This is a genomic window from Massilia agrisoli (assembly GCF_020831365.1).
In the GTDB taxonomy this organism is placed as follows: Bacteria; Pseudomonadota; Gammaproteobacteria; order Burkholderiales; family Burkholderiaceae_D; genus Telluria_A; species Telluria_A agrisoli.
The window spans coordinates 507,659-564,042 of sequence record NZ_JAJHPV010000004.1; the positions used below are offsets into that span (position 1 = coordinate 507,659).

Genomic DNA, 56,384 nt, shown 5'->3' on the forward strand with positions numbered 1-56,384 from the left:
CCGAGCAAACGCTGCTGCTGCTCGGGCTGGCCTGTGGCTGGCCCGGTGCCTTCCTGGCCCAGCGCGCGCTGCGGCACAAGTCGTCCAAGCACGCGTTCCAGCGGAAGTTCTGGTTCACGGTCGTGCTGAACATGTTGCTGGCCGTGGCCGCCGTGGCCTGGGCCAGCTGACCGGGCCGGCACGGCCGTTGGTCACCGCTGCGCGCAGCGCCAGCGCTCCGGTTTCCTGTCGCGTTACGCCCGCAATTTGCTATCCATACTCCGAGCGGATGATAGCGCCCCTTGCTCATGCTGGCTAAGCTGAGCCGATAGCCAAACGAACTGAAGCGATTGAATCCCGCCGGCCTTGCGTGGTCCGCAGCGGGGGAGAGGCGATGCGCCCGTGTTCGGCGCCTTGGCCTCCGTCGGATTGAAGAATGGTCGTCGACGCTACATCACAAGAGACAATTTCTTTATCCTGGGGAGATAGATATGGCAAAGACTTCAATCAAGCCGACGGTCAACCTTGACCAATGGGCCAACGGCGCGGCGCCGGACGAGATGGTGAGCAGCGGTTCGCAGGCCGATCAGTGGCAAAACGGCAACCTCGGGGCCGCGCAGGCGCATTATGCGGAAGGCGAAAGCGTGCCTTACCGTGCAGTGTTCAACAACTTGCAGGAGGGCGCGATCTACTGGGTCACCTTGCAGTGGGACACGACCAAGAGCGGCGTCCATGCACTGGACTACATCAACAGCTACAACGACAGTTTCCCCGCTGGCCGCAACGAGACAATTCCGGTGCCGACCCAGGGGGTGGTCGATCCGCTCGGCTCGCTCAGCCTGATGACGGCCGCTGCGATTCCGACCGACCCGATGGCGATTAACCAGGAGTCGGGACAAATCAGTCTGTTCGGCGGCGCGACCTTCCTGAATTATGTATTGCCGGGCGCTGACGGCGTGTTCGGCACCGCCGACGATGATAACGCGCCCACCAATCCGTATACCCTGACCGGCGCCTATTCCGGCACCAGTTCCACCTCGCTGACCCTGAAGTTCCAGTACACCGGCGACGGCGACGCCACCCTCGGCGAATATGGCTCGGCGGTGGTGGCATGGGGCGGCCACATTGCCACCCGCGCCGACTGGGGCGACGGCAACTCCGCCGCTGCGATTTCCGGTTCCCCTTACCACACCCGGCTGATCGGCTTTGCCGACGATAACCCGAGCACGGCCGAGAGCGTCGGCAACCAGGACCGCTCGCTGTCGAGCGCCGCGGTCACCTTCCCGGGCGAGATCACCGTCACCAAGCAGACCACGCCCGATGGCAACACCACCGAGGAATTCGACTTCGAGCTGACCCGGCCGGCAAATACGGTCGACGTGATCGGCGGCCTGCTCGATGCCACCGGCGACGGCATCATCGACGGCCGCGATGACGGGCGCTTCACCGACAGCGGCGGCGAAGTATTCCTGGTTACCGATGGCAGCGTGGCCGACACCGCCGGCGGCGACGGCCTGGTCAACAGCTATGCGATCATCGCAGGAGGACTCGACATCAACGGCTCGAACAGCGTGACCATCGACGACAAGCTGACCAACCTGGCCGGCACCGGCGTCGCCACCTTCATGCTCAAGGACGGCCAGTCGCAGACCTTTGGCGGCTTGCTGGACTTCGGCGCCTACACGGTTGCCGAAGTCGGCATTGGCGCCGACTGGGACCTGACTAGCATCAACACCTCGCGCACCGACATCAACGGCACGACCACCAACGCAACCATCAACAACCCGTCCGGCGACCAGGCCACCATCACGCTGGCCGAGGCCGACCGCTGGACGCTGACATACAACGACGCCTTCATTGCCCGGCCCGGAGTGTCGATCGCCAAGACGGTCAGCGATGTCGACGGCGGCGGCAGCGCCGCCTCGGCCGATGAAGCCGGCGACGTGATCACCTATGCGATCGCGGTCGGCAACACCGGCAACGTCGCGCTCAGCAGCGTGAGCGTCACCGACCAGGTGGAAGGCTACAGCGCCACCGGCGCCACCTTTACCGGCGGCGACGCCAACGGCAACAGCCTGCTCGACCTGACCGAAACCTGGACCTACAGCGCCACCTACACCGTGCTGCAGGGCGACCTCGACGGCAAGGGCGGCGGCGACAGCGACCTCGACAACACCGCCACGGTGACCACCGGCCAGACCGGGCCGCAGCAGTCGTCGGCCACGGTGCCGCTGGCCTACACCCCGTCGCTGGGCATCAGCAAGACCCCGGACCGCACCGAGGTTGGCGCCAACGAGGTGATCAACTACGGCATCGTCGTCACCAATACTGGCAACATCACCCTGACCGGCATCACGCTGGCCGATCCGCTGCTGGCGAACGAGGCGTATGCGTCGGGCGATACCGACCTGGACGGCAAGCTGGATGTCGGCGAAGCGTGGAACTACACCGGCAGCTACACGGTGTCGCAGGCAGTGGTCGACAACGACGGCGTTGACGCCAACGGCGCCTACGATGGCGACGGCGATGTCGACAATACGGCGACGGCCGACAGCAACGAGACCCTGTCCGCCAGCGCCAGCGCGGTGGTGCCGCTGCGGCCGGCGGGCCCGCCGTCGATCGACGTTGAAAAATACGTGTCGGTCGATGGCGGCACGACCTGGATCGATGCCGACAATCCTACCGGGCCGGTACTGCTGTCGGGAACCAATCCGCAGTTCAAGTTCGTCGTCACGGGCGATGACGCCCTGACCCTGACCAATGTGGTGCTGAGCGACAGCGACTTCGACCTCAACGGCGCGGCCGCCGGCGGCAGCGTCGCGATCGGCACGCTGGCGCCGAACCAGACTTACGAGCAGGTGTTCACCGGCGCTACCTTCCAGGCCGGCCAGCATACCAACACCGCCTCGGTGGTCGGGACCACGGTGCTCGGTGCGCCGGTGCAGGACGCCGACGACGCCAATTACTTCGGCTTTTCGCCGATCACCATCACCGGCAACCCGCAGTTCAATTTCCCCAACGACCTGGAGAAAATCCAGCCGAAACTGCAGGGCGCCGATTCCTTCATCATCAACCCGCTCGGCTATATTTCGTGGGACATGTTCACCTCCGATAACATGAAAGCGAGCATCGATACGACGGCCAATTTCCTGTCCACCTATCCCGGCTTGACGGTATCGATCCAGGAGATCTGGAACAGCGTGTCGATCGGCAGCAAGGCCTCGGGGGCGGATGCGATCTACCGCATTTATGTCGCCAACGAAAGCGACGCCGCGGTAGCGCTCGACAACAGCCACAATATCGTCGAGTACGACATCGTGGCGTCGTCGACCGACAAGGGCTTGATCGACCTGATCAACGCCGACCCGCTGATCGGCAATTTCAACAGCTTCAGCAATATTGAAAATGCGGTCGGCAAGGCCGGCAACGGGTTCACGACCGGAAGCAGTCCCGTCATTACTGCCGGTTTCGACAAGATCTGGAGCAGCACCAGCGTGACCGGCACCGCGGTCAACGAAACCCCGGCGCCGCTGGCCGGCATCGATGGCCTGGGCGGCAATGACGCCATCTACGGCCGCAATAATGCTGCCGGTACCACCGAGGTGCTCAGCGGCGGCGCCGGCGCCGACATGGTGGACGGCCGCGACGGTCGCGATACGGTCAGCGGCGGCATCGGCAACGACTACCTGTTCGGCTCGCTGGGCGCGGACAGCATCTCCGGGGGCGACGGCGACGACATCCTGTTCGGCGGCTACGGACCCGATTCGCTGACGGGCAACGCCGGCAGCGATACCTTCATCCTGCGGATGGGCGACTTCGAAACGATTACCGATTTCGACGTCACGGCGGGAGCCGGCGATACGCTGAAGCTCTGGCTCGAGTCGCTCGACAACACGGCCGCGTCAGGCAGCTATGTGGTCGACTACGACGAGGCCAACGGCATCCTGCTGGTCGACGGCACGCCGGTGGTACAACTGATTGGCACGTACACCGAGGCGCAGGTGCTGGCGCACCTGGTGCTGACGTAACGCGCCGCTCAGTTCACCAAGAAGGTGGTCGTCGCGCTGGCGCTTTGCGACAACCCGGCCGCCGTGGCCTGCACCTGGTAGGTCCCGGCGGCGTTTTTGCGGGCAATCCGGTAGCTGGCGCTGGCCAGGCCGTTGCTGCCCGAGGTGGCGCGCAGGGTCGCCAGCACGCCATTGGGCTGGGCGACCGTGAAAGTCACAGCGGCGCCCGCCACGGCGCTGGTGCCTGAGCGGACCGTCGCCGTCAGCGTGGCGGTCTGCCCGGCGCTGTAGCTGGGCTTGCTGGTAGCGACGCTGACCGCCAGCCCTTCCACCTGGTAGGTGGCGCTCGCGCTTGCGCTGTTGGCCGGGGAGGCTGTATTGACCACGCCGATACTGACGACCTGGGCGCCGGCCGCCGACAGCGGCGAGGCCACGCTCAGCGTTGTACTGGCGCTGGCGCCAGGGGCCAGCGCGACCGTCGCGGGCGCCAGGCTGGCGTTCCATCCGGCCGGCGCCGTCGCATGCAGGGCGAAGCTGGAGCTTCCGCAGGCTGGCTGGTCCATGTTCTTGACGCTGACGACGTAGGTCAGCGTCGCACCGGGCGCTCCCGAGCGGCTCTGGGTCGCGGGCGTCACGGCGGGATTGGCGCGTCCGCAACCGGACACCGGCTGGCCGAAGCTGATGTTGACGCTGGCGCCGGTGGCGCCCACCGCCGCCGTCGTGATCCGCATCCCGGTGGCGGCGTCGGTGAAGCTTTGGCCGACTTCCAGCGCCGGGTCGTTCCAGTCGTACGAGGGGTAAATCGAGCTGTTCGGCGTCATGTCGAGCAGGTGGCTGAAGCCGCCGTCGGTGACGCTGCGCACCACGACGCCATTTACCACATTGGTGCCCGGCATTGAGGCAATATAGCTGTCCGAACCGCTCGGCGTGCGGTATTCGATGTAGTACCAGGAACGCAGCCCGCTGGCCGGATCGGTACTCCTGAGGATCTTCAGTGCTTTCGGACTGGCGCTGGCCGTCTCGTAGGCGGCCAGCGTGTAGGTCCCGCCCGCTTCGACCGCGGTGACGGGCGCCATCACGCCGCCCCCGAGCCAGCCCAGGCGCTCTTTCTGGACCGCGTTGAAGTGGCCCGGATTGGTGCTTCCCATTACATCGAGGACATCGCCGTAATCGATGGCCGTGCAGGTTGTCCCGGTGGTGGCGGCGCCGCACTCCAGCGAACGGGAGTGCTTGAGCCCGAGGTTGTGCCCGATCTCATGGGCGATGGTGGACATCCTCAGGGTGCCGTTCAGCCAGATGCCCCCCGGCGCGCCGCCCATGGTTCCGGAGGCCCCGAAGGCGCAGGCGGCGGTGTTGGGGAACAGGTAAATGAGGTGCTGGTAGCCCGACAGGTCGATCCCCGCGGCCGCGGCTGCCTGCTTCGAGGCGCTTGCGATCGCCGTGGTATCGCAGCTGGCCTGGCTCAGCGGCAAGGTGTACCAGCCGTGGACGGCGCCCGCCAGCCAGGTTTGCTGCTGCGAGTTTTCCTTGAAGAAATTACTGGCCTGGGTGAACACGATGTCGTTGGCTTGCGCCTGGGTGTACGGCTGGGCCGGGTTGTCCTGGAAGTTCACCAGCAAGACCGCAATCTTGCGGGCGCCGCCGGTGCTGGACAGCTCGGCTGGCGCCAGCGCCTCCATCGCGGAGCCGTCCTGTGGGTCGAGGGTGACAAGGTTGCCGCTCTGCCGCCCCCTGACGCGCACCCTGGTCCCGGTATCGAGCTGGGGCGAGCCAGCGGCGGGCCTCAGTTCCAGGTCGCCATTCTGGGACTTGAGGAAATAGCGGGTGCGCTGCGTGCGGCTCGCGAAATCCTCCTCTACCACGACCAGCAATTCGCCTTCGGCCTCGACAGATGTGCCGGCGAGGCTCGCCGCCGCGCCGCTGCCGGAGTGGCTTACCTGTGCCAGGGTGGTGGCGCGGTCCGGCGTCGCCTCGGCAAGCGCCGGGGCCTCGCCGGCAGGGTCGCGTCCGCCGCAGGCGGCCAGGAGTAAGACAAGGATAAAGGTACTGCGCTTGGCAAGATGGATCAAAGCATTCTCCTGACGGGAGTGAATGGGTTCTGCAACATGTCGTGTGAAGTGAACGTATCGAACAAAAAAATGGGAACAACGATTCCGCGCCCAGGAAATCGGCGGAGTCGCGCTGGCGGATTGGGTTATTGCAACGACAAAAGCGTGGCGGGGTTTAATTCAGTTCAAAAATCGTGACAGAATTTTCGACTAGAAACAATTTATTTTGCGAAATCTATCGCGAGATGGGCGATTTGTGGATATTTCCCATCGTAATTTTTCACCAGCGATAAGACTTCTTGTAAAGGGGTAATGGAAGTGGATGGCAAAGCAATGTGAGGAAAATGGCAAGCGCGCGGCAGCGAATGCGTTGAAATACATTTGCTTAAATATAATCGAGCCCGGAAAGATTTGATGCGGAACCACTATTATTGAATTCGGGAATTTAGGTAATTAGAATAAAGGTGTTGTGAACTTGTAAATACAAGGTGGCGACACTTGATTTAATATTGAAAAGGTAAGAACATGGATAGGTAGTGCACGCAGAGGCGCTAAGACAAAACGGGATCGGGAATGTCCAATATCACAGTTTTATGCGCGGACGGGGTTATCCATCGTTCATTGCGCAAAGCAATGGACGAATGCGATGGTATTTTGCTGATGGAAACAGAAGGAGGAGGCGAGTCCCTCATCCTGCAGCAGGCTCGTGACCTTCGGCCCGATGTATTCCTGATGAGCGGTCCCCTCGATGCGCCGCACTCCTTGTCCTTGTTGGCGCGGCTAAAAGTGCTCAGCCCAGAGACGCGGATAATCGTGTTTTTTGATTTTTGCAGCCACCGCGAAATAATCGATGCGTTGTCGCATGGGATAAAGGGATGTATTAAGAAAACTTCCCCGGCCACGGAATGGCCAAAGGCAATCCGGGTTGTTCATGAAGGTAATTATTGGATACCGCGCCAGTTGCTGGTGGAGTCGCTGGACTGGATGCTCAATAACAGCGGTAATGAAGGTCAATTGCCGGATTCCAAACCAAAGATCCTGACCGCCCGTGAATGGGAAGTAATTCACTGGGTAAAACAGGGAATGACAAACAAGGAGATCGCGCGCCAGTTGGCGATCAGCGATACCACCGTTAAAACCCATCTCCAGCATATTTACGGCAAGCTCGAAATTCGCCGGCGCCTGCGCCTGCCTCTTGCCTGACACAGTCACAACGCTCACCGCCGGGTTTGCGCCAGCGGCGAGAAGTGAGACAATCGCTGCATCTTGATCGCCGTGGACTGAGATGTGGCCCTATCCTAAGGTCGTTGCCCATCGGGGCGGGGGCAGGCTTGCCCCGGAAAACACGCTCGCCGGCCTGCGTTGCGGGCTCGCTTACGGCTTCCGCGCAGTGGAATTCGACGTGATGCTGGCGCGCGACGGCGTGCCGGTCGTGGTCCACGATCCCTACCTCGGCCGCACCATCCCCGGATCCGGCAATGTGTTCGATTACGACGCCGCCGAGCTGGTGACGATGGATGCCGGCAGCTGGTTCGCTCCCCGCTTCAAAGGCGAGCCGGTGCCGCTGTACACCCAGTTTGTCGACGCTTGCCGGGCTCACGGGGCCTGGATGAACGTCGAGATCAAGCCGGCCCCGGGTGTCGAGGAGGAGACGGGCAGGGTGGTGGCTACGCTGACGCAGGCCATGTTCGGCCTGCAGATCGCCATGGATGACCCGCTGCAGGTCCCGCTGTTTTCCTCGTTCAGCACGGTTGCGCTGGAGGCTGCGCGGCTGGCCGCGCCCGGCATTGCGCGCGCGCTGCTGGTGGACGACCCGCCTGAGGATTGGCTGGAGCAGGCCAGGAAGCTCGATGCCGTGGCGATCCACGCCAACCACAAAAAGCTCACGCGCCCATTCGCGCGCCAGGTCAGGGAAGCGGGCCTGGGCCTGTTTTGCTATACGGTCAATGACCCGGTGCGGGCGCGCGAGTTGCTTGGCTGGGGCGTCGACGCCCTCTGCACTGACCGGATCGATATCATCGGGGCAGATTTCGCAGGCTGACCTACGCTATAATCGTTTTTTTATAGCATGCTGCCCGAACTCGCCCACACAACATGAAATCATCCGAAATCCGCGACAAATTCCTCAAGTTCTTCGAATCCAAGGGCCACACGATTGTCCGTTCGAGCCCGCTCGTTCCGGGCAACGATCCGACCATGTTGCTGACCAACAGCGGCATGGTGCAGTTCAAGGATGTCTTCACCGGCGCCGACACCCGCCCGTACTCGCGCGCCACCTCGGTGCAGCGCTGCGTGCGCGCCGGCGGCAAGCACAACGACCTGGAAAACGTCGGCTACACCGCGCGCCACCACACCTTCTTCGAAATGCTGGGTAACTTCAGCTTCGGCGACTACTTCAAGCGCGACGCCATCCAGTACGCGTGGGAGCTGCTGACCAAGGTCTACATGCTGCCGGCCGAGAAGCTGACCGTCACCGTCTACATGGAAGACGACGAAGCTGCCGAGATCTGGGAAAAGGAAATCGGCGTCCCGCGCGAGCGCATCATCCGCATCGGCGACAACAAGGGCGCGCGCTACGCATCGGATAACTTCTGGCAGATGGCCGACACCGGCCCATGCGGCCCGTGCACCGAGATCTTCTACGACCACGGCGCCGACATCGCCGGCGGTCCTCCAGGCTCGCCTGACGAAGACGGCGACCGCTTCATCGAAATCTGGAACCTGGTGTTCATGCAGTTCAACCGCGACGAAGCGGGCGTGATGCACAAGCTGCCGAAGCCGTGCGTCGATACCGGCATGGGCATGGAGCGCCTGGCCGCCGTGCTCCAGCACGTGCACAGCAACTACGAGATCGACCTGTTCCAGGCGCTGATCAAGGCAGCCGCGCGCGAGACCGGTGTCACCGACCTTGAAAGCAAAGCGCTGCGCGTGATCGCGGACCACATCCGCGCCGCTTCCTTCCTGATCGTCGACGGCGTGATTCCGAGCAGCGAAGGCCACGGCTACGTCCTGCGCCGCATCATCCGCCGCGCGCTACGCTACGGCCACAAGCTGGGCCAGACCAAGCCATTCTTCTACAAGCTGGTGGCCGACCTGTCCAACGAGATGGGCACCGCCTACCCGGAACTGGCCGAGGCAAAAGAGCGCGTCGCCCAGGTGCTGAAAGCGGAAGAAGAGCGCTTTGGCGAGACGCTGGAAAACGGCATGAAGATCCTCGAAGCGCAGCTGGCAAAGGACGCGCAGAAGCTCGACGGCGCCACCGCCTTCACCTTGTACGACACCTACGGCTTCCCGCTCGACCTGACCGCCGACATCTGCCGCGAGCGCGGCATTTTGCTGGACGAGGAAGGCTTCGCCGCGGCGATGGAGCAGCAGAAGAAAACCGCACGCGCAGCCGGCAAGTTCAAGATGGCCGCCGGCGTCGAGTACAGCGGCGAGAAGAGCAAGTTCGTCGGCTACGACAAGCTGGCGCATGACTCGAAAGTGATCGCGCTGTACGCCGACGGCGTGCAGGTGCAGGAACTGACCGCCGGCCAGCAGGGAATCGTGGTGCTCGACACCACCCCGTTCTACGCCGAGTCGGGCGGCCAGGTGGGCGACCAGGGCGCGATCCTGGGCGCGGCCGGCCAGTTCGACGTCGAAGACACGCTCAAGATCCAGGCCGACGTGCCGGGCCACCACGGCGTGCTGAAGTCCGGCGTGCTGAAGGTGGGCGAAGCGGTCGCGGCGAACGTCGACGAAGCCAAGCGCGCACGCACCATCCGCAACCACTCGGCCACCCACCTGATGCACAAGGCGCTGCGCGAAGTTCTGGGCAGCCACGTGGCGCAAAAGGGATCGCTGGTCGATGCTGAAAAGACCCGCTTCGACTTCAGCCACAATGCGCCACTGACCGCCGAGCAGATCGCGAAGGTCGAGCAGCTGGTCAACCGCGAGATCCTCGACAACCACCCGACCCAGGCGCACCTGATGTCGTTCGACGACGCGGTCAAGCACGGCGCGATGGCGCTGTTCGGCGAAAAGTACGGCGACGAAGTGCGCGTGCTCGACATCGGCTCGTCGAAAGAACTGTGCGGCGGCGTGCACGTCACCCGTACCGGCGACATCGGCTTCTTCAAGATCATTGGCGAGAGCGGCGTCGCAGCCGGCATCCGCCGCGTTGAAGCGGTGACCGGCGAAGGCGCGCTGGCGCTGGTGCAGGCGATGAACCGCCGCCTGCAGGAAGCCGCGGGCGCGCTCAAGACCAGCCCGGACGAACTGACCTCGCGCATCGCGCAGGTGCAGGACCAGGTCAAGTCGCTGGAAAAAGAACTGGCTGCGCTGAAGTCGAAGATGGCGGCGGGGCAGGGCGACGAGCTGGCCAACCAGGCGGTCGACGTCAACGGCATCAAGGTGCTGGCCGCTACGCTGGACGGCGCCGACGTGGCCGGCCTGCGCGAGACCATGGACAAGCTGAAGGACAAGCTCAAGACCGCCGCCATCGTGCTGGCCAGCGTTGCCGACGGCAAGGTCAGCCTGATCGCGGGCGTGACTGCCGACGCGACCTCGAAGGTCAAGGCGGGCGAGCTGGTGAACTTTGTGGCCCAGCAGGTGGGCGGCAAGGGCGGCGGACGTCCGGACATGGCGCAAGCTGGCGGCACCGATCCAAGCGGCCTGCCGCAGGCGCTTGCCGGCGTGGCGGAATGGGTGGGCCAGCGCGCTTAAGCGCCTGTCCTGCCTGAACCAGGCCCGGCAATTGCCGGGCCTTCTTCATTGAATTTTCAACACGTCAATAGTGGTTGTGATAACACAACATGCGAGATAAATATTGGTGCGGTGCGTCATGATCTGCAAATAGGAGTAGTATGCGATTGCGTAACCCAACAACCCTGCAGAGCAATTGATGAGCGACACCCTACTCGACAGCGAGATCATGGAATACCAGAAAGAACTCGACGCACGAGGCTTGAACTGCCCTTTGCCGATCCTGAAGGCGAAGAAGGCTTTGGCTGAAATGGCGACGGGTGAAGTCCTGCGGATCATTGCCACCGACTCCGGTTCGGTGCGTGACTTCCAGGCCTTCGCCAAGCAAACCGGCAATGCCCTCGTATCGCACACCCAGAACGGCCACGAATTCGTTTTCCTGATGCGCCGTAAGTAACACCACACGGGTGGTGCGGGCGTTCGCTCGCACCATTCTCATCGCTTTTCCGACCCAGCCAAAACTGATCGCGGCCCAGCGCCTGGCGAGGTATCGGCACGCCTGTCGCGAACCCCGCGTCGTTCCCGCGCAGGCGGGAACCCATACTGAACATGCATTGGGCAGCAAACAAAAGCACCACTAGTCGTTTTCAGAATGGCTTCCCGCTTCCGCGGGAATGACGCTCACACTTGACGCCGAAATAACGATATTTTTGCACTGCAGTGATGCAAACTTTCGTTCTCCGCGCATGACAAGTATGGCAAAATTGCCAATCTGGGCAATCAATACATCCTGCTCGCCACCTTATCCACATCGGGTTACCTCATGCGCAAACACCTCCGGTCCAACCTCCCGCGGCGGCTGTGCATGACCGCGCTGTCGCTGTCGGTGATCGCCGCCTGCTCGATCCTGCCGCTGACCGTGGACACCAGGGCCACCGCGCCGGTACTGGATGGTTTCGGCGAGACCACGCTGGTGCCATCACATGGCAGCCAGGCCGCGCGCCGCCTGTTCGCGCAAGGGATGGCGCAGGCGTATGCGTTCAACCGCCCCGAGGCGATCCGCGCGTTCAAGGCCGCGCTGGCGCAAGACCCGGACTGCGGCATGTGCGCCTGGGGCGCCGCCGTCCAGATGGGCCCAAACATCAACAACCGCACGCGCGGCGACGTCACCGAAGCGGCCAAATATGCCGACTACGCCCTCCGGCACACCAAAGGCCTTTCCGAACGCGACCTGGCGCTGGTCAATTCGCTGGCGGTGCGCTACGGGCGCAAGGCCGGCACGGCGCAGGCGGCGCCGTACGGCGAAATTTGCCGGCCGCCGGACGGTGAATCCGAGCCCGCCGACCCGCTCGACGTCGCTTACGCTGGCTACATGCAGCAGCTCGCGGCCCGCTTCCCTGCCGACCCCGATGTGCTCACGCACTACGCGGAAGCGGAGATGGTGGCCACCAGGAGCGACTGGTGGGACCCGAAAACCGGCAAGGCTGTGGGACGCATCGGCGCACTGGCCGACCTGGTCGAAGCCGGCCTGGCCAGATACCCCGAACACGTCGGGCTGAACCACTACATGATCCACGTGGTTGACGCGGTGCCAGTGGCAGCGCGCGCGGTGGCCGCTGCCGACCGGCTGGGCAAGCTGGCGCCGAAGTCGCCGCACCTGCTGCACATGCCGTCCCACACCTACGCCCACGTCGGGCGCTACGCCGACGCCACCCGGGTGAATCAACTGGCGGTGGCGGCCGACGAGGCGATGTTCGGGGAACTGAAAAAGCAGGACTTCACGGTCAGCATGGACTGGCGCGGCCACAATTCGCACTTCCAGTGGTATGCGGCGCTGATGGAGGGGCGGGGCGACCTGGCGCTGGACACGGCGCGCGGCGCGGCCGACCGCGCCAAGGGGGACCATGTGTGGGGCGAGTACACGCGCAGCCTTCCGATGCTGACCTTGCTGCACCTGCAGCGCTGGGATGCGCTGCTCAAGGAGCCGATGCCGGTTGGCGGGCGCGGGGTCGCGGCGGCACTGGGGGATATGTCGCGCGGCATTGCCATGGCCCGCAGCGGCCAGCTTTCCAGCGCGCGCACGACGCTGGAAACGCTCAAGGCACAATCCAGGACGCTGGTCGAAAAACACAAGGGGACCGACTTCTTCGACAAGATGATCCGCAGCTTCGCCGTCAGTGCCGAAGCCCAGCTGGGCGCCGAAATCGCATTCGCGGAGCAGCGCACCGACGCGGCGCTGGCGCTGCAGGCGAAGGCGGTGGAAGCCGCAGCGCGCCTGGACCGCGTGGAACCGCCGATGCTGGCCAGCGGTCCGCGCTACCGGCTCGGCGGCATGCAGTTGAAGGCCAGGCGCTTCGCGGCGGCAGAGCAGACCTTCCGCGAAGGGTTGGCGCTGCATCCGGGCAGCGGATGGACCTTGAACGGGCTGGAAAAGGCGCTGTCGGCGCAGGGCAAAACGGCCGAGGCGCACATCGTGCAGCGCGACCTGGCCAAGAGCTGGGTGGTCGCGGACAGCCAGGTCCGCGCGGCCCAGTAAGCCTCGCGATAAGGGAACTTTAGGCGAAAGCCTCTACCCAGAAATCGCACGATCGTGCTTTAATTCTGTCCTGTAGAGGTTTTTCTCTTATAATCTAGGCCACTTTAGTCACTTACCGAATTTCTAATTTCCCAAAAGGCACCCTCATGAAAGTCCTGGTACCCGTCAAACGCGTGGTCGACTACAACGTCAAAGTGCGCGTGAAATCCGACGGCAGCGGCGTCGATATCGCCAATGTCAAAATGTCGATGAATCCATTCGACGAGATCGCGCTGGAAGAGGCGATGCGCCTGAAGGAAGCGGGCAAGGTCACCGAAGTGGTGGCGGTATCGTGCGGCGTCACCCAGTGCCAGGAAACCCTGCGCACCGGCATGGCGATCGGCGCCGACCGCGGCATCCTGGTCGAAACCACCGCTGAACTCGAGCCGCTGGCTGTCGCCAAGCTGCTCAAGGCGCTGGCCGACAAGGAACAGCCACAGCTGATCATCCTGGGCAAGCAGGCGATCGACGACGACTCCAACCAGACCGGCCAGATGCTGGCAGCCCTGCTGGGCTGGCCGCAGGCGACGTTCGCGTCCAAGGTTGTGCTGGAAGACGGCAAAGTCACCGTCACCCGCGAAGTGGACGGCGGCCTGGAAACCCTGGCGTTGACGCTCCCGGCGATCATCACCACCGACCTGCGCCTGAACGAGCCGCGCTACGTGACGCTGCCGAACATCATGAAGGCCAAGAAGAAGCCGCTCGACACCGTCAAGCCGGAAGACCTGGGCGTTGATGTTGCTGCGCGCCTGAAGACCCTGAAGGTCGTCGAGCCAGCCAAGCGTTCGGCCGGCATCAAGGTGCCTGACGTGGCGACCCTGGTTGCCAAGCTGCGCACCGAAGCCAAAGTTATCTGATCGCGGCCCGGCCGTCCACACAAAAATTTAGGAACAATCATGGTCGCATTAGTTATTGCTGAACACGACAACGCCTCCCTCAAGGGAAGCACCCACCACACCGTCACCGCTGCAGCACAGTGCGGCGGCGACGTGCATATCCTGGTGGCCGGCGCCAACTGCGGCGCAGCCGCCGCTGAAGCCGCGCAGATCGCCGGCGTATCGAAGGTGCTGGTGGCTGACGCCGCGCACTTCGCCGATGGCCTGGCCGAAAACGTCGCCGAGCAGGTGCTCGCGCTGGCGGCGTCGTACTCGCACATCCTGGCCCCGGCTACCGCCTACGGCAAAAACATCCTGCCGCGCGTCGCTGCAAAGCTGGACGTCGCGCAGATCTCCGAAATCACCAAGGTCGATTCGCCAGACACCTTCGAGCGTCCGATCTATGCCGGTAACGCGATCGCCACCGTGCAGTCGGGCGACAAGGTCAAGGTCATCACCGTGCGTACCACGGGCTTCGACTCGGCCGCCGCTACCGGCGGTTCGGCTGCGACCGAAACCGTGCCGGCAGTTGGCGATTCGGGCAAGTCGAGCTTTGTCGGCCGCGAACTGGCCAAGTCGGACCGTCCGGAACTGACCGCGGCGAAGATCATCGTTTCCGGTGGCCGCGGCATGGGCTCGGGCGACAACTTCAAGCTGCTCGAGCCGCTGGCCGACAAGCTGGGCGCGGCAATGGGCGCATCGCGCGCCGCTGTCGACGCGGGCTACGTGCCGAACGACTGGCAGGTTGGCCAGACCGGCAAGATCGTCGCGCCGTCGCTGTACATCGCCGTTGGTATCTCGGGCGCGATCCAGCACCTGGCCGGCATGAAGGACTCGAAGACCATCGTCGCGATCAACAAGGATCCGGAAGCGCCGATCTTCTCGGTGGCTGACTACGGCATCGTTGGCGACCTGTTCGAAGTGGTTCCGGCACTGGTCAAAGAACTCGGCTAAATACGGCGAAACGTGATCCATCCGTAGGGTGGAAGAGCGCAGCGTCATCCACCGATTAGATATCAATCGGTGGATGACGCTTCGCTCTTCCACCCTACGTGACCATTAAAACTAGGAGATAAGAGTGAGCTACAACGCCCCACTGAAAGACATGCTGTTCGTGATGAACGAACTGGCTGGCATGCCGACGATCAGCCAGCTGCCAGGCTGCGAAGACGCTACCGCCGACACCGTCGAGGCGGTACTGGAAGAGAATGCGAAATTCTGTGGCGGCGAGATCGCCCCGCTGAACCACCCGAGCGACAAGGAGCCGAGCTTCTGGCACGACGGCCAGGTGACGACCTCCAAGGGCTTCAAGGAAGCTTTCAAGAGCTTCGGCGAAGCTGGCTGGCAGGGCTTGCAGCATCCGGTCGAATTCGGCGGCCAGGGCCTGCCGAAGCTGGTGGCGACGCCATGCATCGAGATGCTGCACGCATCGTCGCTGTCGTTCGCACTGTGCCCCTTGCTGACCGATGGCGCCATCGAAGCGCTGCTGACCGCCGGGTCAAGCGAACAGAAAGCCACTTACCTCGAGCCGCTCATCGCCGGCAAGTGGACCGGCACCATGAACCTCACCGAGCCGCAGGCCGGCTCCGACCTGGCCGCCGTGCGCACCCGCGCCGAGCCGCAGGGCGACGGCACCTACAAGATTTTCGGCACCAAGATCTTCATCACCTACGGTGAGCACGACATGGCCGAGAACATCATCCACCTGGTACTGGCGCGCACGCCTGATGCGCCGCCGGGCGTGAAGGGCATCTCGCTGTTCATCGTGCCGAAGTTCCTGGTCAACGCGGACGGCTCGATCGGCGCGCGCAATGATGCGCACTGCGTCTCGATCGAACACAAGCTGGGCATCAAGGCCAGCCCGACCGCGGTACTGCAGTTCGGCGACCACGGCGGCGCCATCGGCACCCTGGTGGGCGAAGAGAACCGCGGCCTCGAATACATGTTCATCATGATGAACGCGGCCCGCTTCGGCGTCGGCATGCAGGGCATCGCCGTGGCTGACCGCGCCTACCAGCAGGCCGCCGCCTTCGCCAAGGACCGCGTGCAGTCGCGCGACCTGGCAGGCTCCGCCGGCCCTGTCGCGATCATCAACCACCCCGACGTGCGCCGCATGCTGATGTCGATGCGCTCGCAAGTGGAGGCGGCGCGCGCGCTGGCCTACGTGGGCGCTGGCCTCAGCGATGCCGCGCACTTCCACGCCGATGCCGAGACGCGCAAGGCCAACCTGGCAGTGTATGAATACCTGGTCCCTGTCATCAAGGGCTGGTCGACCGAGATGTCCGAAGCGGTTACCCGCGACGGCGTGCAGGTCCACGGCGGCATGGGCTTCATCGAAGAGACGGGCGCGGCGCAGCACTACCGCGATTCGAAGATCCTGTCGATCTACGAAGGCACCACCGCGATCCAGGCCAATGACCTGGTCGGCCGCAAGACGGTACGCGACGGCGGCGCCGTGGCCAAGGGCCTGATCGCACAGGTGCGTGCAACCGAAGCCGAACTGCGCGCAACCGACAACGCCGACTTCGCGGCGATCGCGCGCCAGCTGGCGGACGGCAGCCGCGCGCTTGAGGAAGTGGTCGACTTCATGGTCGCCAATGTCAAGAGCGACATCAAGGGCGTGTTCGCGGGCAGCGTGCTGTACCTGAAGCTGGCCGGCATCGTGCTCGGTGGATGGCAGATGGGACGCGCGGCACTGGCGGCCCAGCGTAAATTGGAAGAGGGCGCAGGCGACGCGCAGTTCTACAAGGCCAAGATCGGCACCGCGCGCTTCTTTGCCGACCATATCCTGTCGCAGGCGCCAGGCCTGCGCACGGCCATCGTCGACGGCAGCGCCGGCGTGCTGGCGCTGGAAGTCGACCAGTTCTAAGCAAGCTCCTGGTAGGGCGGATAAGCGTGAAACGCGCATCCGCCGACTGCACGCGCCACCTTGGCGCGCGCGGTTCGGCGGATGCGCGCAAGCGCTTATCCGCCCTGCGCATTCAAGCTTGACGCATCAATAACACCGTGGTTTTTACTGTTTTCAATTGATTTTCGTTTAGGGAATCACGACTATAATCGGGAGCATCCTCAGCCATGGCGGCTGGGTTGCCTGAACTGTAAAGGTTGCCCCGAATGTCGAATGCGAAGTCCTTGCGGGCGGTCCCCGCCTTCCTGCTTGCTGTGTTGCTGGCTGCCTGCGGAGGCAGTGGCGGCAGTTCCGGTAACGTCCCGGTCCAGACCCCGGCCCCGCCGCCCCCCGCACCGGTACCGGTCCCGACGCCAACTTGCGTCGTCCAACTTGTCGCAGATGCCACGGTAGATATCGGCAAAACTGCCGGCGCCAGCGTGCTGGCCTGCGGCAGCGAGGTGATGGGGGAGGTCAGCTGGACCCAGCTCAGCGGCCCGGCGGTGACCTTGCTGTCGTCCCGGAGCCCGACCGTTTCCTTCGACGCCAGTGAAGCCGGCGTCGTCAAGCTGCGCGCCGACGTGCGCCTGGCCAGTGGCGCGCTCGAGTCGCCCACGGCCGAGATCACCGTCGCGCCGCGCGCCGCTGGCAGTTTTGTCACAGTGCGTACCGACCACTCGGTGCGCCCGGGAACCGACACGTCGGTACGTGCCTGGCCTACCCTGGGCGCTGGCGAAACGGTTACGCGCATCGTCTGGACCCAGGTATCGGGCCCAGCCGTGGAAATGAACACGACCGACGAACGCGTACTGATGTTCCGCGCCCCGACGGTGGCATCCGACACGGCGCTCAAGTTCCGCGCCACGATGACCACCAGCACAGGCCGCCAGGACGCCGATGACGTGGTGATCGCCATCGAACGCCAGGCCCTGGCGGCCGATTCCCTGTTGGAAATGACAGCGCGCGTGCATCCCTACCGCACGGCAACCCGCTACGCGGACGTGCTGCGCCAGTGCACCTACGATGTCGCCCTGTATTACACCGACAACGTTCGCAATAACTTCTGCAAGGCGTCCACCCTGCCTTTGCTGCAGGAAGAGGCAGGCCCGGGCGTGATTCCAAGCGTGGCGCAGGTCATGGGCCGGGTGCTGGTATCGCACGACTTCCTCGGCGCAAACTTCGAGCAGTTCTTGCTGACCCAGGACCCGCACGGCGACTTCCGCCGCATGCTGGCCGGCACCACCGCGATCGTGCTCGGTTCGCACGTGCGCCCGAGCTTCTACATGTCGGCCACCGGCGCCATCTACCTTGACGCCAACAACCTGTGGCTGACCGCGGCGCAACGCGACGTGGTCACCGAAGTGCCGGATTACCGCCTCGCCTTCGACGACGAGCTGAACTACAGTGCCTTCGGCCGCCAGGTCAAGGACAACGACTACGCGCGCCGGGCCTTCCCGTCGACCGAGCGGGTGAACCGGTCGGTCGACGAACTGGTGCCCGTGCTTGGCCGCCTGCTGTACCACGAGCTGGCGCACGCGGCCGACTTCTTCACCCCGTCACAGCGCGCCCTCAATCCTTCGCTGTCGATCTGGGGCAACGTCGTCGGACGCATCACCGCTGACGCGCTGGTGTCGGATTCGCTGGCGGCAAGCTACCCGCTGACCTCGGCCGAAATGGCGGGGCTGGGGCAGGTGACGTTCCAGGGACTCAAGGCAACCGAGCAGCAGAAGGCGTATACCGCCGCCGACGTCGGGCGCTTCTTCGGGTCCGACCTGGCCAACGACGACTACGCGTATTCGAGCACCCGCGAAGACCTGGCGATGCTGTTTGAAGAGTTCATGATGAGCTACCGCCACGGTATCCGCTACGACATCGCGTTCACCAATGTGTACCGCGATGGTACGCCGAGCGGGCAGGTGCTGGTGGCCTGGGGGCAGCGTGGACGGATCGCCGAAGCGGCCATCAAGCCGCGCATCAAGCTGGTGCTGGCGCAGGTGGCGCCGTGGATCGACCCGGCGGTTGTCGACAGCCTGCCGGCGCCGCAGATGATGCGGGCAGGGCAGAGCTGGGATGCCAACCTGGTGCTGGGCAGCGGAACGGGCATGTCGGGCATCTCGGCGCGCCGGATCGTGTCCGGGGAGGACGCGGCCCAGCGCCTGCGCGAGGATTCGCGCAAGCCGCGCGACTAGCTGTTGGGCGCTGGCCTGGGCCGGTGCACCGCGCAGAGCTTATTGCCGTGGGGATCGCGAACGTAGGCTACATACACCGGCCCGGTACCATTGTCGCGCATGCCGGGTGCGTCCTCGACGGATTGTCCGCCATGCGCAATTGCAGCGTCGTAAAAGGCGTGCACCTGTTCGGGCGAGGCGCATTTGAAGCCGATGGTCCCGCCGTTCGCGCCGGTCGCTTCCTCATTATTGATCGGTTCGCTAACACAGAAGGTACTGCCGTTGTGCCGATAGAACAGGCGCTGGTGACCCGTTGGCGCCTGGTTGCGGATCGGTTCACCTGCCCCAAGCGTTCCGAGAACCGCGTCGTAAAACAGTCGCGCCTTCGAGATGTCGTCAGCACCGACCATGACATGGTTAAGCATATTTTCTCCTTTGGTATCAGGGCGGCGGACAGGGCTGCCCGCCGCGGTTGTTGAAGAAAAATGATGTCGTCGTTGCTGCCCGGGATGCTGTACCCGATGCCACGACTTGCGCGGTACAGCAGCCAGGCCCCAACGGCGGCCCCTGCCAGAATGAGCGTGACCATGATGCGCTCCGGAAATGACTGAATAAAAGTTCATTATCAGCGTCCGCGCCGGCTGGCGCCATTGGCCAAAACGCCAAATTTATGGTCTACTTGGACAATGTTCAGATCACCCACCCCTATCCGCATCGGCGTACTGATCTACCCGGAATGCGCCTTCACGACCCTGGCCATCGTCGACGTCTTTCACGTGGCGAATGCCATGTCCAGGCTCCGGCCGGCCGGCGAGCAGGTGCAGTTCGAAACCAGATGGGTGAGTCCCGGAGGGGGTGTGGTGGCGTGCTCGGGCGGCATGTCGTTTTCGACCGAGCCCATGACCGGCGCGGACTACGACGTGGTCATCGTACCCGGCATGGTGAACGGCGACATGCGCCCCCTGCTGCTGGGCAAGCTTGAAGCACAGTGCAGCGCCCTGCGCCGCTTTGCCGAGGGCGGCGGCCTGGTCGCATCGCATTGCTCGGGCTCGTTCCTGATGGCCCACGCCGGATTGCTGGACGGGCGCCGCGCCACGACGAGCTGGTGGCTTGATAGCCTGTTCCGCAAGCACTACCCGGCGGTCCAGCTGGATACCGAAGAACTGATCGCCTGGGATGCGCCTCTATTGTCCTCGGGACCGGTGACGGCCTATGCTGACCTTGGCTTGTGGCTGATCGGCCATTTCGGCGGTGAGCCGCTGCGCCAGATGTCGGCGAAGGTGATGGTCGCGGACAGCAACCGCTCCAGCCAGGCGCCATTTATTTCCGAAGCCATCGCCGCAGGCAGCGGCCACGCGGTGGTCGAGCGCGCGCGCCGCTGGCTCAATGAGCGCATGGACCAGCAGTGGAACATGAGCGAGCTGGCCGGCTATTGCAACACCAGCCCGCGCACCTTGCTGCGGCGCTTTCAGAAAGCAGTCGGTCTCAGCCCGGTGCAGTACACCCAGAAGATGCGGGTCGAGCGCGGCAAGGCCCTGCTCGAATCGACCATGCTGTCGCTGGAGGATATTACCGAGCGCTGCGGGTACGCGGATGTGTCGACATTTAGTACCGTCTTCAAGCGCTGGAGCCAGGTGACGCCGCGCGAATACCGCAGCCGCTTCGGCCTGCGCGCCTGATGCGGCCGGACCGCTAGGCGCCAGCAAAGCGCGGCGCGCTGCGCGGCAGGATTGTCGGCCTGGCGAGCATGCCGTGTTCGTCAGGGCGCAAGGTCAGCACCGACACGCCGGACGCAGTGACGGCCACGGTGTGCTCGAACTGGGCCGACAGCGAACCGTCCCTGGTGACGACTGTCCAGCCGTCATCCTCGGTCCGCACGCTGCGTCCGCCGCGATTGAGCATCGGCTCGATCGTGAAAACCATGCCCTCACGAAGCACGAGGCCGGTTCCCGGCGTGCCGAAGTGCAGCACCTGGGGTTCTTCATGCATCTCGCGGCCAATGCCGTGCCCACAGTACTCGCGTACGACGGAGAAGCCATTGCGCTTGGCATGGCGTTCGATCGCCGCGCCGACGTCGCCCAGCCGTGCGCCCGGGCGCACTTCGCGGATGCCCTTCCACATGGCTTCGTAGGTGGTCTGCACCAGCCTTCTGGCAGCGGGGCCGACCTCGCCGATGAGATAGGTTTTGCTGGAATCCGCGATATAGCCGTTCTTTTCCAGCGTGATGTCAAAGTTGACGATGTCGCCGTCCTTCAGCACCGTCGCTTGCGATGGCACGCCATGGCAGACCACGTCATTGACCGAGGAATTCAACGCGAATTCGTAGCCATACTGGCCCTTGCTCGCTGGCCGTGATTGAAGGTCGCCGACGATGAACTGTTCGACCATTGCGTCGACCTGGAGTGTCGACATCCCGGCCAGCGGGGTAAGGTCGAGCAGCCCGAAAACAGACGCCAGCAGCCGGCCGGATTCGGCCATCAACGCGAGCTCGTGGGGTTGCTTCGTCATGCTTCGCTCATCGCCATCAAGGGCGGGGGCGTGACGCCCGCGGAACCAAGCTCGCGCTGCATGATCTCATTGAAGCTGAGCGTAGGATTGGTTTCGCACAGCATGCCGATCCGGATCCAGAAGGCGGCCTGCGCATTGATCGAGCGGCACGATACCTTGGTGGCCCTGCGCAGCTGATCGTGCAGATCATCGTCGATGTTAACAATGCCCATTGATTACTCCATATACGTTTCGTAGTCGATCAGTATATGGATCGTATATCGATGTGGCAAGTGTTATCCGTAGGCGCCGCCGGTGTACAACAGGTCGAACACGCGCGCGATGGTGCCGATCAGGGTGACCGAGCCGACGATCATGGTCGTCACCAGCAGCACGGCAAGGATCCAGCGCGACGCCGAGGCCTGGCCGGAGCCGGCGTTAAATTGCGCGTCGAACTTTTCGTCCGCAGTCACGCCCAACACCAGCGCTTCAATGAAAGCGACGATGTACGAGATGGTGATCGGCAGCAGCTTGAAAAAGCCGTCCGCTTCCGGCGCCAGCCCGACCACCATGCCTGCGATCGGTACGCTGCACAGGTGCATCAGGCCGAGCTTGTCGAGCGGACCGCGCAGGTAGAAGCGGTGCACGCCGAGGCCGCCGAGGACGAGGGCGAGGAAGGTGGCGAAGGTCTTGTTCTTGTGCGGCGTGGACATGGACTTGGCAATCTTGAAAACTGGAAAGGTAGAAGTATCGGTCATATTGCCCACGCCTGCCAGTACAGGTGGCGGTGACGCCCAAAATCAGGGATAATGCTCAATTGGCCCGAACTGCGCGCCTGTTGTCATTAACGCTTGCTGCTGTGCGGCATTGCGCGCTATAATTGTCGGCTTTTTCCGCCCAGCACAACTTTTTGGAATTATTATGGTCGTTATTCGTTTAGCTCGTGGAGGCGCCAAGAAGCGCCCGTTCTTCAACATCGTTGCTACGGACTCGCGTAATCGCCGCGATGGCCGCTTCATCGAGCGTATCGGTTTCTACAACCCGATGGCATCGGGTCAGGAAGTTGGCCTGCGCATTACCGCAGACCGCCTGGCTTACTGGCAAGGCGTTGGCGCACAACTGTCGCCAACCGTGGCTCGCCTGGTCGCTAGCCAGCCTGCAGCTTAAGTAGTCCCTGTTTTGAGCAGTTCGGCAGCACCCGGGGTGCAAGTCCCCGACGACCTGACCCAGGTCGGATACGTTTCCGGCGCCTTTGGCGTCACCGGTTCGATTCGGGTCACCCCGTTCTCCGCCGATGCGGATGCGCTGCTGAACATCAAAACCTGGTGGCTGGATAAGCCCAGCCTGCGTTCCGTCGATGTACGGACCGCGAAAATGCACGGCGGCGACGTCGTGGCCCAGTTGGTCGGAACCATCGGGCGGGATGCTGCGGAGGCGCTCAAGGGCGCAGCTGTCTCAGTCTCGCGCGCCGAGTTCCCCGAACTGCCGGCCGATGAATTCTACTGGACTGACCTGATCGGTCTTGATGTCGTTAACCTGCAGGGTGAAAACCTCGGCACGGTGACCGACCTGATGCACAACGGCGCGCAGTCGATACTGCGCGTGGCGCCGGTTCAAACCGGCGATGAAAAGGCGCCCGAGCGCCTGATCCCGTTTGTGGACCACTTCGTCAAGACAGTCGACCAGCAAGCCAAAAAAATTACTGTTGACTGGGGCCTGGATTATTAAGGCCCGGTCGAAGCGAGAGCCCGATGCAGTTTGACGTCGTGAGCTTGTTTCCCGAGATGTTTGCCGCGTTGACGCAGTCGGGTGTGACCCGGCGCGGACACGAGCAGCAGCGCTGGGGCCTGACGATCTGGAATCCGCGCGATTTCACTTCCGACCGCCACCGCACCGTGGATGACCGCCCGTATGGCGGCGGCCCCGGCATGGTGATGCTGGCCAAGCCCCTGGAAGCGGCGATTACGGCGGCAAAACAACGCCAGCGCGATCTTGGATTGCCAGCCCCGCGGGTGCTGTTCCTGTCGCCGCAAGGCAAGCAGCTGACCCATGAAAAGGTCATGCAGCTGAAGGACGAACCGGGACTGGTACTGCTGTGCGGCCGCTACGAAGGGGTCGACCAGCGCCTGCTGGACCGTTGCGTGGACGAAGAAATCAGCCTCGGCGATTTCGTGCTGTCGGGCGGCGAACTGCCGGCGATGGTGCTGATGGACGCGGTAGTGCGGCAATTGCCCGGTGTGCTGGGCGACGATGCCTCGGCCATCGAAGACAGCTTCGTCAACGGACTGCTCGATTCGCCCCATTACACGCGGCCGGAATCGTACGAAGGTGTCGAGGTGCCGCCGGTGCTGATGGGCGGCAACCACGCAGAGATTGTAAAATGGCGCCGCCAGCGCATGCTGGAAGCGACCATGAACAAACGGCCCGATTTGTTAGGCAAGGCGCGCGACGCCGGCCTGCTGACCAAGGCCGACGAGAAGTTTTTGGCGGGTTTAGAAAAACCCGTGTAGTAGCAGCACCAAAACTGGGCATGTCGCCCATGTTTTAAACCCCATCCTCTACTGGGCGCAGGCGCCAGCACGATGGTTATTGGAGTTATAAAAATGAACTTGATTCAACAACTTGAGCAAGAAGAAATTGCCCGTATCGGCAAGACTATTCCTGACTTCGCACCAGGCGATACCGTCATCGTCAACGTCAACGTCGTCGAAGGCACCCGCAAGCGCGCCCAGGCATACGAAGGCGTCGTGATCTCCCGTCGTAACCGTGGCCTGAACTCGAACTTCATCGTTCGTAAGATCTCGTCCGGCGAAGGCGTCGAGCGTACGTTCCAGCTGTATTCCCCGCTGATCGCTTCGATCGAAGTCAAGCGTCGTGGTGATGTTCGCCGCGCCAAGCTGTACTACCTGCGTGAGCGTTCGGGTAAATCGGCACGTATCAAAGAGAAACTGCCAAACCGTCGCGCTAGCTCGGCTGCTGCTAAGTAATATCAGCCGCTGCACTAGAGAAAAGGCATCCCTCACAGGATGCCTTTTTTTCATCTATAGTCCCGAAATGCCTTTGTCTAAATTTTCCTTCGATCCCAAGTCGCTGCCGGTCGACGCAGTCGCCGGCGAGGCCGCGCTCGGCCAGGAACGCATGCTGGAAGACTGGTTGCGCCAGCGCTTCGCCGCGCCGCCCGATTGGCAGCCGGAAACAGCCGACGAATCGCTGGCGGCCCAGCGCATGACCGCCGCGTCGGTGCTGGTGCCGCTGGTGCAGCGTCCCGACGGCCTGCACCTGCTGTTGACCCGGCGTACCGACCACCTGAGCGCCCATGCCGGCCAGATCAGCTTTCCGGGCGGCCGCGCCGAGCCGGAGGATGTATCGGCCATCGATACCGCGCTGCGCGAAACCGAGGAAGAGATTGGCCTGGCGCGCAGCCACATCGACGTCATCGGCCTGCTGCCCGACTACATCACCAGCAGCGGCTACCAGGTGACCCCCGTGGTCGGGCTGGTGCACCCGCCATTCGAGCTGGTGCCCGATCCCAACGAGGTGGCCGACGTGTTCGAGGTGCCGCTCGCCTTCCTGATGGACGGCATGAACCACCAGCGCCTCTCGGTCGAGTTGCCCGAAGGGGCAGGGCGGCGCCACTTCTATGCGATCCCCTACGGACCCCACTTCATCTGGGGCGCGACGGCCGGCATGCTGCGCAACCTGTTCCACCTCCTGCGCGCTTAATTCGGCAATAAGTTTGATTCCGGCACTGCTCTGCGCTATCGTAGCGGGCATTGTTGTATTGCTTCATATCAAAAAGGACGTTTGATGACATTTCTCTCCATTCTTTGCGCGCTCCTGATCGAGCAATTGAAGCCTTTGCGCGCAGATAATATGATTTATGCGGAGATCAAAAGCTTCGCGATGCGCATCGAACGCTGGTTCAATGCAGGCGATGCCTCCCATGGCCGCCTCGGCTGGATCCTGATGATGGCCGCGCTGATGGTGCCGACGGCCGCCATCTACTGGACCCTGATGCACTACGAGCTGATCTTTGCGGCGTTCGCCTGGAACGTGCTGATCGTCTACCTGACCCTCGGTTTCCGCCACTATAGCCATTACTTCACCTCGATCCAGCTGGCCCTCAATTCGGGCGACGAAGCCACCGCGCGCACCTTGCTGGCGGAATGGGCGCGGATCGACACCGTTGGCATGGAGGCGCCGGAAATCATCCGTATCGCGGTCGAAAAGTCCTTGATCACCACCCACCGCAACGTGTTTGGCGTGTTTTTCTGGTTCCTGATGCCGCTCGGCCCGGCCGGCGCGGTGATGTACCGGGTGTCGGAATACCTGGCGCGCGCCTGGAACGAGCCCGAACACATGCGCAACGAAGCGTTCGGCCAGTTTGCGGCCAGGGCGTTCTACTGGATCGACTGGGCGCCGGTGCGCCTGACCGCGGTCGCCTTCGCCGTGGTGGGCAACTTTGAAGACGCGATTTATGCGTGGCGCAACTTTGCCCACCGCTGGACCGACGAAGCGCTGGGCATCATCCTGTCCGCAGGCGGCGGCGCCATGGGTGTGCGCCTGGGCAGCCCGAACGAGAATGCAGCCAAGCTGCTGCCGCTCGACGCCGCGCTGGTCGACAGCAGCGACAGCGAAGACGACATCCTGCCCGGCGAAGAGCCGAACCTGCGCGCGCTTCAAAGCACGGTGGGACTGGTCTGGCGGGCCCTGTTATTATGGATGATGTTGCTTCTGCTTGCGTCCAGCGCAGCCTGGCTGGGTTAACCGGATCCGAGGGGGCGTTATGGCCCCGCAACAAGTGAAATCGCGGCGTCAACTCTTCTATAAGATATAATACTGCCGTTCGGTTCCAAACCCGGCCAACGCGCGCCGGGGATCATCCACGCAGCATTCATGTTCCAGCCGCCCTATGGCCGAGTTACCGCAAACCAGGAAAGAACTCGCTGACGAGTTCTTTATTCTTGGCCTGACCAGCGATGGCAGGCAGTTCCGACCCAGCGACTGGGCTGAGCGGCTGTGCGGCGTCATGTCCTGCTTCCAGCCGGAAGGCGGCAAGGGCGGCCGCCATGCCCACCTCAAGTATTCCCCGTACGTCAGGCCAACCGTGCTCAACGGTGTGAAGGCCGTCGTCGTCAACAACGCGCTCAAGAACCTCGATGCGCTGGCTTATCACTTCGTTGTCAATTTTGCCAAGGACAACGACCTGCAAATCGTCGACGCCTGCATCCTGCCGGAACCTGACGAAGGCGCATGATTGCGCAAGCCCGCCGGTTTGACCGAAATCAAACACCCTGAATGAGCCCGCGTTAGCGTAGTCCGGTGCACGGCCATGTGGCCGCGCCTGGCCATATTGCATGCGGTTCGCCGCGGGGGAGCACAGAATGCGCGTCGGGGAAATTTGTACCGTTGAAACCATCTACTGCAAGCGCGACGAAACCGTGCAGGGCGCCGCGGCGCTGATGCGCAAGCACCATGTCGGCGACGTCGTCGTCATCGAGCAGCCCAACGGCGAACGCACGCCGGTGGGCATCGTTACCGACCGCGACATTGTGGTGTCGGTCATTGCGCTCGGGCTCGACCCGGCCAGCCTGCTGGTGGGCGACATCATGAGCGACGACCTGTTGACCACCAGCGAAGACGACGACGTGTACGAAACCATCGAGCGCATGCGCTTCCGGGGCATCCGCCGTGTCCCCGTCGTCAACAGCGCGGGCGGCCTGACCGGCATCGTCAGTGTCGACGACCTGCTGGAGTTCCTGGCCGAGGAGATGGGCGAGCTCTCGCGCATCAGCTCGCACCAGCAAGCCCACGAAAAGCGCGCCAAACAGTAGGGGATCAGGACCGGGGGCGGAGCAAGCCGGGGCAGCCTATGCTATGATGTTGCCGTAGGGCATCGTATGTCGCCCATGTTTATTGCAACGGAGAGTCACATGGCAGGCAGCAGCAGGGTTGAAGGGATTTCGTTCGCGGGCAAGGTGGTGCTGGTGACAGGCGCCGCTGGCGGCATCGGCCGGGCCGCTGCGCTTGCATTCGGACGCGCAGGCGCGTGCGTGGTCGTGGCCGACACCTCGGTCGATGGCGGCCATGCGACGGCGGCGATGATCGTCGAAGCGGGCGGCAAGGCGCTGTTCGTACCCTGCAATGTCACCCGCGACGCCGAAGTGGAAGCGCTGATCGACAAGACGGTGTCGTACTACGGCAAACTCGACTGCGCCTTCAACAATGCCGGCATCGAGGAAGAGTACCTGCCGCTGGCCGAAGCGGACGAAGCGCTGTACGACCGCATCATGGGTGTCAACGTCAAGGGCACCTGGCTGTGCATGAAGTACGAAATCCGCCAGATGCTCAAGCAGGAGGGCGGCGGCGTGATCGTCAACACGGCATCCGTTGCCGGGCTGGTCGGCGCGCCGACGCAGGCGATTTATGCCGCCAGCAAGCACGCCGTGGTCGGCATGACCAAGACCGCGGCGGTGGAATACGGCCGTGACGGCATCCGCATCAACAGCGTATGCCCGGGGCTGATCGACACGCCGATGCTGGCGCGCGCCCTCAAGCGCGAACCGGGGCGCGAAGAAAAACTCAAGAACGCCAACCCGATCGGCCGCCTGGGCCAGGCCGGCGACATCGCCGAAGCGGCCATGTGGCTGTGCTCCGAGCACGCCGCCTTCATTACCGGCCACCAGCTGGCCGTCGACGGCGGCCTGAGCGCGATCTGACCATCACCGTCGTTCCCGCGAAGGCGGGAATCCATACGGCCTCTGAACAGACGTGCCATGGGTTCCCGCCTGCGCGGGAATGACGGACAAGCGCCCTGCCGCCGCATGACGGGAAAGCCGCTATTTCGGCCGCGGCGCCTTCAGCTTCAGGTCCGGCTGCGACAGCCTGCCGGCGCGCAGTTCACCCACTGCATGCGCCACCGCGCGCGCAACATTGCGCACTTCTTCCTGCACGTTGCTGTCCTGGTCGAGCGCTTCATGGCTCTCGGCATACGATTCGAAATAGCCGACATACCGGTCAAGCCGCGCCATGCTTCCCGCATCGACCAGTCCCATCCAGTCCAGCCAGTCGGACAGGCCGCGCCGCGTGCCTTCGATGCCGGCGACATCGCCATGCACCACCACGCCATATACCCGCCCGGCAAGGTGCTTCGGATAATCCCATCCCCCCAGCTCGATCTCCTTGGCCAGCTCGGCCTTTTTGCCCTGGGTTGAAGTCGGGTCGGGGTTGCCGCCATCGGCGCAGACCAGGCGGTCGATCATCAGCTTGAGCACCGACGGCATGCTGTACCAGTACACCGGCGTGAGGATGATAATCGCGTGGGCAGACACCCACTTCTCGTAGATCTCAGCCATCCAGTCATTGGTCTGGCGCTCGGCATGGTTGGGATAGCAGCTGCATGGCCAGTGGCACAGCGGCATCGCGGTTGACACGCAGCCCTTGCACGGGTGGATGTGGCGGTCGTAGTCGGAGGTCAGCAGGCTGAGGTCGAGCAGGTCGGTGTCGAGGCCGGCGGCGTCCAGCACTTCCTGCGCCAGCCTGGTCATCCGGAAGGTCTTCGAGATCTCGCCGGGGCAGGTGCCGTCGTTGCGGGCCGAACCGTTGATCAGCAGCACGCGCGAGCGGGTCGACGGATCTTTCTGGCGTTTGTCGGCCTCGATCAGCCGGTCGCGGGTGGCGCGCCATTCCACCGACAGGTCGTAGCCGGGATCGTCGAAGCCAGGGCCGGCTTTGGCGGTCACCGGCGCCTTGCGGCCTTTCTGATAGTTATCCCACGCGATGTCCTCGATGGCCGCGAGTTCGCTGCCGACTGCCTGGAAGGCTGGATCCTTGAAGGACCGGTGGAACACCAGGCGGAACTCGTCGCGCCCCAGCTTGGCTGGCGCCTGCCCCTTGCGTATTGTGACCATCATCGCTCCCGTGGTTGATGGCCAATTATGCAGGGCGAGTGCGGCAAGCCTGTGTTCGATGGCGAACACGAGCGTACAACAGGCGAAAAAAAAGCCCGGTGCAAAACCGGGCTTTCCTGGAAGCGCCGAGGCGCAAGGATTTACTTGACGGTGGCAGGGGCCGGCGCCGGGGCCGCTGCAGGGGCCGCTGCAGGCGCCGCTGCAGGCGTGCCAACCGGACCGTTCACGTAGGTGATCCAGTACTTCGACAGGTCGGTCAGGCCATCGTTGCCTTTCAGGCCTTCGAACGCCTTGATCGCGTCGGCCTTGCGGCCAGCTTTCGCGTAGGCGATCGCCAGGCGCAGCTTGGACTCGTCCGCGCGCTTCAGGCCGCCTTTAGCGATACCTTGCTCCATCAGCTTGATGCCCTTGTCGAACTGGTCCATGGTCACGTAGGCGTAGCCCAGGTTGACCAGGCCGGTGCCGTCCTTCGACTTCATCGCGCTCGCTTCACCCGATGCAATGTTCTTCGCGTCGTCGGCAGCTTGCTTGTTGGCCTTGTCGCGCAGCGCCTTGTGGGAGGCGGCGTTATTGCCTTTGCCCATCACGCCAGCAGCGTAACCTTCGTCCATGGCCTTCTTGGCTTCGGTCGGGAAACCTGCCAGCAGTGCCAGCTCGGCCATTTCAACGTACTCGAGCGGATCGAGGGTCTTGATCGCCATGTCCTGCAGGCGCAGCACGTCGAGGCGGAAGCGGTCATTCCAGGTTGGCTTGCGCTGCATGCGGCTCAGCAGGTCGGTCCAGAAATCATCGCTAGGATGGTAGGTCACCAGCTTTTCCATCGCCATGATGTAGGTCGCGTCGTCCTTCAGCTTGGCGGCCGAGCTGCCCAGCAGGCGCAGGTCTTCCAGTTCAGGCACCTTGCCAGCCTTTTCCGCCTCGGCGATCACCGGCAGCAGTTCGGTCTTGGCGTTGGCAAAGTCGCCGCTCAGGTAGTAAGCGCGCACCAGGGCTGGACGCACCGCTTCCGGCGTCGTGCTTTCCTTCTGGTAACGCTTCATCCACTCGATTGCCTTTGGATAATTCTTTGCGTTGTAATGGTAATTGCCCAGCGCCTGGGTGAAACTCGACTGTTCGTTGGCCGGCAGGCGGCCCGAATTGATGACGGTCTCGAGTGCGGCCATCGCCATCGCGTCGTTGCCCGACGACGAGCCCAGCGCCAGCTTCATGCGGTTCAGGACGTAGTCTTCGTACGGGGTGCGGTTGGGGAAGGCTTCGGCCTGGGTGATACGGTCTTGCAGTTCAGCAAATTTCTTCGCAGCCATCATCTCTTTGAACACGGCCGGATCGATCAGCTTGAACATCTCAGGGCGGACCGTGTCCTTGGGTGCTTCTGCGGCCGGGGCAGCCGGTTTAGCCTGGGCATGCGCGCTGGTAAGCAGGGCAGGCGCAGCGTTCAGGCCGATTGCGGCGAGGAGCAAGCTGATACGAGCAAGACGGAATTGGGACATGAAAGATCCTTCAATAATGACAAAGAGGTGGAACCAGCACTACAACGCGCGAGCTGGGCAATCCGTGGACATGGCGAATTCAACGGTGCCGATCGCAGAAAGCGCACATTGTGGCATAAAGTAGACAAACCGACGCCGGAATCGTGTGAGCAAACGTTTCCGGCCGATGCCCCCCCAACTTGAACAACTGTCGTTCCCGCGCGGGCGGGAATCCATAAGGCCGGTGGGAAACGGTCAGGCGTCGTCGAAGCCGGGGACGGGCACGTGGCCGGTCGCTTCCAGCTCGCCACCGAGCCAGGCGTCGACCGCGTCGAGCGCTGGCCCGGCGAAGCCGTAGGTGATCAGCGCGGGAGCGTCGAAGTCGAGCGCCTGGTACGGGTTCCACAGCGCCAGGTGCAGGTCGGGCCTGAAGCGCGCGCGCGCGTTCGGGCCGTATCGCACGCGCGAGGTGGACGCGAGGATGACGAAGCGTCCGTCGTCGGGCAGCGCGCTCCAGTCGAACGATTCCGCGTCCGCATAGGTCACCGTGTCGACATCGAAGCGGCGCGCCAGCACGGCCGCCAGTACGCCGGCAGTCACGCCGGCTTCCGATACGCCGTCGCTGACCGCGTCCTGCCGCATCACCAGCCGCACCTTGCCGCCGGCAGGCGGGCGTTGCGGATTGCCGCGCGCGGTCAGGGCGCGCTTCCAGCCTTCCGCCATCACGGCGCGGTCGTCTTCATCGGCGCCGTAGTCGCACTGTGCGCACGCGTAGGTCGCCGTCAGCGAGGCCAGGCGCTCAAGCTTGCGCTCGACGTCGGCCATCGGCAGTTCGCCCGATTCGATGGCGCGCGCAATCGCGTCGATGGTTTCTTCTTGCGTCACCGGCGTGCCGAGCGCCATGACCATGTCGGCGCCCGCGACCAGCGCCAGCACTGCCGCGTGGCCGACGCCGTAGCGTCCCGCGATGGCGTGCATGTCCATGCCGTCGGTGATGATGACGCCCTTGTATTGCCACTGCTCGCGCAGCAGCTCGCCCAGGATCCGGCGCGACATCGTGGCCGGGTGCTCAGGGTCGAGCGCCGGGTACACGATGTGCGCGGTCATCATCGCCGGCGCCACCGCCGAGGCCATGCGGAAGGGCGCGAATTCGAATTGCTCCAGTTCGGCCAGCGGCTTGTCGACCGTCGGCAGGGCGCGGTGCGAGTCGACGTGGGTGTCGCCGTGGCCGGGGAAGTGCTTGACGCAGCAGGCCACGCCTTCCGATTCGCTGCCGGCCATCCAGGCCATTGCCAGTTCGGTGGCGCGCTGCGGGTCGGCGCCGAACGAGCGCTCGGCGATCACCGGGTTGTGCGGGTTGTTGTTCAGGTCGAGCACTGGCGCGAAGTTCCAGTTGAAGCCCAGCGCCTTGACGGCGCGCGCCACGGCGGCGCCGGTGCGGTAGGCAAGATCGGTGTCGTCGGCGGCGCCGAGCGCCATCGCCGATGGCGGCGCAGGCACCCAGGTCGAGCGCACGACGGCGCCGCCTTCCTGGTCCAGCGCGATCAGCGCGCCCGGGCCCATTGCGTCAGCCAGGCTGGAGGTCAGGCGCTTGAGCTGCGCGGCGTCGGTCATGTTTTGACGGAACAGGCATGCGCCGCGCACGCTGTTGGCGCGCATGAAGGCGGCGGTCGCTTCGTCCAGCACGGTGCCGGGGAAGCGGATCATGATCAGCTGGCCGGCGAGTTTGCGGTAGTGGTTCAATTGGCAGCTCCGTAGCCTTGCTTAGTTGGTCTTGGTGACTTTGCTCAAGTGGCGCGGACGGTCCGGGTCCATGCCGCGCGCTTCCGCCAGCTTGGCGGCCATCACGTAGAACGCCTGCACCGCGACGATCGGGTCGAGGTCCGGCGTCGCCGCGGTCGGCAGGGTCAGGTCGCGTTCGGCGATGTCGCTTGGTGCCGCCAGCAGCACGCGCGCGCCGCGGCCGCGCATCTCGGTGGCCAGCTGCACCAGGCCGGCCTGGGTCGGGCCGCGCGTGGCGAAGATCATCAGCGGGTAGCCTTCTTCGATCAGCGCCATCGGGCCGTGCTTGATCTCGGCGCCCGAGAATGCTTCGGCCTGCAGGGCCGAGGTTTCCTTGAACTTGAGCGCCGATTCCAGCGCGATCGGGAAGCTGATGCCACGCCCGACGACCATGATGTTGCGGGCCGGGGCCAGCACGTCGATGGCCGGCGACCAGTCGGCTTGGGCAGCGGCCGCAAGTGCGTCCGGCAGCGCGGCCAGGCCTGCTTTCAGGTCCGGGTCGTTCTGCCATTCCGCGACCAGGCGCGCGCCCGCGACCAGGCTGGTGATGAAGCTCTTGGTGGCGGCAACGCTTTGTTCCTTACCTGCGTGCAGCGGCATCGCCCATTCCGCCGTTTGCGCCAGCGGGGAGGTGATGTCGTTGACCAGCGCGACCGTGGTGGCGCCGCCGTTGCGGAAGTAGCCGGTCGGCTCGACCACGTCAGGGCTTTGGCCGGACTGCGAGATGGCGATAGTCAGCGTGTTGCGGGTGACCAGCGGCGACTTGTAAAGGGTCAGCAGCGACATCGGCAGCGACGCCACCACGCGCCCCATGCGCGCCATGATCAGGTAGGCGCAGTAGTTCGCCGCATGGTCCGAGCTGCCGCGCGCGATGGTCAGCGCGGTATTGAACTGCGTGGTCCGGAGCGTCTGCCCGAGGGCGGCGTAGCGGTCGGCGTCTTGCGACAGTTGCAGGGCGACGCATTCTGCCGCGGATACGGCCTCTTTAAGCATCATTGAGGTCACAGGCTTCTCCTTCGATATACACAGATTTGATGTTCAGGTTGCGGTCGAGGACCACGAGGTCGGCATGGCAGCCAGGCGCAATGCGCCCGATCTGCGTTTCGCCGAGGTAGTCGGCGGCGTAGGTCGATACGCGGCGCGAGGCGTCGGCCAGGTCGAGGCCGAGCGAGACCAGGTTGCGCAGCGCCTGGTCCATCGTCAGCGTGCTGCCGGCCAGCGTGCCGTCGGGCAGGCGCACCCCGCCCATGCACTTGTGGACCACCTGGCGGCCCAGCATGTACTCGCCGTCCGGCATGCCGGTGGCGGCGGTGGAGTCGGTCACGCAGTACAGGTTCGGGATCGCGCGCAGCGCTACCTTGATGGCGCCCGGGTGCACGTGCAGCAGGTCGGGAATCAGCTCGGCGTACTGGGCGTGCGCCAGCGCGGCGCCCACCATGCCAGGCTCGCGGTGGTGCAGGCCGTTCATCGCGTTGAACAGGTGGGTGAAGCCGGCCGCGCCGTGCTTGAGCGCCGCCACGCCGTCGTCGTAGGAGCCCATCGTGTGGCCGATCTGGACGCGGATGCCGGCGTCGGCCAGTTCCTTGACCAGCTGCAGGTGGCCTTCGAGTTCCGGCGCGACTGTAATCAGGCGCATCGGCGCATGCTCGCCCAGCTGGTTGACTTCATCGAGCGTGGCCGAGCGTGCGTAGTTGGGTTGCGCCCCGAGCTTGCCCGAGTTGATGTACGGGCCTTCGAGGTGCACGCCGAGGATGCGCGCGCTGCCCGGCACCGGGTTTGCGCATGCGGCGCCCACTGCCTTGAGGGCTGCCACGATGTCTTCGGGCGGCGCCGTCATTGTGGTGGCCAGCAGGCTGGTGGTGCCGTGCTTCGCATGCATCTTCGCGATCACTTGCGGCGCGTCGCCGCCTTGCATGATGTCCTTGCCGCCCGCGCCATGCACGTGCAGGTCGACGAAACCGGGAATGATGTAGTCGTCGCCGTTGATGGCCGGGTCGGCCGCGCCGCCGGCGATCGCGTCGATGCGCTTGCCGAAGCGAACCTCGCCGCTGATCCAGCCGCCTGGCGTGAGGATGTTGCCTTTGATTGCAGTGCTCATTGCACGCCTTTCTCGATGTGCTGTTCGATCATGCGCAACGCGCCGCTGGCGGCGTCGCCGTGCGGGGCGATGGCGCGCGCGCGGAGTTCGGCAGGCAGCCAGGCGCGCAGCACTTGCCCGAGCCCGCCGCACAAGGCGAATGGTAGTTCTCCGGACGGATCGAGGGCGCGCGCGAGGCCCGCCACTTCGAGTCCGGCGTCGGCCAGGATCTGGCGCGCGGTGGCGTCGCCATCGGCATGGGCGACGACGATGGGCGCCAGCGATGCGTAGGTAGTCTGCGTGGCCTTGCCAAGCCAGACCTGGATGGCGTCGCGGTTGCCGCCGCAGGCGTCGATCACCTGCTGCGCAAACGGCGAATGCGGCTTGCGGCCGTCGAGTACCTGTTCGATGTGGTTGATGGCGCGCAGGCCCATCCAGCCGCCGCTTGCTTCGTCGCCGGCAGGGAAGCCCCAGCCGCCGGCCTCGCGCTGTTCGCCGTCCGCCAGCAGCACCTGCGCCACGCTGCCCGTGCCAATGGCGACAATCACCCCAGGCTGGCCCTGGTGCGCGCCCATCAGCGTGGTGAAGCCATCGGTCTCGAGCCGCAGCGCGCCATAACCGGGGTTGGCGGCGACGAACTGCGCGGCCCATTCCTTGTTATGCACGCCGGCCAGGCCAAGGCCAATGGCGATGGACGACAGGGGAGGGGGCGCGACGCCGGCGCAGGCGAAGGCCGCGGCGACGGCGTCGCCGATCGCCTTCCATGCCTTGTCGATGCCATGTGCGAGGCCTGACGGGCCGCCCTGGGCCTGGGCGATTTCCTGCCCGCCGGCGCGCGCGATGCGCACCCGCGTTCCGGTGCCGCCGCCGTCAACGCCGATGAGATAGTCGATCATATGGAATGGGGTCCTGTGCTGCCATGAAGGTCAGGGCACTATAGGGATGCCAAACTCGTGTGTCAACAGGTATTTAACTGGTATTGTAGTGGTTGGAACTGGTATTGGAATGGTGCGTTGTGGCGCGCGCCAAGCCCTTGATTTAAAAGGACTTGGCGCGCAAGTGGAATGGTCGTGCAGGGAAGGTGGTATGGAGCGGCAGGTAGCGAAGTTATGCTGTTCGCGCGCGCCCTTGCGGTCGATGGTCACCATGCGCGGCTTGTCGAGCATCGCCGTGCGGGTGTCGGGTTTCGCGCGCACGTTGACGACCGCATTGCCAGGGCCGCTGACGACCACGTCGGCGTGGCCTGCCACCAGCGCGCGGGCGTTCAGGCTGCCCGATCCCGACAGCTGCGCATTGAGGCCGTCGACCGTGCCGCTGATATCCGCGTCGGCCGGGCCTTTCATTTTCAGGACCAGCCGCTTGCCGGACAGGGTGGCCTGCAGTCCGCCGGAGCCATGCAGTTCGGCGTCGAGGGTGCCGGCCACGTTGGACAGTTCGGCCGCGCCCGGTCCCCGGTTGCGCAAGGTGGCGTTGGTGACCGCCAGGCGCGATGCATCGAGGTCGCCCGATCCGGACAGGTCGGCGTGCAGCGTGGCGGTGCTGCCGGCCAGGTCGACGTTGCCTGGTCCCGCCAGCATCAGGCGTACGTCGCGCGCCGCCAGGCCGCTGACCGACAGGTCGCCGGAACCGTGGACCTGGCCGTCGAATTTTTTCAGGTTGCCCGCGATGCAGCCGTTGCCCGGGCCGTGCATCTGTGCGCTGGCCGCTTCCACCGCCAGCGAGCAGGCTTCGAGGTCGCCCGAGCCGTGTATCTCGGCGCGCAGCTCGCGGCTGCTGCCTTCGAGCCGCGCGCCGCCGGGGCCGTGCAGGTCGATGGCCACCGACGCCAGGCGCAGGCGCTGGCCTTCGAGGTCGCCCGATCCGCTGATATGCGCCGACAGCGTGCCGCTGATGTCGGCAATGGTGACGTCGCCCGGGCCGGACATGGCCAGGCTGGCGCGGGTGGCGCGCATCAGGTGCAGGTCAAGCTCGCCGCTGCCGGAGCTGTTGACCTGCAGTTCGCGTACCGCGCCGCTGGCGCGCACGTCGCCGGGGCCATTGAGGGAAATGGCGAAGCGCTCGCCGCTGACCTGCTCAACGTCGACGTCGCCGCTGCCGGACGTCGCCAGCTTTGCCAGCATCGGGGTGCTGATGTTGATGGTGACCCGCTCGTGCACCTTGTTGAGGCTGAAGCTGAAGCCGCGCCGCTTCACCGGGCGCACCACCAGCGTATCGCCGCTGACGAAGGCTTCCACTCCCGCCAGGTCCTTGCGGGTGCCGGTCATCGACAAGGCATTGCGGCCTTGCGCCTTGATGGCCACGCGATAAGGGCCGGACAATTCGATCGACCGGAAGGCGCCGATCTCGCGGTGGGTTGTGACCAGCTCGGAATCCTGCGGCGCCGCCAGCAGCGAAGGGGAGGCAAGGACGCCGGCAGCGATGGCGGCGGCGAGGCTGGTTTGCTTGAGCATCGTTTTCATGTCTTCTTTTATGGGTGATCGAATCGAAGCATGACAATAAGGCACGCATCCGCATGGCGCGACCGGAAACCGACGAAAGCGCAAAAACGTGGCCCCAAATGCAAAAGCGGCGGATAAGCCGCCGCTCTAGCCGCCTTGCACTTGCTTAGTTTTTGTACTGTTCCAGCTGCACTGCCAGCATGGTCTTGTGGTTCTTGACGAATGCTTCGGCTTCGGCCTTGACCGTGGCGCGGTCGGTTGCCGATGCCTTGGTGATGGTGACCGTCGGCAGGTTCAGTTTGTCGGCGTTGGCGCTGTTGGCCGCGGCGGTAGCGGCTGCGGCGGTCACGGCGGCGTTAGCCAGCGGCGCGTCGGCGGCGAATGCGGAACCTGCTGCGACGAACACAACAGCTGTGGCGATGAATTTGCTTGCTTTCATGGTATTTCTCCCTGTTGATTAATTGCGTCGCGTCTTCGCGGCGTTGACGGCCTGATTGCTCGTCCAATGAAGCCAGTCTACACGTTGCGCTGTAAGCAAAAAAGGCGAATAATCGCAATGCACCGTTGCGGTGGGCGCAATAATCAAAGGATCATATGGACAGGTTGCAATCGATGCGGGTATTCGCCAAGGTGGTCGAGATGGGCAGTTTCGCCAAGGCGGCCGAGGCGCTCGACCTGTCGGCCACGGTTGTCACGCGCAACCTGGCCGACCTCGAGACCCACCTGGGGACCCGGCTGCTCAACCGCACCACGCGCAAGCTGTCGCTGACCGAGTCCGGGCAGGTCTACCTTGCGCGGGTGCGCCAGATCCTGTCCGATATCGACGACGCGGATGCCGAAGTGTCATCGCAGTCGCGCAAGGCCAGCGGCGTGCTGCGCATCTACTGCCAGCCGGGTTTCGGCCAGTCGCAGCTGGGGCGCCTGCTGCCCCTGTATGCGCGCGACATGCCGGACGTGGTGCTCGACGTGACCTTATCCGACCATGGTGTCGACCTGGTGCAGGAAGGCTTCGACATCGGCATCTTCCTGGGCGTGCAGAAGTTCGACAGCAGCCTGGTGGCGCGCCAGCTGGCCACGTCGAACCTGATCCTGTGCGCCTCGCCCGACTACGTGGCGCGCCGCGGCGAACCGCTTGCGCCGTCCGACCTGTCCGGCCACGACTGCCTGAACTTCGCCTTTGAACAGCTGCGCCACCACTGGCCGATCCAGTGGGGCGACCAGCATGTGAACGTGCCAATCCACAGCCGCATGATCTCGAATAACGGCGCGGTGCTGCGCGAGGCGGCGCTGGCCGGCATGGGCGTGGCGATCCGGTCGTCCTTCACCATCGAGGACGACCTGACCAGCGGGCGCCTGGTGCAGCTGTTGAAAGGGCACCACCTGGGCCAGACCTCGGTGATGATGGTCTACCCGAGCCGCCGCCTGATGTCCTGGAAGATGCGTACCTTTATCGACTTTATGGCGGCCCGCTTCCCGAATCCGAAGGGCGATCCGTGGCTGGCCGAGGCCGAGGCGGTGGCGGCCCCCGGCGCCGCTTGTTGGCCTGAGCGGTAGCCGCCGGGGCGGCCCCGGTGTCATAATGTGGCATTGGCGCGGTTTGGGGTGCATGCCGTGCGTGCAAGTGGAGAGCAACAATGATTCGTTATTTGGGTACGCAGAAGAACCCGGACGGTGCGACTGTCTACGTATTCCTCGTAAACGGCTTGCAAAAAGAAGTACGTGAGAACGCGCTGAAACAGCACCCGGGGTGCTATGAAGCCTTGCCGGCTTCGGCCAAGGCCAAGATCGCGGCAAACCGCCAATGGCTGTCCAAACTATAGCCGCGCTGGCCCTGGCGCTGGCGGGCTGCGTGCCGGCCGTGGCGCTGGCCGCGCCATCGACCTTCGGGCCGGTGATCGGCAGCGCGCTACTGTGCCGCAGCCATCTCGATAACGCCTACTTCCACTCCTACCTGACCACGGCCTTTGGCCCCTCGTACAAGCATGAAGGCGGCGCCTATTGGTTCAAAGCCGACGGCAGCCTGTGGGGCGCCCAGGTGACGGACATCATCGTCAGCGACGACACCAGCGACCTCGTGTTCGTCGGCGCGGTGGCCGAAACCTCCCCCGACAAGCTGGAACAATCGATCCGCAGCGCCTCGGGCGTGCGCCACCTTCCGGCCGACAGCTCGGCCTTTCCGGTGAGGCACTCGGTGCCGGGTAGTAAAATCGTCTACTTCAAGGACAAGTCGAAAATCTACTGCGCGCGCTACAAGCCTTTGCATCCGTCGCGCCAGGTCCCGGCCAGGTAAATATGTACACACACTTTTTCAACCTGACCCAGCCCCCGTTCTCCATCGCGCCCGATCCGCGCTACCTGTTCATGAGCGACCGCCACCGCGAAGCGCTGGCGCACCTGCTGTTCGGCGTCGGCAGCGGCGGCGGCTTCGTGCTGCTGACCGGCGAGATTGGGGCTGGCAAGACCACCGTGTGCCGCTGCTTCCTCGAGCAGGTGCCCGAGCATTGCGAGCTTGGCTATATTTTCAACCCGCGGCTGTCGGTGGAGGAGCTGCTGCAATCGGTGTGCGAGGAATTCCACATCGCGCTGCCCGCCAGCGCCAGCGTCAAAGGGTATGTGGATGCGATCAACCGCTACCTGCTGGACTGCCACGCGCAAGGCAAGAACAACGTGCTGGTCATCGACGAGGCCCAGAACCTGTCGGCCGGCGTGCTCGAACAACTGCGCCTGCTGACGAACCTGGAAACCAGCGAGCGCAAGCTGCTGCAGGTGATCCTGATCGGCCAGCCGGAGCTGCGCACCATGCTGGCCGACCCCAGCCTGGAGCAGCTGGCCCAGCGCATCATCGCGCGCTACCACCTGGGCTCCTTGTCGGAAGACGAGACCGGCAGCTATGTCAGCCACCGCATGGCCGTTGCCGGGGCGTCAGGCGCGCCGGCTTTCCCGCCTGCGCTCACCCCGCTGATCCATCGCTTGTCCAAGGGCGTACCGCGCCGGATCAACCTGTTGTGCGACCGCGCGCTGCTTGGCGCGTATGTCGAGAACACCCACCAGGTGACGCGCGCGATCCTGCGCAAGGCGGCTTCCGAAGTGTTCAACGACGACGAGATGCCGGCGCCGAAGCGCTGGGCCATGCTGGCTGGCGGCGTGCTGGCAGGCGCCGCGATCAGCGCTGCCGCATTGCAGCTGATGCCGGTGAAGCAGCAAGCAAAGCCCGCCGCCGCAAGCGCCGCGACGAAAGCCGCTGCCCCGGTGCCGGTTGCCGTGCCAGTCGGGCACGAGTCCGCGGAACCGGCAATGCGCGAGCTTGCCGCCTTGTGGGGGCAAACGCTGGCCGCCGGTGAACCTTGCGAGGCCGCCCAGCGCCAGGAACTGCGCTGCCACCAGGGCAAGGGCGGCCTGTACGAACTGCGCCAGCTTGACCGCCCGGCGGTACTGACCTTGCGCGACGGCGCGGCGACGCGCCATGCCGTGCTGGTGGCGCTGGACGACGACAAGGCCACGCTGTCGGTCGGCGGCGCGAAGCATGCGGTCAGCATCGCCTCGCTGGCCGCGCGTTTTGACGGCAGCTTCACCACGTTCTGGCGCGCGCCGCGCGCGTTCCGCGACTATGTGCCTGCGGGCGGGCAGGGCGCCGATGTCGACTGGATCGCGGCGAAGCTTGCGCAGCTTGAACGTGCCGCCGCGCCGGCCCAGGCACAGCTTTTCGATGTCCGCATGCAGGAGCGCCTGCGCGCCTTCCAGGCCGCGCAGGGCCTGAAGCCCGATGGCATGGCAGGCCCGCGCACCTACATGCGCCTGAACCAGTTGGGCGGCGTGGCAGAACCGCGCCTGCTTGCCGACCGCAAGGAAAACTAAGCCCATGTCATACATCCTTGAGGCACTCAAAAAAGCGCAGGCGGAACGCGAGCTCGGTTCTGCGCCGACCATCCATGCAGCGCCAGTTCACGCCGCGCCTGTGCGTGCGGCCGCCAGCCGCAAGCCACTGCTGGTCGGCCTCGGTGCAGGTGCGCTGATCGCCGGCGTGGCGGCGTTTGCGGTGCTGCGCCAAAGCGCGCCGCCGCCGCCGCAGCCGCAGCCGATGGTTGTCGCCACCGCGCCGGCGCCGCAGCAGCCCGTCGTCGCAGCCCCGCCTGCGCCACCGGTTGCCGAGGCGCCGCCCGCGCCAAAACCGCCGGTGGCCGCTGCGAAGCCATCCGAACCAAAGCCGCAACCCAGGCCCGAGCGCGCCGAGGCCCCGGCGCGGCCTGACCCCGCGCCAGTTGCGGCGGTTGCGCCGGCGCCGGTCGAGGACAGCGCGCCGCCGCTTGGCCAGCTGCCCGAAGCCATCCAGCGCGAAGTGCCGCAGATCGCCGTCGGCGGCTACATCTATTCCGCCAATCCGGCCGACCGCCTCCTCCTGATCGACAAGGTGCTGCGGCGCGAAGGCGAGGAGGTGGCGCCCGGCCTGGTCCTGGAGCGGCTGCTGCCCAAGGCCGCGGTGATGAACTACCGCGGCTACCGTTACCGCCTCCCGTACTAGAAAGCGCCGAACATGCAGAACGAAACACAGCCCGGACAGGTGCTGGGCGTGGTCGGCTGGTCCGGCAGCGGCAAGACCACCTTGCTCGAATACCTGGTGGCGCGGCTGGCCGCGCGCGGCCTGCGCATCAACGTCGTCAAGCACAGCCACCATGACATCCCGCTGGAGCCCCCGCACAAGGACAGCGCGCGCCTGCGCATGGCCGGTGCTGCCGAAGTGATGATCGCGTCGCCATTCCGGGTGGCCGTCATGCGCGAACTGCGCGGGGCGGCCGAGCCATCGCTCGCCGAACACCTGCAGCGGCTCGCCGCGGCCGACCTGACACTGGTCGAGGGGTATAAATGGGAGCCGATTCCAAAGCTGGAAGTGCACCGGCCCGCCCTCGGCCAGCCGGCGCTGTACCCGGACGACCCGGGCATCGTCGCCGTCGCCAGCGACGCCACCCGTCCGGCGCAGCTGCGCGATGGGGTCGAGTGGCTCGACCTGAACGACCAGCCAGCCATTTTGGCCTGGCTTGAGCGGCGCCTGCCTAAAGTTCCCTAAAAACCTGCCGTAACAAGGGGATAGCCCCTCATTCGGAGAACGACATGGACGTTGCCGCAATTGCAAAATTATCGAGCTCGATCGCAGAAACCGGCAATCGCCAGGAAGTGCAAGCCGCCGTCCTCAAGCGCGCGCTGCAGATCGAAGGCTCCACAGCTACCCAGCTGATCGATGCCGTAAAGACAGTGCCATCGGTGCAGAACCTGCCTTCAAACCTCGGCAACACCATCAATACCACGGCCTGAACTCCATTCATGGTACGGCTGTGTTTGTACCGCAAAAAACGCGGTAGAATCCGCCATCCAACTAAGGAGAGCTCCATGAACAAACGTCAAGCCATGATCGCCGCTGCCCTTGCAGGCATGTGCGCAGCAGCCAGCAGCACCGCATTTGCACATAACCACGGTTCCGACAAGGCCGAAAAGGTCGAGCAGGAAAAGTGCTTCGGCATCGCCAAAACCGGCCAGAACGACTGCGCCAGCTCGAACGGCTCGCACAGCTGCGCCGGCCAGGCCAAGACCGACAACGATGCCACCGAATGGAAGTACGTCGCCAAGGGCACGTGCGAGAAGGCCGGCGGCAAGCTGCCCGAGAAAAAGTAATTCCCCTCTGTGACAGCAGAACTGCGCGCAGGACTGGCGCCGGCCAACCATGCCGGCGTCGGGCTGCGCGCCCCGCATTACCGCGATTTTCTTGAGCAACGGCCGAAGGTAGGCTGGCTCGAAGTCCACACCGAAAATTTCCTCAACCGTTCCGGCTGGGACTGGCACGTCCTGGGCCAGCTCCGGCGCGACTATCCGGTCAGCCTGCATGGTGTCGGGCTTGGCCTTGGCTCGGCGCGGGGTTTCTCCGAACATCACCTTGAAAGGGTGCGCGCGCTGGTCGCCGATGTCGATCCGATGCTGGTGTCCGAGCATCTGTGCTGGGGCGCCGTCCACGACCGCAACCTGAACGACCTGCTGCCGCTGGCGCTGGATGACGCCGCGCTGGACCTGCTGTGCGAGCGGGTAGGGCGGGTGCAAGACCTGCTGGGCCGGCAAATATTGCTGGAAAACGTATCGACCTACGTCCGCTTCCGTTCCGACCAGATGAGCGAAGCGCAATTCATGGCGGCGCTGTCGCGGCGCACTGGCTGCCTGCTGCTGCTCGATGTGAACAACCTCTGGGTCAACCAGTGCAACCACGGGGAGGACGCGCTGGCGGCGATCGCCGCAATTGCGCCGGGCAGCGTCGGCGAAATCCACCTGGCCGGGCACATGGTGACGCCGGCCGCCGTCATCGACCATCACGGCGCCGAGGTCGCGCCCGAGGTATGGGCGTTGTACAAGGCGGCGCTGGGCCGGTTCGGCAGGGTGCCGACGCTGGTCGAGTGGGATACGGACCTGCCTGCGCTAGAGGTGCTGCTGGGCGAGGCGCGCAAGGCCGATGCGATTGCTTCCGGCTTCGCTGTCCAGCCTGCCATTGCCCCGCCGCACGCCAATGCACGCAGCGCCGCCGCGCCCGATGTCGATAGTTCCACGCAGGAATTGTTTGCCCGTGCATTGTTCGATGCCGGGCGCGAGGCGGAGGTGCTGGGACATTTCACCAACGGCGATGCCGACCGGTTCGGGCTGTACCGCGGCAACCTCACCGTGACCTGGGACAAGGTGCTGTCCGCCGCCTATCCGGTCATCCGCCAGCTGCTCGGCGACGAGTTCTTTACGGCGCTGAGCCGCGCCTTTGGCATGGCCCATCCCTCCGTGGACGCCGACCTGAACAACTTTGGCGCAGGCTTTGCCGCCTTCCTCGAGCGCTTCGAGCACGTGGCGCAGTATCCCTACCTGCCTGACATGGCGCGTTTCGAATGGGCGCTGCACCGCAGCCATTTTGCGCCCGATGCGCAGCCCGTTACCGCCGCGCAACTTGGCTCGCTCGACCCCACCCGTTTCGAGGCGGCGCGCGCCGCCCTGCACCCGGCCTGCACGCTGTTCGCCTCCGACTGGGCCATCCTCCCGCTGTGGCAGGCGCACCAGGCTGGCAGCGGCGTCGGCTTCCCGCAAGACATGGCCCAACCGTCGTGTGGCGTGATCGCGCGGCCGCGATGGAAAACCGAGGTGGCGGCGCTGCCGGCATCGGCCTTTGCCGCCTTAAAAGTACTGGGCGAGGGCGGCAACGTTGGCGCCGCACTGGACGCGGCGTTCGCCATCGACGACGATTTCGACGTACCCGCCCACCTGGCGCAGTGGATGGCGCTGGGGGTGTTCAGTTCGCTGGAAGAGGAGTAGGGGATGCGGCGCCGGCCCCCGGCGCCGCACTGGACTTGCGGAAACTACTCAGTGGAATGCACGCAGGATGCGCGCTTCGCCGGACTGGTCGGCGTGCTGGTTTGCTGCGGCATTGGTCGCTTCGATCATGCGCGATAGCTGGGCGTCTTCGAACCGCGCCAATTCCTCGGTTGCGGCGTTGAGCGCATGCGCCAGCTTGGCGCGTGCGTTCTGGTAAATCACACTGGTGTATTGGTCGGTGTTCTTGAGCAGTTCCTCCGCATTTTCGATGACGAGTCGCAGGTCTCCAATGAGCCTTTCCTGCGTCTGAGACCTTTCTTGAGGGCTATTCATGGCGGCCTCCTCCAACGGTTGATCATGGTTACAATATAAACAAGCAAGAACGGCTGAGTTTGTCTGCGCGCAAATGAATGCGGGCACTTATTCCGGGGCCAAAGCCCCGCCAGATCCTTGCGTTATTTCCCTCGCTTACCCGTCAACCGCAACGCCGCAGCACTGCTTACTGCACGCGAATACGCACGTCGCCGACACTGACGGTCTGGCCCGAGCGGATCTTCGCGGTCTTGCGCAATTCGCGCTTCCCATCGACGGCAACGACGCCGCTCGCGACCATGTTCTTTCCGGCGCCGCCGCTGTCGCACAAGCCAGCCAGTTTCAGCAGCTGGTTGAGCTCGACGAACTCGCCTTCCAGATCAAAAGTGACGTTTTGCATTCTATCCTCGATTAAAATTGTTGGTTTTTTGATACGTAAATCAGGCAGGCGGTGCGGGGTGGGTCATGTCCATCGGGACGATCCATTCGCTGAATTCCTGCTCCGTCACATAGCCCAGCGCCAACGCGGCTTCCTTCAAGGTGGAGCCTTCGTGCTGCGCCTTCTTGGCAATCTGGGCCGCGCGATCATAGCCGATGTGCGGCGCCAGTGCAGTCACCAGCATCAGCGAGCGCTCCATCAGTTCGCCGATGCGCGCGTGGTTCGGCTCGATCCCGCGCGCGCAATGCTCGTCGAACGAGCGCATGCCGTCGCCCAGCAGGCGCGCGCTCTGCAAGAAATTGTGCGCGATCATCGGCTTGAACACATTCAGTTCGAAGTTGCCCGAGGCGCCGCCAATGGTGATCGCCACGTCGTTGCCGAACACCTGGCAGCACAGCATGGTCAGCGCCTCGCACTGGGTCGGATTGACCTTTCCCGGCATGATGGAACTGCCTGGCTCGTTTTCCGGAATCGTGATTTCGCCCAGGCCGGAACGCGGTCCGGACGCCATCCAGCGCACATCGTTGGCGATCTTCATGAGCGCGGTGGCAAGGGTTTTGAAGGCGCCATGGGCTGCGACGAGTGCGTCGTGGCCGGCCAGCGCGGCAAACTTGTTCGGCGCGCTCTTGAAGGCTAACCCGGTGCGCGAGCCCAGCTCGGCTGCGATGCGGGGCGCGAAGTCAGGGTGGGCGTTGAGTCCTGTCCCTACCGCCGTGCCGCCGGCGGCCAGTTGTAGCAGGCCGGGCAAGGTTGCCTTGATCATCTGCTCGGCGTATTCCAGCTGCGCGACATAGCCGGAGAATTCCTGCCCCAGGGTCAGCGGGGTCGCGTCCTGGAGGTGGGTACGGCCGATCTTGACGATGTCGGAAAACTCGCGCGCCTTGACAGCCAGGGTGCCCCGCAGCTGCGCCAGCGCGGGCAGCAGGTTCCTGGCCACCGCCTGGGCGGCGGCCACGTGCATGGCGGTGGGGAAGATATCGTTGGACGACTGTCCCATGTTGACCTGGTCGTTGGGGTGCAGCAGGCGCGCTTCGCCCCGTTCGCCGCCCATCAGCTCGGATGCGCGGTTGGCCAGCACCTCGTTCATGTTCATATTGCTCTGGGTGCCAGAGCCGGTCTGCCAGACGACCAGCGGGAATTCGTCCGGATGCCGGCCGTCGAGCACTTCCAGCGCGGCCTGCATGATGGCGTCGGCCTTGTCGGCCGGCAGCAGGCCGAGCGAGCGGTTGACGGCGGCGGCGGCGCGTTTCACTTCCGCCAGCGCGTTGACCAGTTCGGCCGGCATCCGTTCGCTCGAAATGTGGAAATGTTCGAGCGAGCGTTGCGTCTGGGCTCCCCACAAGCGGTCCGCTGGCACGGCGATCGGGCCGAAACTGTCCTTCTCCATCCTGGTTTCCATGGCGTTTTTCCTGTTATTGATGAATTTTGCTAAAGAGTTTACTCCAACGCTCGTTAATGACGTCAGGGGCGCAAATTCGCGCTGCCTTCCCTTAGTCACTGGTCCAGATTCCATGCCTCGTCGTTGCCTCGCCGTCCTCCTCCGCACCGCCAGTATGTTTGCCCTCAGCGGCGCGCTGGCCAGCGCCTTTGCGGTCGAACTGGGCGAAGTGATGGTGCGCTCGCACATCGGGCAGCCGCTGGTGGCGGACATCGAGCTGACCGGTTTCGCCACGGACGGCGCGGCGGTCGACGTACGCCTGGCGCATCCGAACGTGTTCCAGGCCGCCAATCTCAGCATGCATCCGGTGCTGTCGAGCGTGCGCATGTCGGTCATGCGGCGCGATGGCCGCCAGTTCCTGCACATGACGTCGATTGCGCCCGTCAACACCCAATACGTGCACCTGTTCCTCGACCTGGGCGAGGGCGGGCGACGCAATGTGCGCGCGGCCAGCCTGCCGCTGACCCCGGATCCGCGCCCGGCGCCGCCACCGGCTCCGGCGCCCGTGCCGGCCCCTGAGGCGAAGCCGTTGGCAGCGATCGCACCCGCGCCGACACCGGTTGCGCCACCGCCCAGGCCAGCGGCGCCGATGCCGAAAGCCGTGGCGCCCGCGGTGAAGCCGGCCCTTGGCGTCATCCCCGCAGCGGCTTGCCCCAAGCCCCGTTATACCGACGACGAGATCCGCTCCTGCGCGACGCGCGACTACAAGAACGCCATGCTGTCTGCGCAGATTGTCGAACTGGAAGAAAAGGTCAAGGCCTTGCAAGCCGCGCTCGACGCCCCGGCCGGCCCCGCGCCGGCGTCCGTCCCCACGGCCGCTGCCATCAAGCCGGCCAAGGCTGGGCCGCCGCCGATCCGTACCGTCCCGCGCAAGAAGACCGCCCCCGCGCCGGTCGATGAAGCGCCATCCCCGTGGCTCTGGATTGGCGCGGCACTGGCGGCGTTGGCCGCCACGGCAGCGGCCCTGGTCCTTGTCCTGAAACATCGCAGCAGGGGAAAAGTCGCGGCGCCAGAGCGCCCGAAGAGCAATATGATGGGACGCCTGCGTGATGCGATGCACCGCGACAAGGGGGGCAAAGCACCCGCCGAGGCGGCCGAGGAAGTAGCGAATTGATTAATCTTAAGAAAAAGCAAAAAATACTTCGCGCGCATCCTGCGCAATCGCAAGAACTGGGCTATACTCGGTTCCATGGTCTTCAAGGCCAACAAAACAGGGCACGGACCTGGCGCAGCCACCACCGATAGCGTGGCGCGACAAGCAGGTGATCGTTGAAGAAACGCCTGTCCTGGAAGCTGACTGCAAGGCTACGACGTCTTGCAGCCGCCGGATGCAACCGGCAACGAGGCGACGCCAGGAGATACCTGGTGTTCGCTCTCCAGAATTCCTTCCTGTAGCAAACTCCCTCGTTCCAGCGCCAGCCCCTTCAGGGGCTACCATGCGTCATCGTTCCGCAACGACAAAAACAAAAAAGCGCCCGCGGGCGCTTTTGATGTGTGGGCAGGATAGGGCTTAGTGCGCCATCACGTCCGACAGCTGCCACGGCTCGGTAATCTCGCGGATCGCGCGGTCGTTGGCCAGGATCTGCTTGATCAGGTCGATCTTGCGCAGGCGGGCAGCGCCTGCCAGTGCCGGCACGCCGGTTTCCACGCCCGCAGCCTGTGCCGCGCACTCGGTTTCCATCGCCGCCAGGCCATTCCAGTCGCCGGTTTTTGCGGCGCCTGCCATCTTGGCAGTCAGGCCAGCAATATTTTCGTACATCGAGAGGACTTCGTTGGAGGTCATGGGACACCTGGCCGATAGTTGGCGGATTACCGCGTGTCCCTCTATATCGGTGCCCATTTAGGAAACTTTAGGGTGACTATGCGATTTTCTGAAAATAATTTTGCGGATTGTTATTTGATCAACTCTTCGAGCCCTGCGCTGAGCTCGGCCAGCGGCGGCATGTCCTCCAGCAGCCGCCCCGGTTCGAGCGCGAACAGGGCGGCAACCCCGGTTGGCGTTTCGCCGGCGATGTCGTCGGGCGCCTCCCGCGCTTCGTTCAGCTGGGCGCGCCATGCCGCCAGGTGGATGACGGCGGCGAGGCGGTCGGGCGGGGTTGCCTGGAGCGGGGCCGGGACCTCGCGAATGGTTCGCGTAAATACTGCTGGAAACTTCCAGCGTTGCGCCAGGCCCGCGCCCACATCGTAGAAGCTGAAGCCGAAAGCGCGCATTTCGTGCTGCATGCGTCCCGGGTCGTACGGTCCGACATCGTCATCGAGCTCCTGCGCTTGGGCTGGCATGCCGGCATGGATGATGACCAGGCCGATTGCATGCATCAGCCCGATCGTGAAGGCCAGGTCCGCGTCTTCGCCAGTTCTGCTCGCGATCCATCTTGCGGCAACGGCAGTATTCAGGCTGTAGCGCCAGAAACGCTGCAGGTCGAGGCCGGGCGGTACGTCTTTGAACCCATTCACCAGGCCGCTGCTGATGACGAGCGTGCGCACGGTGACAAACCCCAGCATCCGCACCGCGTCATCGACGGTCGCCACGCTGCGCGACATCTTGTAGTACGCCGAGTTCGCCAGCCGCAGCAGTTTGGCGCTCAGTACCGGGTCGGCCGACAAGGTCCGCGTGATGTGCGCGACCGGTACGTCGGGGTCTTCAAAACTGTGGATCAGGTCTGCGAGAACCTTGGGCGCGGTCGGCAGGGCCTTGGGGTTATGGAGCAGTTCGTCCAGTGTCATTCCAGCTTCTCCTCGTTGTCGCGAGCCACGCCCTGACTATATAGCGAATCCTGGCGCAGCGGTACAGGCTCGCGCACGGCCGGGGCATTCCGCGATTTGTGCAGCCTGGCGCGGCATTGTGCAGCCTGTCGCAATTGCACGCCGCGCCGCGGCGGGCCCGCATACAGTGCAGTCTGGGGCGCTGCGGCATATGGCGCGACCGCACAATAAAAGAGAGACGAGATGAGACATCCACACTTAAAACAGCTGGCGCTGGCCGCCGCGCTTGCGTTCGCTACATTGTCGGCCCAGGCCGAAGCGCCGTATTCCTTCGCCGCCACACCCGGCAAGCTTCCCAAGAACATCGTGCCGGTGCTGTACACCGCCCACCTTGTGCCCAATCTTGCGGACAACACGTTTTCCGGGACGCAAACCATCGACATCGACGTATTGACGCCAGCCTCGCGCATCGTGCTCAACGCCGCCAACATGCAGTTCGACGCGGCCAGCCTGTCCGGCAGCGCCATCGGCGAGATCGCGCTGCGCGCGCAAGTGGACGACAAAGAAGAAACCGTCGCCTTCGACGTCGGCCGCCAGCTTGCCCCGGGCCGCTACCAGCTCACGCTGGCGTTTCGTGGCCAGATCAACCGCGAAGCGCGCGGCATGTTCCACATGGATTACAAGGCAGGCAGCGACGCCAAAAGGATGCTGGCCACCACCATGGAGCCGACCGACGCGCGCCGCATGCTGCCGACCTGGGACGAACCGGCCTTCCGCGCAAGGTACAAGCTGTCGGTCGATGTGCCGGCCAGCTTCCAGGCCTATTCCAACACCCCGGTCGAAAAGCAGGAGACCCTCGCCGGCGGCATGCAGCGCATCCGCTTCGGCCCGACGCCCAAGATGCCGAGCTACCTGGTGGTGCTGGTCGCGGGCGAGCTGGAACGCATCAGCGACCGCCACAACGGCGTCGACATCGGGGTCGTCACGACCGCAGGCAAGAAGGACACCGGCAAGTTCGCGCTCGAGTCGACCAAACGCCTGCTGGGCTACTTCAATAACTACTTCGGCCAGCCGTACCCGCTGGCCAAGCTAGACCAGATCGCCATCCCGGGCGGTTTCAACGGCGCCATGGAAAACTGGGGCGGCATCGTCTACAACGAAGCGACCTTGCTGTACGACCCGAAGAAGAGCCCCGACCACGTGCGCCAGGGCTCATTCGAGATCAACGCCCACGAGGTGGCGCACCAGTGGTTCGGCAACCTGGTCACGATGGCGTGGTGGGACAACCTCTGGCTCAACGAAGGTTTCGCCTCGTGGATGGCGACCAAGGCGACCGACCATTTCTACCCTGACTGGCGGCCTTTCCTGCACAGCATGGCCGAGCGCGACTACGTGATGGAGCTGGACGCGCGCAAGACCACGCATCCGATCCAGACGCCGGTGCAAAACGAGTCGCAGGCGGCCGACGCCTTCGACGCGATCACCTACACCAAGGGCCAGGCATTCCTGCGCATGCTGGAAGCCTACCTGGGCGAGCGCGACTTCCGCAAAGGGATCCGCAGCTACATGGATAAGCACCAGTACTCGAACACCACCACCGCCGACTTGTGGGCCGCGCTGGAAAAGGCGTCCGGCAAGCCGGTCGCGAAGCTGGCCTCCGACTGGACCACCCAGCCGGGCTTCCCGGTCCTGAAGGTCGAGCAAAGCTGCGAGGGCGGCAAGCGGCGCGTCACCTTGTCGCAGCAGCAGTTCCGGCTCGACGAGCCGGCAAAGGAGCAGCGCCTGTGGAACGTGCCCGTGCAGGTCGGTACCGTCGGCGGCAAGGCCTACTACACGCTGCTGGCAGGACCGGGCACCACCATCACGCAGGCCGGCTGCGACGCGGCGCTGGTGGTCGATCCGCACAGCGTCGGCTACTTCCGCGTCCAGTACGACACCGCGTCCTTCGATGCGCTGTCGGGCCAGGCCGCGCGCCTGCCCGACACCACGCGCTTCAAGCTGCTGTCCGACACCTGGAGCATGGTGCAGGCAGGCCGGCTTGACCTCGGCAGCTACCTGAAGCTGGTGTCGGGCTATGGCGACGAGCCGCGGCTGGTGGTGTGGGCCACGATTCTCACCAACCTGGGGATGTTGGATCGCATGGCGCAAGGCGAGCCGGAACAAAAGCTGATCCGCCGTTACCTCGTGCAGGTCGTCAAGCCGCGCTTCAGCAAGCTTGGATGGGACGAACGGCCAGCCGACTCGATTGAAGACAAGCAGATGCGCGCGATGATGGCGGCTGCGCTGGCGCGCGCCGGCGACCCTGAGGCCATCGCGCAAGCGCGCGCGCGCTTCGCCCGCTTCCAGGCCGACCCGTCCAGCGTCAGCCCGGAGATGATCGACTTTACGCTCAGCGTCACGGGCCGCTATGCCGATGCGGCCACGTACGAGACCTTGTCGAACAAGACGATGACGGCGCAAACTGGCGAGGAGCGAAACCGCTATGGCCGCGCGCTGACGAACGCGCTCGATCCGGCACTGTCGGCGCGCACGCTGGAGAAGGCCCTGTCGCCCGACCTGCCGGCGCAGCTGGCCACCCGGATCGTTCCCGACGTCGCGCGCAGCGAGCATATCGACCAGGCATGGGAGTTCGCCGTCAGGAATCGTGACGCCCTGATGAAAAACCAGGACGCGATCGGGCGCAACCGCGCCTTCCCGAGCATCGTTGGCGCCTCGGCCGATGCCCGCCACGCCGACCAGCTCGAAGCCTATGTCAAGGCGAACTTCGGCGAAGACGCGCAAGCGGAAGCGCAACGCGTGGCCAATGCAATCCGTACGCGCGCCGCGCAAAAAGCGCTGCTGCTGCCGCAGGTACGCGCCGCCCTCAAATAACCTGATGAAAGGAAGACCATGAAAACAAGCTGGAAACCTGCCCGTACCGCCATCGCCATCGCGCTGTGCGCCACCTTTGCAATCGGTTCCGCCCAGGCGCAGGCGCCGTCAGCGCAACCTGCACCGAGCGCCTCGATGACGGTCCTGCCGGGCGACGACTTCTTCGCCTACGCGAACGCCGACTGGCTGGCCAAAACCGAGATTCCCGCCGACCGCAGCAGCTGGGGCGCGGGCGCCGCGCTGGCGGAAGAAACCAACGAACGCATCCGCAAAATGATCGAGGCGATCGCCGCGGACAAGAAGGCCACCGGCGAGGCGCGGATGGTGGCCGATTACTATTCCTCGTTCATGGACGAAGCGGGCATCGAAGCGAAAGGGGGCGCGCCGCTCAAGCCGGTGCTGGCGAAGATCGACGCGATCAAGGACAAGCCTGCGCTGGTGCGCGCGCTTGGCGCGTCGCTGCGCGCCGACGTCGACCCGCTCAACGCCACCGACTTCTTTACCGAGAACCTGTTCGGGCTGTGGGTGGCGCAGGGCCTGAACGAACCAGGCCGCAACACGCCCTACCTGCTGCAGGGAGGCCTCGGCATGCCCGACCGCGCCTACTACCTGACCGACAGCCCGCGCATGGCGGAGCTGCGCACGAAGTACCAGCAGCACATTGCCGCCATGCTGAAGCTGGCCGGCTATGCCGACGCCGAAGCGCGCGCCGCCAGGGTGTTCGCGCTGGAGAGCGCGCTTGCGCAGTCGCATGCGCCGCGCGAAGACTCGGCCAATGTGCAGAAGGCGAACAACAACTGGACCTTGAAGGACTTCGCGGCGAAGGCGCCCGGCATGGACTGGAACGCCTTCTTCAAGGCCGCCGGCCTGGCCGGCCAGGACAAGTTCATCGTGTGGCACCCGACCGCGATGGCCGGTGCGTCGAAGCTGGTCGCCTCGACCGACCTGGCGACCTGGAAGGACTTCCTCGCATTCCACGCAGCCAACCACCATGCGGCGGTGCTGCCGAAGGCATTCGCCGACCAGTACTTCGCTTTCTACGGCAAGGCCATGTCCGGCACGCCGCAGCAGTCGCTGCGCTGGAAGCGCGCGCTGGCGGCCACCAACAACGCCGTCGATGAAGCAGTCGGACACCTGTATGTCGACCGCTACTTCCCGGCCGAGAACAAGCAGCGCCTGCAGCAAATGGTCAGCAACATCGTGACCGCGTTCAGCAAGCGCGTCGAGAAGCTTGAGTGGATGGCGCCGGCCACGCGCGCGCATGCGCAGGAAAAGCTGCGCACCCTGTACGTCGGCATCGGCTACCCGGAGAAATGGAAATCGTACGCCGGCCTGAAGGTCGTGCAGGGCGATGCGCTGGGCAATGCGATGCGCGCGGAGCAATTCCAGTACAAGCACGCGCTGGCAAAGCTGAAGAAGCCGGTCGACCGCACCGAATGGTCGATGCCGCCGCACGTAGTCAACGCGGTCAACATGCCGATGCAAAACGCGCTCAACTTCCCGGCCGCGATCCTGCAGCCGCCGTTCTTCGATCCGAAGGCATCCGATGCGGTGAACTACGGTGCGATCGGCGCGGTCATCGGCCATGAGATCAGCCACAGTTTCGACGACCAGGGCGCGCAGTTCGACGCCCAGGGCCGCCTGCGCGACTGGTGGACCAGGGAAGACCTCGAGCACTTCAAGGCCGCCTCGAACAAACTGATCGAGCAGTATTCGGCCTACAAGCCTTTCCCGGACCTGGCTGTCAACGGCCAGCTGACGCTCAGCGAAAACCTGGCCGACCTGGCCGGCCTGGCCGCGGCGTATGACGCGTACAAGGCCACCCAGTCGGGCAAGGCGTCGATGGTGGAAGGCGACCGCGAGTTCTTTATCGGTTACGGGAACACCTGGCGCACCAAGATGCGCGAAGGTGCGGCGCGCCAGCGCATCCTGACGGACGGCCACTCGCCGGGCGAGTACCGCACCGCGACCGTGCGTAACCTCGACGCATGGTACAAGGCCTTCGACGTGAAGCCGGGGCAGAAGCTGTACCTGGCGCCAGCGGAGCGCGTGCGCGTCTGGTAAGCCACCAACGAGGGTAGGGCGGGCAAGCGAAGCGCCTCCGCCGGGTTGAGCGTCAACGTGGCGCCAAATCGGCGGAGGCGCTTCGCTGTCCGCCCTACGATTCCTGGCCGTTCAGGTCAATGATGCCTGACTGCGAGCGCATACCGGTGGATGTCCAGGTCCCCGCCGGGCCAGAACGCGTTCCGGTATACCTTCGCGATGAAGGTGGCCGCGCCGCCGGTATTCCTGTACGTGGCTGTTATCCTGGTGTTGTACGGGTCCGTGACGGCGTCCGCCAGCCGGGCGCCGCTGGCGTCGTGGATAGCGATGCCCCAGGAGTCCGACGCAAAGTTATCCGAGCGGAGCAGGCGGCTGCCGACAAAGTCGAGCGTCAGGGAGGCGCCGGCGGCCACCGGAATACTGAAGTAATGTTCGGTGCCGAAGCGCATCCGCCCGAGGGCGCCGCTGGTGGCCGGGTCCATCGCATCGGCTTTGTCCAGCGTGGTGTTGGCGCCCGAGCTGGCCGCCACCGTGCCGGCGCCGGCTGGCGCCACCCGGTACCACAAGGGCAGTCCGTTTGCCGCCCGGACCACCAGGTTGCCGTCGTTTGCCACCTCCAGCGACGACTCGGGATACTGCCAGGTCCCCGCATGCCACAGCACCGCGTCCGGCGCGCGCATGCCGGTCATTTGCACCACAAAGTTACCGTCGACCTGCATCGCAGCATAGGCGCCATGGTGGCCGCCCGTACCACTGTTCCAGAGAGCGCTTCCCGGATGGCGGTACAGCACCAGGTTGCCGTCGACCTGCATCGCGAGGGCGTACCTGCCGTTGCATGAAGAGATCGCGGATTGGCCGTGCAGCTGGCGTCCCGATTCCAGCAGGCCGCAGCTGGCCGCCGCCGTCCATGCCGGGCCAACGTTAATCCCCCTCATCGCGTTCCACACCGCCTGTTCCTCTGCCGAGTCGGCGCCGAACAGGTCGCGGCTCGCGGTAATCAGGGCCTGGCGCGCGGCGGTGTAATCGGTCATGGTGGTGAAGTAGTAGTTCATTGCGCGGTACCAGATGCGGAAGGCGCTGTCGTTGCCGATGCCTGTCATGCCCGACGGTAGGAGCGGGGTAGACCTGGAGCCGCTGGTGGCTGCCCCGCTGGCGAGAAAATAGAAGGCCCGGTTCATCGGCCCGCTGGCAGTGTGCGGGCCGTACTGGTACAGCTTGGGCGTCCACGCATCGATGCCGCCGCGCAGGCTTGGCTTGTACATCACGCGGTAGTTCGGCACGCCGGCCTCGTCGAGGATGTTCCAGTTGCCGCCGCTTGGGGGAATCGTCGCGGAGCGCGCCGCAAGGCCGCCGCCGCGCACGTAGAACTCCACCATCGCGCCGAAGATGTCCGAGTTTGCTTCATTCAGGCCGCCCGGCTCCGCGGCGTAGATCAGGTCGCCGGCAAACTGGTTGACGCCGTGCGCCATCTCGTGGGCGACGATGTCGAGCGAGGTCAGGTTCTTGATGCCGGACTCCGGGTTGCCGTCGCCATAACGCATGCAAAAGCATGACGGGTACCACGCCGCGTTGGCGCCGCCGGAACCCGACTGCGGGTCATGCACGACGGAAAAGGTGGCCCAGTTGTTGAGGCCATCAATGCCGCTGCGGTTGATCACGTGGCGGTAGAAGTCCCAGCTGGCCTGCATGCCGAAGGCAACGTCAACGCCGGCGGTCTGCAAGGTGTCAGGGTCGCGCGAGCCTGTCGTGTAGTTGGCGCCGTCGCCCCAGGTGTTGGTGGCGTCGCGCAAGGCATGTGCGGCTTCGGGCATGTCGGCAAGGTAGTCCAGCACGAGGTTGTTGGAGAACGTTCCTTCGGGCTGGCCCG

The 56,384-nt window shown here is 64.6% G+C and carries 52 protein-coding genes (2 of these 52 running past the window's edge); 33 read left to right on the forward strand and 19 right to left on the reverse strand.

Features of this window, described 5'->3' with window-relative positions:
• Positions 1 to 170 carry the 3' portion of a DUF1294 domain-containing protein gene (locus LMJ30_RS03675; RefSeq protein WP_229430984.1) on the forward strand. The gene continues 115 nt to the left of window position 1, outside the view, so 170 of the gene's 285 nt are visible here — the last part of the coding sequence; the start codon falls outside the window, past its left edge; its stop codon occupies positions 168 to 170.
• Positions 171 to 470: 300 nt separating this feature from the next.
• Positions 471 to 4,007 carry a CLIPPER-2 domain-containing protein gene (locus LMJ30_RS03680; RefSeq protein WP_229430985.1) on the forward strand — a complete coding sequence of 1,179 codons (3,537 nt, stop codon included), beginning with the start codon at positions 471 to 473 and terminating at the stop codon, positions 4,005 to 4,007.
• 8 nt (positions 4,008 to 4,015) lie between these two features.
• Here the strand turns inward: LMJ30_RS03680 and LMJ30_RS03685 are convergent, their stop codons facing one another.
• On the reverse strand, positions 4,016 to 6,055 hold the full coding sequence (locus LMJ30_RS03685) for a reprolysin-like metallopeptidase (protein WP_229430986.1): 2,040 nt from the start codon (positions 6,053 to 6,055) through the stop codon (positions 4,016 to 4,018).
• 552 nt (positions 6,056 to 6,607) lie between these two features.
• On the opposite strand from LMJ30_RS03685, the gene LMJ30_RS03690 reads away from it, so the two are divergent.
• The 9 genes from LMJ30_RS03690 (at position 6,608) to LMJ30_RS03730 (ending at position 19,243) form a co-directional block, all read left to right on the forward strand.
• A complete protein-coding gene (locus tag LMJ30_RS03690) occupies positions 6,608 to 7,237 on the forward strand; it encodes a response regulator transcription factor (RefSeq protein WP_229430987.1) in 630 nt (209 codons plus the stop codon).
• Between the two features lie 82 nt (positions 7,238 to 7,319).
• Entirely contained in the window at positions 7,320 to 8,075 is a 756-nt protein-coding gene (gene ugpQ, locus LMJ30_RS03695; protein WP_229430988.1) for a glycerophosphodiester phosphodiesterase, read from the forward strand.
• Positions 8,076 to 8,128: 53 nt separating this feature from the next.
• On the forward strand, positions 8,129 to 10,738 hold the full coding sequence (gene alaS, locus LMJ30_RS03700) for an alanine--tRNA ligase (protein ID WP_229430989.1): 2,610 nt from the start codon (positions 8,129 to 8,131) through the stop codon (positions 10,736 to 10,738).
• Positions 10,739 to 10,916: 178 nt separating this feature from the next.
• The gene (locus LMJ30_RS03705; protein ID WP_229430990.1) at positions 10,917 to 11,174 is read left to right on the forward strand and encodes a sulfurtransferase TusA family protein; all 258 of its coding nucleotides are present in this window, start codon (positions 10,917 to 10,919) and stop codon (positions 11,172 to 11,174) included.
• A 366-nt stretch (positions 11,175 to 11,540) separates the two neighbouring features.
• Complete coding sequence (locus tag LMJ30_RS03710) at positions 11,541 to 13,253, forward strand: hypothetical protein (protein WP_229430991.1); 1,713 nt, start codon at positions 11,541 to 11,543, stop codon at positions 13,251 to 13,253.
• A 146-nt stretch (positions 13,254 to 13,399) separates the two neighbouring features.
• Positions 13,400 to 14,149, forward strand: a complete 750-nt coding sequence (locus LMJ30_RS03715) for an electron transfer flavoprotein subunit beta/FixA family protein (protein ID WP_229430992.1) — start codon at positions 13,400 to 13,402, stop codon at positions 14,147 to 14,149.
• Between the two features lie 39 nt (positions 14,150 to 14,188).
• A complete protein-coding gene (locus LMJ30_RS03720) occupies positions 14,189 to 15,121 on the forward strand; it encodes an electron transfer flavoprotein subunit alpha/FixB family protein (RefSeq protein WP_229430993.1) in 933 nt (310 codons plus the stop codon).
• A 124-nt stretch (positions 15,122 to 15,245) separates the two neighbouring features.
• The gene (locus LMJ30_RS03725) at positions 15,246 to 17,036 is read left to right on the forward strand and encodes an acyl-CoA dehydrogenase (RefSeq protein ID WP_229430994.1); all 1,791 of its coding nucleotides are present in this window, start codon (positions 15,246 to 15,248) and stop codon (positions 17,034 to 17,036) included.
• A gap of 245 nt (positions 17,037 to 17,281) precedes the next feature.
• A complete protein-coding gene (locus LMJ30_RS03730; protein ID WP_229430995.1) occupies positions 17,282 to 19,243 on the forward strand; it encodes a hypothetical protein in 1,962 nt (653 codons plus the stop codon).
• Here the strand turns inward: LMJ30_RS03730 and LMJ30_RS03735 are convergent.
• A complete protein-coding gene (locus LMJ30_RS03735; RefSeq protein WP_229430996.1) occupies positions 19,240 to 19,647 on the reverse strand; it encodes a VOC family protein in 408 nt (135 codons plus the stop codon). The genes LMJ30_RS03730 and LMJ30_RS03735 overlap by 4 nt on opposite strands.
• Before the next feature lie 261 nt (positions 19,648 to 19,908).
• Between LMJ30_RS03735 and LMJ30_RS03740 the strand changes: the two genes are divergently transcribed.
• Positions 19,909 to 20,901 (forward strand): GlxA family transcriptional regulator, encoded by a 993-nt coding sequence (locus LMJ30_RS03740; RefSeq protein ID WP_229430997.1) that lies wholly within the window; start codon positions 19,909 to 19,911, stop codon positions 20,899 to 20,901.
• A 13-nt stretch (positions 20,902 to 20,914) separates the two neighbouring features.
• On the opposite strand, the gene map is transcribed toward LMJ30_RS03740, so the two are convergent.
• From map to LMJ30_RS03755, 3 genes are all read right to left on the reverse strand, one after another.
• Positions 20,915 to 21,730 (reverse strand): type I methionyl aminopeptidase, encoded by an 816-nt coding sequence (map, locus tag LMJ30_RS03745; protein WP_229430998.1) that lies wholly within the window; start codon positions 21,728 to 21,730, stop codon positions 20,915 to 20,917.
• Positions 21,727 to 21,942, reverse strand: coding sequence for a ParD-like family protein (locus LMJ30_RS03750; protein WP_229430999.1), 216 nt, complete (start codon positions 21,940 to 21,942; stop codon positions 21,727 to 21,729). Before LMJ30_RS03750 ends, map begins: the two co-directional genes overlap by 4 nt.
• A 63-nt stretch (positions 21,943 to 22,005) precedes the next feature.
• Positions 22,006 to 22,467, reverse strand: a complete 462-nt coding sequence (locus LMJ30_RS03755) for a TM2 domain-containing protein (protein ID WP_229431000.1) — start codon at positions 22,465 to 22,467, stop codon at positions 22,006 to 22,008.
• Between the two features lie 163 nt (positions 22,468 to 22,630).
• On the opposite strand from LMJ30_RS03755, the gene rpsP reads away from it, so the two are divergent.
• The 9 genes from rpsP to LMJ30_RS03800 all read left to right on the forward strand — a co-directional run bounded on the left by rpsP (position 22,631) and on the right by LMJ30_RS03800 (position 28,428).
• Positions 22,631 to 22,876: a 30S ribosomal protein S16 gene (gene rpsP, locus LMJ30_RS03760; protein WP_119810315.1), complete on the forward strand. Its 246-nt coding sequence runs from the start codon at positions 22,631 to 22,633 to the stop codon at positions 22,874 to 22,876.
• 36 nt (positions 22,877 to 22,912) lie between these two features.
• A complete protein-coding gene (rimM, locus tag LMJ30_RS03765; protein WP_229431001.1) occupies positions 22,913 to 23,437 on the forward strand; it encodes a ribosome maturation factor RimM in 525 nt (174 codons plus the stop codon).
• Between the two features lie 23 nt (positions 23,438 to 23,460).
• Entirely contained in the window at positions 23,461 to 24,219 is a 759-nt protein-coding gene (gene trmD / locus LMJ30_RS03770; protein WP_229431002.1) for a tRNA (guanosine(37)-N1)-methyltransferase TrmD, read from the forward strand.
• Between the two features lie 93 nt (positions 24,220 to 24,312).
• Complete coding sequence (rplS, locus tag LMJ30_RS03775) at positions 24,313 to 24,696, forward strand: 50S ribosomal protein L19 (protein ID WP_131428708.1); 384 nt, start codon at positions 24,313 to 24,315, stop codon at positions 24,694 to 24,696.
• A 67-nt stretch (positions 24,697 to 24,763) separates the two neighbouring features.
• A complete protein-coding gene (locus tag LMJ30_RS03780; protein WP_229431003.1) occupies positions 24,764 to 25,432 on the forward strand; it encodes a CoA pyrophosphatase in 669 nt (222 codons plus the stop codon).
• An 84-nt stretch (positions 25,433 to 25,516) separates the two neighbouring features.
• A complete protein-coding gene (locus LMJ30_RS03785) occupies positions 25,517 to 26,476 on the forward strand; it encodes a CobD/CbiB family protein (protein ID WP_229431004.1) in 960 nt (319 codons plus the stop codon).
• A 145-nt stretch (positions 26,477 to 26,621) separates the two neighbouring features.
• On the forward strand, positions 26,622 to 26,966 hold the full coding sequence (locus LMJ30_RS03790) for a DUF3579 domain-containing protein (protein ID WP_229431005.1): 345 nt from the start codon (positions 26,622 to 26,624) through the stop codon (positions 26,964 to 26,966).
• Between the two features lie 127 nt (positions 26,967 to 27,093).
• Positions 27,094 to 27,543 carry a CBS domain-containing protein gene (locus LMJ30_RS03795; RefSeq protein WP_229431006.1) on the forward strand — a complete coding sequence of 150 codons (450 nt, stop codon included), beginning with the start codon at positions 27,094 to 27,096 and terminating at the stop codon, positions 27,541 to 27,543.
• Positions 27,544 to 27,642: 99 nt separating this feature from the next.
• The gene (locus LMJ30_RS03800) at positions 27,643 to 28,428 is read left to right on the forward strand and encodes an SDR family oxidoreductase (protein WP_229431007.1); all 786 of its coding nucleotides are present in this window, start codon (positions 27,643 to 27,645) and stop codon (positions 28,426 to 28,428) included.
• Between the two features lie 120 nt (positions 28,429 to 28,548).
• Here the strand turns inward: LMJ30_RS03800 and LMJ30_RS03805 are convergent, their stop codons facing one another.
• From LMJ30_RS03805 to LMJ30_RS03840, 8 genes are all read right to left on the reverse strand, one after another.
• Entirely contained in the window at positions 28,549 to 29,622 is a 1,074-nt protein-coding gene (locus tag LMJ30_RS03805) for a flavodoxin family protein (protein ID WP_229431008.1), read from the reverse strand.
• Between the two features lie 137 nt (positions 29,623 to 29,759).
• On the reverse strand, positions 29,760 to 31,109 hold the full coding sequence (locus LMJ30_RS03810) for a tetratricopeptide repeat protein (RefSeq protein ID WP_229431009.1): 1,350 nt from the start codon (positions 31,107 to 31,109) through the stop codon (positions 29,760 to 29,762).
• Positions 31,110 to 31,343: 234 nt separating this feature from the next.
• A complete protein-coding gene (locus LMJ30_RS03815; protein ID WP_229431057.1) occupies positions 31,344 to 32,795 on the reverse strand; it encodes a glycoside hydrolase family 3 protein in 1,452 nt (483 codons plus the stop codon).
• A gap of 57 nt (positions 32,796 to 32,852) precedes the next feature.
• Positions 32,853 to 33,866, reverse strand: a complete 1,014-nt coding sequence (locus LMJ30_RS03820) for an SIS domain-containing protein (protein WP_229431058.1) — start codon at positions 33,864 to 33,866, stop codon at positions 32,853 to 32,855.
• Positions 33,856 to 34,968: an N-acetylglucosamine-6-phosphate deacetylase gene (gene nagA, locus LMJ30_RS03825; RefSeq protein ID WP_229431010.1), complete on the reverse strand. Its 1,113-nt coding sequence runs from the start codon at positions 34,966 to 34,968 to the stop codon at positions 33,856 to 33,858. Before nagA ends, LMJ30_RS03820 begins: the two co-directional genes overlap by 11 nt.
• On the reverse strand, positions 34,965 to 35,843 hold the full coding sequence (locus LMJ30_RS03830) for a glucosamine kinase nucleotide-binding domain-containing protein (protein WP_229431011.1): 879 nt from the start codon (positions 35,841 to 35,843) through the stop codon (positions 34,965 to 34,967). The genes nagA and LMJ30_RS03830 overlap by 4 nt, the downstream gene beginning before the upstream one ends.
• 30 nt (positions 35,844 to 35,873) lie before the next feature.
• A complete protein-coding gene (locus LMJ30_RS03835) occupies positions 35,874 to 37,406 on the reverse strand; it encodes a GIN domain-containing protein (RefSeq protein ID WP_229431012.1) in 1,533 nt (510 codons plus the stop codon).
• 145 nt (positions 37,407 to 37,551) lie between these two features.
• Complete coding sequence (locus tag LMJ30_RS03840; RefSeq protein WP_229431013.1) at positions 37,552 to 37,824, reverse strand: hypothetical protein; 273 nt, start codon at positions 37,822 to 37,824, stop codon at positions 37,552 to 37,554.
• 155 nt (positions 37,825 to 37,979) lie between these two features.
• Here LMJ30_RS03840 and LMJ30_RS03845 point away from each other — a divergent pair, with 155 nt between their 5' ends.
• From LMJ30_RS03845 to bufB, 9 genes are all read left to right on the forward strand, one after another.
• On the forward strand, positions 37,980 to 38,939 hold the full coding sequence (locus LMJ30_RS03845; RefSeq protein ID WP_229431014.1) for a LysR family transcriptional regulator: 960 nt from the start codon (positions 37,980 to 37,982) through the stop codon (positions 38,937 to 38,939).
• An 80-nt stretch (positions 38,940 to 39,019) separates the two neighbouring features.
• Entirely contained in the window at positions 39,020 to 39,205 is a 186-nt protein-coding gene (locus tag LMJ30_RS03850) for a hypothetical protein (protein WP_229431015.1), read from the forward strand.
• Positions 39,187 to 39,675 (forward strand): hypothetical protein, encoded by a 489-nt coding sequence (locus LMJ30_RS03855; RefSeq protein WP_229431016.1) that lies wholly within the window; start codon positions 39,187 to 39,189, stop codon positions 39,673 to 39,675. Before LMJ30_RS03850 ends, LMJ30_RS03855 begins: the two co-directional genes overlap by 19 nt.
• Positions 39,676 to 39,677: 2 nt before the next feature.
• On the forward strand, positions 39,678 to 41,240 hold the full coding sequence (locus tag LMJ30_RS03860; protein ID WP_229431017.1) for an AAA family ATPase: 1,563 nt from the start codon (positions 39,678 to 39,680) through the stop codon (positions 41,238 to 41,240).
• A gap of 4 nt (positions 41,241 to 41,244) precedes the next feature.
• A complete protein-coding gene (locus LMJ30_RS03865; RefSeq protein ID WP_229431018.1) occupies positions 41,245 to 41,904 on the forward strand; it encodes a general secretion pathway protein GspB in 660 nt (219 codons plus the stop codon).
• Between the two features lie 12 nt (positions 41,905 to 41,916).
• A complete protein-coding gene (gene mobB / locus LMJ30_RS03870) occupies positions 41,917 to 42,447 on the forward strand; it encodes a molybdopterin-guanine dinucleotide biosynthesis protein B (protein WP_229431019.1) in 531 nt (176 codons plus the stop codon).
• A 44-nt stretch (positions 42,448 to 42,491) separates the two neighbouring features.
• Positions 42,492 to 42,692 (forward strand): YjfB family protein, encoded by a 201-nt coding sequence (locus LMJ30_RS03875; protein ID WP_229431020.1) that lies wholly within the window; start codon positions 42,492 to 42,494, stop codon positions 42,690 to 42,692.
• Between the two features lie 75 nt (positions 42,693 to 42,767).
• Positions 42,768 to 43,049 (forward strand): BufA1 family periplasmic bufferin-type metallophore, encoded by a 282-nt coding sequence (locus LMJ30_RS03880; protein ID WP_229431021.1) that lies wholly within the window; start codon positions 42,768 to 42,770, stop codon positions 43,047 to 43,049.
• Positions 43,050 to 43,058: 9 nt separating this feature from the next.
• Positions 43,059 to 44,711 (forward strand): MNIO family bufferin maturase, encoded by a 1,653-nt coding sequence (gene bufB / locus LMJ30_RS03885; protein WP_229431022.1) that lies wholly within the window; start codon positions 43,059 to 43,061, stop codon positions 44,709 to 44,711.
• Positions 44,712 to 44,759: 48 nt separating this feature from the next.
• Here bufB and LMJ30_RS03890 read toward each other — a convergent pair whose 3' ends face one another.
• The 3 genes from LMJ30_RS03890 to fumC all read right to left on the reverse strand — a co-directional run bounded on the left by LMJ30_RS03890 (position 44,760) and on the right by fumC (position 46,861).
• Complete coding sequence (locus LMJ30_RS03890; protein ID WP_229431023.1) at positions 44,760 to 45,044, reverse strand: DUF883 domain-containing protein; 285 nt, start codon at positions 45,042 to 45,044, stop codon at positions 44,760 to 44,762.
• 166 nt (positions 45,045 to 45,210) lie between these two features.
• Positions 45,211 to 45,423, reverse strand: a complete 213-nt coding sequence (locus tag LMJ30_RS03895; RefSeq protein ID WP_131428688.1) for an RNA-binding S4 domain-containing protein — start codon at positions 45,421 to 45,423, stop codon at positions 45,211 to 45,213.
• 40 nt (positions 45,424 to 45,463) lie between these two features.
• Complete coding sequence (gene fumC, locus LMJ30_RS03900) at positions 45,464 to 46,861, reverse strand: class II fumarate hydratase (RefSeq protein WP_229431024.1); 1,398 nt, start codon at positions 46,859 to 46,861, stop codon at positions 45,464 to 45,466.
• Between the two features lie 154 nt (positions 46,862 to 47,015).
• On the opposite strand from fumC, the gene LMJ30_RS03905 reads away from it, so the two are divergent.
• Positions 47,016 to 48,014: a type IV pilus assembly protein FimV gene (locus tag LMJ30_RS03905; protein ID WP_229431025.1), complete on the forward strand. Its 999-nt coding sequence runs from the start codon at positions 47,016 to 47,018 to the stop codon at positions 48,012 to 48,014.
• A gap of 396 nt (positions 48,015 to 48,410) precedes the next feature.
• Here LMJ30_RS03905 and LMJ30_RS03910 read toward each other — a convergent pair whose 3' ends face one another.
• Positions 48,411 to 48,683: a flagellar protein FliT gene (locus LMJ30_RS03910; RefSeq protein WP_229431026.1), complete on the reverse strand. Its 273-nt coding sequence runs from the start codon at positions 48,681 to 48,683 to the stop codon at positions 48,411 to 48,413.
• Between the two features lie 110 nt (positions 48,684 to 48,793).
• Positions 48,794 to 49,624 carry an HDOD domain-containing protein gene (locus LMJ30_RS03915; protein ID WP_229431027.1) on the reverse strand — a complete coding sequence of 277 codons (831 nt, stop codon included), beginning with the start codon at positions 49,622 to 49,624 and terminating at the stop codon, positions 48,794 to 48,796.
• Positions 49,625 to 49,846: 222 nt separating this feature from the next.
• On the opposite strand from LMJ30_RS03915, the gene LMJ30_RS03920 reads away from it, so the two are divergent.
• A complete protein-coding gene (locus LMJ30_RS03920) occupies positions 49,847 to 52,474 on the forward strand; it encodes a M1 family metallopeptidase (RefSeq protein ID WP_229431028.1) in 2,628 nt (875 codons plus the stop codon).
• Positions 52,475 to 52,492: 18 nt separating this feature from the next.
• Positions 52,493 to 54,538: a M13 family metallopeptidase gene (locus tag LMJ30_RS03925; protein ID WP_229431029.1), complete on the forward strand. Its 2,046-nt coding sequence runs from the start codon at positions 52,493 to 52,495 to the stop codon at positions 54,536 to 54,538.
• Between the two features lie 116 nt (positions 54,539 to 54,654).
• On the opposite strand, the gene LMJ30_RS03930 is transcribed toward LMJ30_RS03925, so the two are convergent.
• Positions 54,655 to 56,384: the 3' portion of a M4 family metallopeptidase gene (locus tag LMJ30_RS03930; RefSeq protein ID WP_229431030.1), read on the reverse strand. Its footprint extends 802 nt past the window's final position; 1,730 of the gene's 2,532 nt are visible here — the last part of the coding sequence; the start codon falls outside the window, past its right edge; the stop codon is at positions 54,655 to 54,657.

Excerpts from the sequence above, each read along its gene's own strand:
- LMJ30_RS03680 (WP_229430985.1), top strand. The coding sequence starts at position 471 with ATGGCAAAGACTTCAATCAAGCCGACGGTCAACCTTGACCAATGGGCC.
- LMJ30_RS03690 (WP_229430987.1), top strand. The coding sequence starts at position 6,608 with ATGTCCAATATCACAGTTTTATGCGCGGACGGGGTTATCCATCGTTCA.
- ugpQ (WP_229430988.1), top strand. The coding sequence starts at position 7,320 with ATGTGGCCCTATCCTAAGGTCGTTGCCCATCGGGGCGGGGGCAGGCTT.
- alaS (WP_229430989.1), top strand. The coding sequence starts at position 8,129 with ATGAAATCATCCGAAATCCGCGACAAATTCCTCAAGTTCTTCGAATCC.
- LMJ30_RS03705 (WP_229430990.1), top strand. The coding sequence starts at position 10,917 with ATGAGCGACACCCTACTCGACAGCGAGATCATGGAATACCAGAAAGAA.
- LMJ30_RS03710 (WP_229430991.1), top strand. The coding sequence starts at position 11,541 with ATGCGCAAACACCTCCGGTCCAACCTCCCGCGGCGGCTGTGCATGACC.
- LMJ30_RS03715 (WP_229430992.1), top strand. The coding sequence starts at position 13,400 with ATGAAAGTCCTGGTACCCGTCAAACGCGTGGTCGACTACAACGTCAAA.
- LMJ30_RS03720 (WP_229430993.1), top strand. The coding sequence starts at position 14,189 with ATGGTCGCATTAGTTATTGCTGAACACGACAACGCCTCCCTCAAGGGA.
- LMJ30_RS03730 (WP_229430995.1), top strand. The coding sequence starts at position 17,282 with ATGTCGAATGCGAAGTCCTTGCGGGCGGTCCCCGCCTTCCTGCTTGCT.
- LMJ30_RS03735 (WP_229430996.1), bottom strand. The coding sequence starts at position 19,647 with ATGCTTAACCATGTCATGGTCGGTGCTGACGACATCTCGAAGGCGCGA.
- LMJ30_RS03740 (WP_229430997.1), top strand. The coding sequence starts at position 19,909 with ATGTTCAGATCACCCACCCCTATCCGCATCGGCGTACTGATCTACCCG.
- map (WP_229430998.1), bottom strand. The coding sequence starts at position 21,730 with ATGACGAAGCAACCCCACGAGCTCGCGTTGATGGCCGAATCCGGCCGG.
- LMJ30_RS03750 (WP_229430999.1), bottom strand. The coding sequence starts at position 21,942 with ATGGGCATTGTTAACATCGACGATGATCTGCACGATCAGCTGCGCAGG.
- LMJ30_RS03755 (WP_229431000.1), bottom strand. The coding sequence starts at position 22,467 with ATGACCGATACTTCTACCTTTCCAGTTTTCAAGATTGCCAAGTCCATG.
- rpsP (WP_119810315.1), top strand. The coding sequence starts at position 22,631 with ATGGTCGTTATTCGTTTAGCTCGTGGAGGCGCCAAGAAGCGCCCGTTC.
- trmD (WP_229431002.1), top strand. The coding sequence starts at position 23,461 with ATGCAGTTTGACGTCGTGAGCTTGTTTCCCGAGATGTTTGCCGCGTTG.
- rplS (WP_131428708.1), top strand. The coding sequence starts at position 24,313 with ATGAACTTGATTCAACAACTTGAGCAAGAAGAAATTGCCCGTATCGGC.
- LMJ30_RS03780 (WP_229431003.1), top strand. The coding sequence starts at position 24,764 with ATGCCTTTGTCTAAATTTTCCTTCGATCCCAAGTCGCTGCCGGTCGAC.
- LMJ30_RS03785 (WP_229431004.1), top strand. The coding sequence starts at position 25,517 with ATGACATTTCTCTCCATTCTTTGCGCGCTCCTGATCGAGCAATTGAAG.
- LMJ30_RS03790 (WP_229431005.1), top strand. The coding sequence starts at position 26,622 with ATGGCCGAGTTACCGCAAACCAGGAAAGAACTCGCTGACGAGTTCTTT.
- LMJ30_RS03795 (WP_229431006.1), top strand. The coding sequence starts at position 27,094 with ATGCGCGTCGGGGAAATTTGTACCGTTGAAACCATCTACTGCAAGCGC.
- LMJ30_RS03800 (WP_229431007.1), top strand. The coding sequence starts at position 27,643 with ATGGCAGGCAGCAGCAGGGTTGAAGGGATTTCGTTCGCGGGCAAGGTG.
- LMJ30_RS03805 (WP_229431008.1), bottom strand. The coding sequence starts at position 29,622 with ATGATGGTCACAATACGCAAGGGGCAGGCGCCAGCCAAGCTGGGGCGC.
- LMJ30_RS03810 (WP_229431009.1), bottom strand. The coding sequence starts at position 31,109 with ATGTCCCAATTCCGTCTTGCTCGTATCAGCTTGCTCCTCGCCGCAATC.
- LMJ30_RS03815 (WP_229431057.1), bottom strand. The coding sequence starts at position 32,795 with ATGATCCGCTTCCCCGGCACCGTGCTGGACGAAGCGACCGCCGCCTTC.
- LMJ30_RS03820 (WP_229431058.1), bottom strand. The coding sequence starts at position 33,866 with ATGATGCTTAAAGAGGCCGTATCCGCGGCAGAATGCGTCGCCCTGCAA.
- nagA (WP_229431010.1), bottom strand. The coding sequence starts at position 34,968 with ATGAGCACTGCAATCAAAGGCAACATCCTCACGCCAGGCGGCTGGATC.
- LMJ30_RS03830 (WP_229431011.1), bottom strand. The coding sequence starts at position 35,843 with ATGATCGACTATCTCATCGGCGTTGACGGCGGCGGCACCGGAACGCGG.
- LMJ30_RS03835 (WP_229431012.1), bottom strand. The coding sequence starts at position 37,406 with ATGAAAACGATGCTCAAGCAAACCAGCCTCGCCGCCGCCATCGCTGCC.
- LMJ30_RS03840 (WP_229431013.1), bottom strand. The coding sequence starts at position 37,824 with ATGAAAGCAAGCAAATTCATCGCCACAGCTGTTGTGTTCGTCGCAGCA.
- LMJ30_RS03845 (WP_229431014.1), top strand. The coding sequence starts at position 37,980 with ATGGACAGGTTGCAATCGATGCGGGTATTCGCCAAGGTGGTCGAGATG.
- LMJ30_RS03850 (WP_229431015.1), top strand. The coding sequence starts at position 39,020 with ATGATTCGTTATTTGGGTACGCAGAAGAACCCGGACGGTGCGACTGTC.
- LMJ30_RS03855 (WP_229431016.1), top strand. The coding sequence starts at position 39,187 with ATGGCTGTCCAAACTATAGCCGCGCTGGCCCTGGCGCTGGCGGGCTGC.
- LMJ30_RS03860 (WP_229431017.1), top strand. The coding sequence starts at position 39,678 with ATGTACACACACTTTTTCAACCTGACCCAGCCCCCGTTCTCCATCGCG.
- LMJ30_RS03865 (WP_229431018.1), top strand. The coding sequence starts at position 41,245 with ATGTCATACATCCTTGAGGCACTCAAAAAAGCGCAGGCGGAACGCGAG.
- mobB (WP_229431019.1), top strand. The coding sequence starts at position 41,917 with ATGCAGAACGAAACACAGCCCGGACAGGTGCTGGGCGTGGTCGGCTGG.
- LMJ30_RS03875 (WP_229431020.1), top strand. The coding sequence starts at position 42,492 with ATGGACGTTGCCGCAATTGCAAAATTATCGAGCTCGATCGCAGAAACC.
- LMJ30_RS03880 (WP_229431021.1), top strand. The coding sequence starts at position 42,768 with ATGAACAAACGTCAAGCCATGATCGCCGCTGCCCTTGCAGGCATGTGC.
- LMJ30_RS03890 (WP_229431023.1), bottom strand. The coding sequence starts at position 45,044 with ATGAATAGCCCTCAAGAAAGGTCTCAGACGCAGGAAAGGCTCATTGGA.
- LMJ30_RS03895 (WP_131428688.1), bottom strand. The coding sequence starts at position 45,423 with ATGCAAAACGTCACTTTTGATCTGGAAGGCGAGTTCGTCGAGCTCAAC.
- fumC (WP_229431024.1), bottom strand. The coding sequence starts at position 46,861 with ATGGAAACCAGGATGGAGAAGGACAGTTTCGGCCCGATCGCCGTGCCA.
- LMJ30_RS03905 (WP_229431025.1), top strand. The coding sequence starts at position 47,016 with ATGTTTGCCCTCAGCGGCGCGCTGGCCAGCGCCTTTGCGGTCGAACTG.
- LMJ30_RS03910 (WP_229431026.1), bottom strand. The coding sequence starts at position 48,683 with ATGACCTCCAACGAAGTCCTCTCGATGTACGAAAATATTGCTGGCCTG.
- LMJ30_RS03915 (WP_229431027.1), bottom strand. The coding sequence starts at position 49,624 with ATGACACTGGACGAACTGCTCCATAACCCCAAGGCCCTGCCGACCGCG.
- LMJ30_RS03920 (WP_229431028.1), top strand. The coding sequence starts at position 49,847 with ATGAGACATCCACACTTAAAACAGCTGGCGCTGGCCGCCGCGCTTGCG.
- LMJ30_RS03925 (WP_229431029.1), top strand. The coding sequence starts at position 52,493 with ATGAAAACAAGCTGGAAACCTGCCCGTACCGCCATCGCCATCGCGCTG.